This is a genomic window from Streptomyces roseolus (genome assembly GCF_014649855.1).
Taxonomy (GTDB): domain Bacteria; phylum Actinomycetota; class Actinomycetes; order Streptomycetales; family Streptomycetaceae; genus Streptomyces; species Streptomyces roseolus.
On sequence record NZ_BMTV01000001.1, the window covers coordinates 112907 to 169259 of the forward strand.

The following is a 56353-nucleotide window of genomic DNA, read 5'->3' on the forward strand; positions in this document are numbered from 1 at the left end:
GGCGCGGCGGAAGGCGGCGCGGCGGAAGGCGGCGCGGCGGAAGGCGGCGCGACAAGTGGCAGGCCCGCAGGGGCCGGTTGCGGGGCGGGGCGCGGCGGGGCGGCCCGTCGGCGACGGCCCGACGGCCGGCACCGGGATGCCCGATGCCGGCCGTCGCGAACACCTGTACGGAGGTGCGGAGGTCAGGACTCCGCGGACGCCGAGGCCGTCGCCTTCGGCGTGGCCGAGGTCGTGGCCGAGGCGGTGGGCGTGGCCGCGGGCGTGGCCGTGCCGCCCGCCTTCGGGGAGGCGGAGCCGGACGGCGTCTTCGGGACCGACGGGGTCGGCTTCTGGCAGCCGGGCTGCTGGGCCATGGCCTTGCCGAGCTCGCCGCTCTCCAGGTTGGACAGCGCGTTCTGGTCCATCTTCTCGATCTTGGTGAGGCCGTCGGCGACGTCCTTCAGGCCCTCGGCGAACTTCTGCTGGTTCGTCGGGTCCAGCGCGTCGACCTGCTTCTTCAGCCCGTCGTAGGCGACGGCGGTCGAGTTGAGCTCCGCGATGACGTCCTTCTGGACCTTCTCGCCGTTCTCGACCGGCGGGACGCCGGCGCTCTCCACGGCCTTGGCCAGCGCCCGGTCGGCGTCCGCGATGTCCTTGAACGCCTGGGAGTCGGCGGCCTGGATCTCCGCCGGACGGCTGTCGGCCGCGGTCGAGATGATGATCTGGTGGGCGTCGGCCCGCTTCTGGATCTGCGGCTTGGCCTGGTCGCAGAACGACTTGGCCCAGTCGGTCACCTTGTCGCCCTCGTCCTCGCTGCAACCGGACAGCACGAGCATCAGTACCGCACCGCCGGACAGCGCTGCCGCAAGCTTCTTGTTCACCGGATCGGTCCCTTCCAAGACTCTCGGCCCCGGAACATACACGCCACGCGGACGACTTCCACCTTTCGTACGAGGGATTCCTCCCGTGTTGAATCCGTTTGACCCAAGGGACGCCCGGCCTCCGGGCGGTCCGAGCGTCCGGGAAATGAGACGGACGCCACGTCAGGCGACGGCCACCGGACGGCGCTTGGTGGCACGGACCGCGAGGGCCACCACGAGCAGCGCGAGGACGGCGATCCCGGCCCGCGCCCAGGCGTTCGCGTCCTCGCCGTGGCCGAAGCGCACCACGGCCGGGGCGATCAGCAGCGCCACCAGGTTCATCACCTTCAGGAGCGGGTTGATCGCCGGCCCCGCGGTGTCCTTGAACGGGTCGCCGACGGTGTCGCCGATCACCGTCGCCTCGTGCGCCGGGCTGCCCTTGCCGCCGTGGTTGCCGTCCTCGACCAGCTTCTTGGCGTTGTCCCAGGCGCCGCCGGAGTTGGCGAGGAAGACGGCCATCAGCGCGCCGGTGCCGATCGCCCCGGCGAGGTACGCGCCGAGCGGGCCGACGCCGAGCGCGAATCCGACCGCGACGGGGGCGGTGACGGCGAGCAGCCCGGGCGTGGCGAGCTCGCGCAGCGCGTCCTTGGTGCAGATGTCGACGACCCGCCCGTACTCGGGGAGCTCGGTACCGTCCATGATCCCGGGGTGCTCGCGGAACTGCCGCCGCACCTCGTACACCACCGAACCGGCCGACCGGGAGACCGCGTTGATCGCCAGTCCGGAGAAGAGGAAGACGACGGACGCGCCGAGGATCAGGCCGACGAGGTTGTTGGGCTGCGAGATGTCCATGGAGAGCGTCAACTCCCCGGCCCTGGCGCCGACCTCGGCGACGGAGGTGGCGATGGCGTCGCGGTACGAGCCGAAGAGCGCGGCGGCGGCGAGCACGGCGGTCGCGATCGCGATGCCCTTCGTGATCGCCTTGGTGGTGTTGCCGACGGCGTCCAGCTCGGCGAGGACCTGCGCCCCGGCACCGCTGACCTCCCCGGACATCTCGGCGATGCCCTGCGCGTTGTCGGCGACCGGACCGAAGGTGTCCATGGCGACGATCACGCCGACCGTGGTGAGCAGCCCGGTTCCGGCGAGTGCGACCGCGAACAGCGCCAGCATCACGGAGGTGCCGCCGAGCAGGAAGGCCCCGTAGACGGAGAGGGCGATGAGCAGTGCCGCGTACACCGCGGACTCCAGGCCGATGGCGACGCCGGCGAGGACGACGGTGGCGGGGCCGGTGAGCGCGGAGCGGCCGATGTCCTGGACGGGGCGGCGGCCGGTCTCGGTGAAGTAGCCGGTGAGCCGCTGGATGAGCGCGGCGAGGAGGATCCCGATGGCGACGGCGATCAGGGCGAGGACCCGGGGGTCGCCGTCGTGCTCGTTCAGGCCGGGCTCGGTGACGCCGGCGAGGTCGGCGTAGGAGGACGGCAGGTAGACGAAGGCGGCGACGGCGACGAGGGCGAGGGAGACGACCGCGGAGACGAAGAAGCCCCGGTCGACGGCGCGCATCCCGCCGCGGTCGGAGCGCCGGGGCGCGACGGCGAGGACGCCGATGACGGCGGTGAGGACGCCGATCGCGGGCACGACCAGCGGGAAGACCAGACCGTGGTCGCCGAAGGCGGCCTTGCCGAGGATGAGGGCGGCGACCAGGGTGACGGCGTACGACTCGAAGAGGTCGGCGGCCATGCCCGCGCAGTCGCCGACGTTGTCGCCCACGTTGTCGGCGATGGTGGCGGCGTTGCGCGGGTCGTCCTCGGGGATGCCCTGCTCGACCTTGCCGACGAGGTCGGCGCCGACGTCGGCGGCCTTGGTGAAGATGCCGCCGCCGACCCTCATGAACATGGCGATGAGGGCGGCGCCGAGGCCGAAGCCCTCCAGGACCTTGGGGGCGTCGGCGGCGTAGACGAGGACGACGCAGGCGGCGCCGAGCAACCCGAGCCCGACCGTGCACATGCCGACGACGCCGCCGGTGCGGAAGGCGATCCGCAGGGCGCGGTGGGCCGCCTCCACGGGGTCCCGGCCGGGTTCGCCGGGGGCCGGGGCGGCTTCCCGCGCGGCGGCGGCGACCCGGACGTTGGCCCGGACCGCGAGCCGCATCCCGACATAGCCGGTGACCGCCGAGAACAACGCTCCGACCAGGAAGAACAGCGAACGCCCGGCCCGCTGCGACCAGGAGTCGGCGGGCAGCGCGAGGAGCAGCAGGAAGACGACGACGGCGAAGAGCGCGATGGTGCGCAGCTGGCGGGCGAGGTAGGCGTTGGCGCCCTCCTGCACGGCGGCGGCGATCTTCCGCATGGCCGGGGTGCCCTCGTCGGCCTTGAGCACCTGCCGGCCGAAGAGCCGAGCGGTGACCAGTGCGGCGAGGGCGACCCCGGCGATGACGGCGACGATCGTCCGGTTCCCGCTGGTGAGCACCGCCGCGGCGAGGACGGCGGGTGCCTGGGCCAATTCCGGTTCCGGGTGCATGGGCACGGATCATAGGCAGCCGAAGCGGGACGAAACGGGTACGGGGGAGGGGCACTCCGCCGGAATCCATCGATTGCCCCTGAGAACGTCCCCGCGCGCGCCTCCCGGGCGGACCGGTACGCGCCCCGGGGGCCCGGCACGCCCCGGGAAGGGCCCTGCGCGCGCCGGGAGAGGACCGGCGCGCCTCCGCGAAGGTCCCTGCACGCGCCGGGAGAGGACCGGAACCCACTCGGGAAAAAACCCGGAACGCCCTCCGGAAAGGACCGGCAGGCGCTTGAAGAACCGGAACGCCGCCCGGAAAGGGCCCGGAGAAGCCGCCCGGAGAGGGCCCGGAGAACGTGTGAAGAGGGCCCGGAGAACGTGTGAAGAGGCCCTGCCGTGTGGGACAGGGCCTCTTCACACACGTCTGTGTACGCCGCCGGGGCACGGGGTCAGGACAGGATGTCCGCCTCCGCGTCCGCCGGGGTGATGGGCCAGCTCATCCGGATGGTGCCACCGTCCTTGCCGGCGGTCACCTCGACGTCGTCGACGAGCCCGCGGATCACGGCGAGACCCATCTCGTCCTCGCCGTCGCCCTCGTCGGACTCCTCCGCCGGGGCCTCGGCGCGCGCGCCGGGGACACCGGCGGCGCCCGGACCGGGCACCTCGTCACCGACCTCGATGGAGAACGTCTTCTCCTCCTCCGTCAGCACGACCCGGATGGGCGTGGTGACGCCGCCGAGGCGATGCAGCCCGACCGCGCGGGAACACGCCTCGCCGACGGCGAGGCGCACCTCGTCGAGGACCGCCTCGTCCACCCCGGCCCGGCGGGCGACCGCGGCCGCTACCAGGCGGGCCGTGCGCACGTGCTCGGGCTGGGCGCTGAAGCGGAGTTCAACGGTGGCCATGGGATCCCCCCGGTCAGTCGACCGCGTTGACGGCCTCGTCGACCGACGTGTGGATCGGGAAGACCTTGGTGAGGCCCGTGATCCGGAAGATCTTGAGGATGCGCTCCTGGTTGCAGACCAGACGCAGCGAACCCTCGTGCGCACGCACGCGCTTCAGGCCACCCACGAGCACGCCGAGGCCGGTGGAGTCGAGGAAGTCCACCCCCTCCATGTCGACGACCAGGTGGTAACTGCCGTCGTTCACCAACTCGACCAACTGCTCGCGCAGCTTGGGCGCGGTATAAACATCAATCTCGCCACCGACCTCGACGACCGTACGGTCGCCGCCAGCTCCGGGCACAGTGCGAGTCGACAGGGACAGGTCCACGGATCCTCCAGCACCTTGCTATCGGGCGTTCGCCCCCTCGGATCTCCCGGGCGGAGTCGGAGAACGAATCGCCAGCCGCGATGGCATTCAATCACTTACCAGCAGCCATGCACGACGCCTTGGAAGCATTGTCCGTCACGCCGGTGACACACTCGGTGCCGATGGCCAAGAATCAGCGCACCGCTCGACCCGCCGGGGACACGGGCAGCCGCCCCTCCCCGCACCGGGTCCTCGAACGGCTCGCCTCGGGCGAGAGCCGTGCTGCGCGCATCACTCATATGGAGCACATGCCCGCTCGGGCGGGTCGCCATGCCGTCTGGCCGGACCGCATCCGCCCCGAGGTGATCGCCGCGATCCGGGACGCCGGCATCGAGCACCCATGGGCCCACCAGGCCGAGGCCGCCGAGCACGCCCTCGACGGCGAGTCCGTGGTGATCGCCACGGGCACCGCCTCCGGCAAGTCGCTCGCTTACCTCGCCCCCGTCCTCTCCACCCTCCTCGACGGCGCCGAGGCCGCGAACGGCCGCGGGACGACCGCCCTCTACCTCTCCCCCACCAAGGCCCTCGCCGCGGACCAGCGCCGCGCCGTCCGCGCGCTGGCCGCCCCGCTCGGCAACCGGATCCGGCCCGCCGTCTACGACGGCGACACGCCCGTCGAGGAACGCGAGTGGGTCCGCCAGTACGCGAACTACGTGCTCACCAACCCCGACATGCTGCACCGGGGCATCCTGCCCTCCCACCCCAGGTGGTCCTCCTTCCTGCGCTCCCTGCGCTACGTCGTCATCGACGAGTGCCACACCTACCGGGGCGTCTTCGGCTCCCACGTCGCCCAGGTCCTGCGCCGGCTGCGCCGGGTCTGCGCCCGGTACGGCTCCGATCCGGTCTTCCTCCTCGCCTCCGCCACCTCCGCCGAGCCGGCCCGCGCCGCCGGCCGGCTCACCGGCCTGCCCGTCACCGAGGTCTCCGACGACGCCTCCCCGCGCGGCGAACTGGTCTTCGCCCTGTGGGAACCGCCCCTCACCGAACTCCAGGGCGAACGGGGCGCCCCGGTCCGCCGCACCGCCACCGCCGAGACCGCCGACCTGCTCACCGACCTCACCCGGCAGGGCGTCCGCTCGGTCGCCTTCGTCCGCTCCCGGCGCGGCGCCGAACTGATCTCGGTGATCGCCCAGGAACGGCTCGCCGAGACCGACCGGGCCCTCGCCCGCCGGGTCGCCGCCTACCGGGGCGGCTACCTCCCCGAGGAGCGCCGCGCCCTGGAACGGGCCCTGCACTCCGGAGAACTCCTCGGCCTCGCCGCGACCACCGCCCTGGAACTGGGCGTGGACGTCTCCGGCCTCGACGCCGTCCTCATCGCCGGCTATCCCGGCACCCGGGCCTCGCTGTGGCAGCAGGCCGGCCGGGCGGGCCGCTCCGGCGAAGGCGCCCTCGCCGTCATGATCGCCCGCGACGACCCGCTGGACACCTTCCTCGTCCACCACCCCGAGGCGATCTTCGACCAGCCGGTCGAGTCGACCGTCCTGGACCCCGACAACCCCTACGTCCTCGCCCCCCATCTCTGCGCCGCCGCCTCCGAACTCCCCCTCACCGAGGCCGACCTCGCCCTCTTCGGCCCCGCCGCGCCCGGCCTCATGCCGCAGCTGGAGGGCGCCGGACTGCTGCGCCGCCGGGCCGGCGGCTGGTACTGGACCCGCCGCGAGCGGGCCGCCGACCTCGCCGACATCCGGGGCGGCGGCGGCAGCCCGGTCCGGATCGTCGAGGAGGGCACCGGCCGGCTCCTCGGCACGGTGGACGAGGCCGCCTCCCACGCCTCCGTCCACGAGGGCGCCGTCCACCTCCACCAGGGCCGCACCTACCTGGTCCGCACGCTGGACCTGGAGGACTCCGTCGCCCTCGTCGAGGAGGCCGTCCCGCCGTACTCGACCGTCGCCCGCGACACCACCTCCGTCCGCGTCCTGGAGACCGACACCGAGGTCCCCTGGGGCGAGGGCCGTCTCTGCTACGGCTCCGTCGAGGTCACCCACCAGGTCATCTCCTTCCTGCGCCGCCGGCTGATCACGGGCGAGGTGCTGGGCGAGACCAAGCTCGACCTGCCGCCCCGCACCCTGCGCACCCGGGCCGTGTGGTGGACGGTCACCGAGGACCAGCTCGACGCCGCCCGCATCACCCCGGAGATCCTCGGCGGCGCCCTGCACGCCGCCGAGCACGCCTCCATCGGCATGCTGCCGCTCTTCGCCACCTGCGACCGCTGGGACATCGGCGGCGTCTCCGTCCCGCTCCACCCGGACACGCTGCTGCCGACCGTCTTCGTGTACGACGGCCACCCCGGCGGCGCCGGGTTCGCCGAACGCGCCTTCCACACCGCCCGGGCCTGGCTCTCCGCCACCCGCGAGGCGATCGCCTCCTGCGAGTGCGAGGCCGGCTGCCCCTCCTGCATCCAGTCCCCCAAGTGCGGCAACGGCAACGACCCCCTCCACAAACGAGGCGCCATCCGCCTCCTCACCGAACTCCTCCGCGCCTCCCCCACGGCCCCCGAAACCGCGGCCACCCCGGGAAGCGAGACCTCCCCGGAGGCCCCGACCGGCCCTGCTGCCACGGCCGGCCCCGGGGACGAGGCCCCTTAGGCCGGACCGAGCGGCGCCGGAGGGCCGGGCGCCGAAGGACCGGGGGTCGGAAGGCCGGGGGACGACGGGCCGGGTTCGGCCGGTCCCGCGCGGGCTCTGGCCGTCGGGGACCAGGAGCCGGCGGACGTCCGGGCCGTCACCTCCGCCTCGGCGCCGGTCAGCCGGCAGTGGAGCAGTTCGGCGCCCTGCGCGGTGGCGACCCGGCGGGCCGCCGCACACGCCTCCGTTTCGCCCCGGAGCGCCCGGTCGGCGGCGGCGAGGGCCGCCAGGTCCGCGGCGCCACCGGCCCGGTGCCGGGCGGCCACCGCCTGCCCCAGCGCCAGCACCGCCCCGAAGACCACGCACAGGGCGCAGGCCGCGAAGGCCGTCCACACGCTCGCGACGCCCCGGTCACCATGTCCGCGTCTCATACCGGCCCACCTCCCCCCACCGTGTCCTCGGCGAGGGCCGCCGCCCCGGCCCGCAGCGTCACGCCCAGGCCGCCCGGCCCCGGCGCCGAGGACTCCACGGTCACCCGCCACAGCTCGCCCTCCCTCGCCACCGCCACCCGGGCCCCCTCGGGCGCGGCGGCCCGGGCGGCGGCCACCACGGCCTCCGCGGGCTCCGAGCGGGCCGCCGCCCGCGCCCCGGCCCTGGCCGCGTCCACGCACCGGATCTGCGCGGCGGACGCCGCCAGGGCCCACAGCAGGGCCATCGCGAAGAGCGCGAGCACCGGCAGCACCACCGCCGCCTCCACGGTCACCGACCCCCGGTCCCGGTCAGAACGGCGCATCGAGCGCCTTCGTGACCAGGGATTCCAGGGCTCCCGAGACGGAGCCGCCGGTCACCACCTTGTAGAACACGGCGGCCAGGCCGGCCGCCGTGAGCGTGCCCAGCGCGTACTCGACCGTGCTCATGCCGCTGTCGGTCCGCAGAGCCGCCCGCCGGGTCGTCCAGAACCCCCGCAGCGCCGTCCGCGCCCACGTGTATGCCGTACGCATCTCTTTTCCCTCTGTCGTTCCGTCGATTCACGTCGTCGTGTCGTGTCGTCAATGTCGTGTCGTCGTGCCGCGTTCAGGGGCCGAGCAGGCCCTTGGCCAGGCCGATCACCACCGGGGCCACCCCGACCGCGAGGAACGCGGGCAGGAAGCACAGCCCCACGGGGGCGCTGATCAGCACCTCGGCCCGGCGGGCCCGGGCGGCGGCCGCGCGGCCGGCCGCCGCCCGCAGGGCGGCCGCGTGCCGGGCCGACGCCTCCGCGGCGGGCGCCCCGGAGGCGTCGGCCCGTTCCAGGCATCGGGCGAGCCCCTCGGCGCCCGGTATCGCCCCGAACCTCCCCCACACCTCCGCCGGGTCCCCGCCGAGCCGCAGCTCGGCGGCGGTCCGCAGCAGCCGCTCCCCGAGCGGACCGCCCAAGGACCGCCCCACGGCCTCCGCCGCCTCTCCCGGACCGGCTCCGGCCGAGGCACAGGCCGCCAGCAGATCGGCCGCCAGCGGGAGCCGCGCCGCCGCCTCCCGGTCCGTCGCCCGCACCCTGGAGGCACCGGTCCTCCGCAGCCACCACCGGGCACCGAGCACTCCGCCCGCGCCCACGAGCAGCGCCGCCGGCGCCCCGAGGAACACTCCCGCGCAGAGCGGCCCGCCCACGACCGCCGCGCGTACCGGCACCGGCACTTCCCGCAGTCCGGCCGTCATCCGCTCCCACCGCCACGTCCGCGCCACGGCCGGCGTCCCGGCGGGTCCGCCGCCGTCGTCCGCCAGCAGACCGCCGAGCCGTCGCCGGGCGCCCCGCCCGCCGCGCACCCGCGCCAGCCGCGGCCAGGCCCGGCCGAGCAGCCAGCAGCCCAGGAGCAACAGCGGGACCGACCTGGCCAGCGGTTCACTCCACATCGCCGCCGCCTCCCCGTACGATCCGCGCGGCCCACCACAGCCCGGCCGCCTCCAGCGCGCCGCCGAGCACCAGGCAGGCCCCTCCGGCGGGGGTGTGCAGCAGGATCCGCAGCGGCTCCGCGCCCATGACCGCGCCGAGGCCGATCCCGGCCACCGGGAGGGCCGCGAGCACGGCCACCGTGGCCCACGCCCCCGACAGTTCGGCCCGCAGCGCCTCGCGCCGCTCGTCCTGCTCGCGGAGTGCGGCCTCCAGCCGGTCGAGGCCGGCGGAAAGTCCCGCGCCGCTGTCGACGGCCACCTGCCAGCAGGCCGCGAGGCCGGCGAGACCTTCGGCGCCCTCCCGTCGGGCCGCTCTGCGCAGCGCCTCCGGCACGTCGCCGCCGAAGCCGACCGCGGCGAGCACCCGCGCCTCCTCCGCGCCGAGGGCCCCGGTGCGGCGGGCCGCGTAGGCGAGGGCGTGGCCGGGCTGGCGGCCGGCCCGCAGCTCACCGCCGGCGGCCTCGCAGAGCGCCACCACCCGCCCGGCCAGCGCCTCGCGTTCCTTGCGCGCCCCGGCCGCCCGCAACCGCCGCCGCACGAGCGGGACGGCCAGGGCGCCCGCGGCCAGCGGCAGCGGCGACCCGCCCAGCAGCGCGAGCAGCCCCGCGGCGGGCAGACACAGCCACTCCGGTCGTCCGCGGGCGGCCGTCCACCAGCGGCCGAGGGCCGCCCGGCCGACGCCCCCGCTCCCGTACCCGGCTCCCTCCCCGGGGAGCAGGGTCCGCGCCCGCAGGACCGCGCGGCGGCGTCCGGCAGCCTGCCGGAGGGCGGGCACGGAGCCGGCGGCCAGGAGACAGAACCCGGCGTACAGGCCGACGGTCACGGGGCACCTCCGACGAGCTCGCGCAGTCGGGGCCAGCCCCGCTCCCGCTCGAAGCCGGACGGGGCCCAGCGGAGTGCGGGCACCGTGCGCACGAGGCCGTCCCGGTCCCGCTCCAGGACGTGGACCTCGGCGATCCGGCGCCGCCCGTCGGGGTCGCGGACCAGGTGCAGCACGGCGGACAGTCCGGCGCCCAGCTGGCTGTGGAGGGCGGCCCGGTCGAGTCCGGCGGCCGTGCCGAGCGCTTCGAGCCGGGCGGGCACGTCGGAGGCCGTGTTGGCGTGGAGCGTGCCCGAGCCGCCCTCGTGCCCGGTGTTGAGCGCCGCGAGGAGGTCGACGGCCTCGCCGCCGCGGACCTCCCCGACGACCAGCCGGTCGGGCCGCATCCGCAGGGCCTGGCGGACCAGGTCCCGGAGGGTGACGAGCCCGGCTCCCTCCTGGTTCGGCGGCCGGGCCTCCAGCCGCACCACGTGGGGGTGGTCCGGGCGCAGCTCGGCCGAGTCCTCGGCGAGGACGATCCGCTCGCGCTCCCCGACCAGGCCGAGGAGGGCGGCGAGGAGCGTCGTCTTGCCCGTGCCGGTGCCTCCGCTGACCAGGTACGACACCCGGGCCTCGATCAGCGCGCGCAGGACCCGGTCGCCGCCGGGCGGCACCGTCCCCGCTGCCGTGAGCTCCTCCAGGGTGAAGGCCCGGGGGCGCATCACCCGCAGCGAGAGGCAGGTGGAGCCGACGGCGACGGGCGGGAGGACCGCGTGCATGCGGGTGCCGTCGGGCAGCCGGGCGTCCACCCAGGGCCGGGCGTCGTCGAGGCGGCGCCCGCCCACGGCCGCGAGCCGCTGCGCGAGCCTCCGGACGGCGGCGGCGTCCGCGAAGACGACGGGCGCCCGCTCCAGGCCCGCTCCCCGGTCGACCCACACCCGGTCGGGTGCCGAGACGAGGACGTCGGTGACGTCGGGGTCGGCGAGGAGGGCCTCCAGCGGCCCCGCACCGGTCAGCTCGCACCGCAGCTCCTCGGCGGCCCCCAGCACCTCGGCGTCCCCCAGCAGGCGCCCCTGGGCCCGCAGGGCGGCCGCCACGCGGGCCGGGGTCGGCTCGGCGCCGCTCGCCGCGAGCCGCTGCCGCACGGCGTCGAGGAGCCCGGCCCCGCCCGTCCGCGCGCCCGGAAGCGCGCCGGACGCAGCGACCTCCGCCGCGCCGGTGCCGGTCATGCCGCACCGCCGGAGGGCAGCGCCTGCTCCCAGAAGGCCGCGCAGAAGCGGCCGAGCGGGCCCCGGGGGTCGGCGCCCGGCGGGGAGCCCGCGTCCTGGTCCGTCACGACGGCGGGGTCGTAGGGGAGTTCGCCGGCGAGCGGCAGCCGCAGCGCGTCGGCGACCCAGCGCTCGTCGAGCCCGGCCGCGTACGGCCCGCGGACCACGGCCCGCAGGTCGCGGACGCCGAAGGAGAGGGTGCCGGCGATCCGGTGGGCGGCGGCGACCGCCCGCAGTTCGCCGGGGACGACGAGGAGTCCGAGGTCGAGCTGGGCCAGGGCCTCGGCCCCGGCCTCGTCGACGGCGCGCGGCAGGTCGACCACGACGACCCCGCCGCCGCGGCGGGCCGCGGCGAGCACGGCCCGGACGGCGTCGGGCGGCACGGCGCCGGTGGGTTCCCGGCCCCAGCTCAGCACCCGCACGCCCCTGGCCGCGGGCAGTGACTCCGCGAGGGCGCCGCCGGCCAGCCGTCCCTTCGAGGCGGTGAAGTCGCTCCAGCGCCTGCCCGGCTCCCGCTCGGCGCCGAGGAGCACGTCGAGTCCGCCGCCGAGCGGGTCGCCGTCGACGAGCAGGGTCCGCCGGCCCGAGCGGGCGGCGGCGAGCGCGAGCCCGCAGGCGAGGGTGGAGGCGCCGGCGCCGCCGCGTCCGCCGACGACGCCGACGGTCAGCGCCGTCCGGCCACCCCCTTCGGCGGCGTCGGCGATCCGCTCGACGAGCCGGGACTCGGCGCCCGGCAGCCTGAGCACGCTGTCCGCGCCGAGCTCGACGGCGAGCCGCCACACGTCCGGGTCGTCCGGGGCCCGTCCGACGAGGACGACCCCGGGCCGGCGCACGGAGCCGCGGCAGCGGGCCGCCGCGTCCTCCCCGACCAGGACGAGCGGGGGGTCGGTCCAGCTCGCCCGCCGCTCGGGCACCCGGTGGTGCACCTCGGGCTCGACGCCGGCCGCGGCGCACAGCCGCAGCAGGTCGTCGAGGAGGACCACGTCCTCGGTGACGATCAGCGGACCGGGCCCGCGCACCCCTTCCCCGTCCCGTGCCCCGGACGCGTCCCGCGCCGTGGACCCGTGCTCCGCTCCCGTGCGGGAGGCCGTCGGCTTGTGCATCGCGCACACCCCTCTCGTGATTCCTGCGGGCCGCGAACTTCGCGACGGGAATCACGGTGAGGCCGAGCGGGAAATCGTGCGGAGTCCACCGAAAAACTGTGGACAATCCACTCCCTGTGAATATCTCGACCACCCGTCCGAGGGCTGTCCGGAACGCAGTGCGCCGGTTACTGTGGGTGACGGATCGAGAGATCGCCGCGCTTCGGGCAGCCGGACGGGCGGCGGCGGGAGAGAGGGGAGGGAGCCATGGCCCAGCGGGCGAAAACGGCTCCGGACATGCGACGACCCCCGCCGGGGGGGAGAGCGGGGGTCGTCTTTCCGGCCGACTCGGGGGGGGGAGGAGCCGGTCCGGGTTAGCACGGTCGCGAACGATCCGTGACTTCCATGGTATACCCGAGAGCCTTCTCAAGCAAACCCACGCGCCCCAGCGTACGCCGAATGGCGGGCACCTATGCTCAGCGTTGTGGAAAACCACTCCTTGCCGCGCACAGCCGCCTTCTTCGACCTGGACAAGACGGTCATTGCGAAGTCCTCGACGCTGACCTTCAGCAAGTCCTTCTACCGTGGCGGACTGATCAGCCGCCGGGCCGCGCTGCGGACGGCCTACATCCAGTTCGTGTTCCTGATCGGCGGGGCCGATCACGACCAGATGGAGCGGATGCGCGAATATCTTTCCGCGCTCTGCAAAGGCTGGAACGTGGCCCAGGTCAAGGAACTCGTCGCCGAGACCCTGCACGACCTGATCGACCCGATCATCTACGACGAGGCGGCCTCCCTCATCGAGGAGCACCACGCCGCCGGCCGCGACGTCGTGATCGTCTCCACCTCCGGCGCCGAGGTGGTCGAGCCGATCGGGGAGATGCTCGGGGCGGACCGGGTCGTCGCCACCCGGATGGTGGTCGGCGAGGACGGCTGCTTCACCGGGGAGGTGGAGTACTACGCCTACGGCCCGACGAAGGCCGAGGCGGTCCGCGAGCTGGCGAAGTCGGAGGGGTACGACCTCTCCCGCTGCTACGCCTACAGCGACTCAGCGACCGACCTGCCCATGCTGGAGGCGGTCGGGCACCCGTATGCCGTCAACCCCGACCGGACGCTGCGCCGCGAGGCGGTGGCCCGGGAGTGGCCGGTGCTGGTGTTCAACCGGCCGGTTCGGCTCAAGCAGCGGCTGCCGGACTTCCGGATGCCGCCGCGTCCGGCGCTGATGGCCGCGGCGGCCGTGGGCGCGGCGGCGGCGACGGCGGGGCTGGTCTGGTACGCCGCCCGGCGGCGTCACCGGGGCGCGGCGGCGGCCCTCGCCGGGAGCTGACCGCTTGTCCCGTTTTCGGGCGATCCGGTTCCGGGATCCGGAAAGAGCGGAAAGAAGCGGATCCACCACTTTCGTTTACCGGCGGACAGGAGTAGAAAGGAATCAGGCCCGCGAGACCTGGGACATCCGAGAGGATCACCTGTTGAGCATGAAGGCCCCACGGACCTGACGCACAAAAACCTGGCACCCACGCGACGTCGACCCGTCGATTACGGGCCAGCCGCACCAGGCGAAGGGCAAAGTACCCCGCCTGATGGGCACATATCGAGGACGCTTGGTAACTGGGTGGACGTGCCAGCGGCGGTACTGAAGGTTGGTACCGCCGCAACCCATGTCCGGGGGTTTTTCAGGCCGCGCCGCGCTGGAGCGCCTCGCAGACCGCCGTCGACTCCCGCACGCCGAGCTCCACCGCGCGCCCGCAGTGCGCGATCCAGCCGCCGACGCCCTCCGGGGTGCCGGTGAGGTACCCCTCGAAGGCGGCCGCGTAGGCGGCCCGGCCCTGCTCCGCGTGTCCGACCTCGGCCGGGCAGATGCCCTTCGGGTCGAGACCGCTGCCCTCCAGCACGATCCGCTCGGCGGTCCGGGCGACCAGGCCGTTGTGCGAGGTGAAGGGACGCAGGGCGAGCAGTTCGCCGTGGACCACGGCGGAGACGACCAGCGCCGGGGCCTCGCTGCCGGCCACGACGAGCTCCGCGAGGCCGTCGAGGCGGGCGGCCACCTCGTCCGGCGCGGGCAGCGGGGCCTCGATCAGCGGCTCGGACACGGCTTCGCCGGCCTGCCGGGGGCGGCCGGTCGACTCCTCGTGCTCGCCCGCGGCGACCAGGTGCAGCCGGGCCAGGACGCGGAGCGGCGACTGGCGCCAGATGGAGAGGAGTTCACCCGCCTCGGCGCTCAGGCGCAGGGCGGCGCCGACGGTGCGGGCCTCGGGGTCGGCGCTGAAGTCGGTGCGGCGGCGGACCTCTTCCAGGGCCCAGTCGGCACCGGCCAGCGCGGCCGAGCCGCGGGCGCCGCGGAGCGCAGCCTCGTGGGCGATCTCGTTGCTGCGGCGGCGCATCACACGGTGGCCGTAGACCCGGTCGACGGCCTTGCGTACGGAGTCCACCGCGTCGGCGACGCCCGGCAGGGTACCGAGGGCGGCCAAGGGGTCAGAGGCGTGCGTACTCATAGGCAAGGAGGCTACGCGCCTCGGGGGCCCGCCCCACGATGGAGTGGTCTTCCTCATAAACCTTGACCACTCGGTGCGTTCATGCCACTACTCTAGGTGAACATGAAGATCGCTTTCGTCGGGAAGGGTGGCAGCGGCAAGACGACGCTGTCCTCGCTCTTCGTCCGCCACCTCGCCGCCACCGAGTCGCCGGTCGTCGCCGTCGACGCGGACATCAACCAGCACTTGGGGGTCGCGCTCGGCCTCACCGAGGCGGAGGCGGCCGCGCTGCCCGCGATGGGGGCGCATCTGCCGCTCATCAAGGAGTACCTGCGCGGCAGCAACCCCCGGATCGCCTCGGCCGAGACGATGATCAAGACCACGCCGCCCGGGGCGGGTTCGCGGCTGCTGCGGGTCCGCGAGGACAACCCGGTGTACGAGGCGTGCGCCCGGCAGGTGCGGCTCGACCCGGGCGAGGTGCGGCTGATGGCGACCGGCCCGTTCACCGAGGCGGACCTCGGCGTCGCCTGCTACCACTCGAAGGTCGGCGCGGTGGAGCTGTGCCTGAACCATCTGGTGGACGGGGCCGGCGAGTACGTGGTGGTCGACATGACGGCCGGCTCGGACTCCTTCGCGTCCGGCATGTTCACCCGCTTCGACATGACCTTCCTGGTCGCCGAGCCGACCCGCAAGGGGGTGTCGGTGTACCGCCAGTACAAGGAGTACGCGCGGGACTTCGGCGTCGCCCTGAAGGTCGTCGGCAACAAGGTGCAGGGCCCGGACGACCTGGACTTCCTGCGCCAGGAGGTCGGCGACGACCTGCTGGTCACCGTCGGCCACTCGGACTGGGTCCGGGCCATGGAGAAGGGCCGCCCGCCGCGCTTCGAGCGGCTGGAGCCCGAGAACCACCGCGCGCTGCGGACCCTGCGGGAGGCGGCGGACGCCTCGTACGCCCGCCGCGACCGGCACCGTTACACGAGCCAGATGGTCCACTTCCACCTCCGCAACGCGGAGAGCTGGGGCAACGCCAAGACCGGGGCCGACCTGGCGGCGCAGGTCGACCCCGACTTCGTCCTCGGCGAACCGGTCGCCGAACCCGTCGCCGCCTCGCGCTGACGGACCGGACCACCACCGCCGGACGGCGTCCGGCACAGCCCCCCCCCGAAGCCCGGGAGGCGCCCCGGCGCCGAACGGCGCGAGCGGGGGCCGGAAAGAGAACGGCCCGGGGCCGACCCGGCGGCGCAGGTCGACCCCGGCTCCGTCCTCGGCGAACCGGTCGCCGAACCCGTTGGCCGAACCGATGGCCGAGACCTCGGCGCGGCCCGCTACATGCGGGAGCCGGGCCGGCGGGCGGGGGCGGGGGCCGGGGGTTGCTCCGCCAGGAAGGCGGACCAGCCTCCGGCGGGGGCCTCGCCGACCTTCAGGGTGCGCATCTTGGCGATGACGGCGGGGTCCTGGGCGTCCAGCCAGTCGGCGAGCTGACGGAAGGAGACGCACTCGACGTCCTTCTGGACGCAGACCGTGGCGATGGTCTCCTCGATGGCGCGCATGTAGGTGCCGCCGTTCCAGGACTCGAAGTGGTTGCCGATGATGACCGGCGCCCGGTTGCCGCGGTAGGAGCGCTCGAAGGCCTGGACGAGGCCGTCGCGCATCTGGTCGCCCCAGTAGCGGTGCATGTTCGGGTCGCCCTGGGTGGTGCCCGGCGACTGGTTGACCAGGAAGTTGTAGTCCATGGCCAGGGTCTGGAAGGCCCGGCCGGGGACCGGGACGAGGTGCATGGACAGGTCCCAGAGGCCGTGGTCCTTCTCCGGCCAGACCTGGTCGTTGACGCCGCTGGTGTCGTAGCGGAAGCCGAGCTCGGAGGCGGCCTTCACGAAGTTCTCGCGACCCTCCAGGCACGGGGTGCGGGCGCCGACGAGCTCCTTGTCGTAGTCGAAGGGGAGCGGCTGCTCGGCGCGCAGGCCCGCGTTGGTCTTCCAGTTCTTGACGAAGGACTTGGCCTGCCGGATCTCGCTCTTCCACTCCTCCACGGACCAGGTGCCGACGCCGCCGTCGGCGCCGCAGAAGTGGCCGTTGAAGTGGGTGCCGATCTCGTTGCCCTCCAGCCACGCGCCGCGCAGTTCGCGGACGGTGTCGCGGATGCCCTCGGCGTCGTTGAAGCCGATGTCGGAGCGGCCGGCAGAGTGCTTGGGCGGGTCGTACATCGCCCGCTTCTCCTCCGGCAGGAGGTACACGCCGCTGAGGAAGTACGTCATGGTCGCGTCGTACTTCTTGCCGACGTTCCGGAAGTGGGAGAAGAGCTTCTGGCTGTCCTCGCCGGCACCGTCCCAGGAGAAGACGACGAACTGCGGCGGGGCCTCGCCGGGCTTCAGCTTCTTCCAGGTGGGCTGGTGCGGCTGGGCGCCGGTGTAGGCGGTGGAGCCGTCGCCGATCAGCCGGACCGGGTTCTCCGGCGCGGCGGCGGGCTTCTTCTCCGCGGCGCCGGTGCCCGAGCCCGGGGAGCCCTTGGTGCCGGGGCCGGAGGAGGACGGCTCCGAGCAGCCCGCCAGGCCGCCGACGAGAGCGACGGTGAGGGCGCCGGCGGCCAGCGCCTTCCTCCGGAACGTACTTCCTCGCACTGCGGCTGACATCCGCCCACCTCTCTCATCCGACGGCTCCGCCCCGACCGGCGGCCGAGCGGCGTCAACGTCGCACCCGAGGGCGCGGGGTGATGAAACGACAAGCGGACAGGCGTCCACCATTCACCGGAACCGGTGAACCATTGCCCCGTTTGCCCCGAAAATAATGCCGGAGACTTTACTCTCCATTACGATTCGTTTACTCAGAGTTGAGGTACCCGTTCGGCCCCGAGGAGACCGGATGACCCTCTGCACCCCCGCCCGCACGCCCAACCGACCACGTGTCCAGCGGCCCCACAGCCCGCCCGGAGGCGCCCGCCGCCTCCTCCCCGCCGGCGCGGACGTCTCCGCGTCGATCGCCGTCTTCCTGATCGCACTGCCGCTCTCGCTCGGCATCGCACTCGCCACCGGAGCCCCGCTCCAGGCCGGACTGGTCGCCGCCGCCGTCGGCGGTCTGGTCGCCGGCCGGCTCGGCGGCTCGCCGCTCCAGGTGAGCGGACCCGCCGCCGGCCTCACCGTCGTCACCGCCGAACTGATCCAGCGGTACGGCTGGCGCACCACCTGCGCCATCACGGTCCTCGCCGGACTCTCCCAACTCGCGCTGGCCTCCCTCAGAGTGGCCCGGTCGGCACTCGCCGTCTCGCCCGCGATCGTGCACGGCATGGTGGCCGGCATCGGCGTCACCATCGCCATGGCCCAGCTCCACATCGTCCTCGGCGGGACCCCGCAGAGCTCCGTGGTGGCCAACGCCCTGGGCCTTCCAGCGCAGTTGGCGGACGTCCGACCCTCCGCGCTCGCCATCAGCGGGCTGACCATCGCCGTCCTGCTCGGCTGGCCGCGGCTGCCGGGCCGGGCGGGCCGCCTCGCGCGCAAGGCACCGGCCGCGCTGGTCGCCGTCGGCGGCGCGACCGTGCTCGCCGCGACCGCCGGGCTGACCGTGCCCCGCGTCGACCTGCCGTCCTGGAGCAGCCACGCGCTCCCGGGGCTGCCCGACGGGCCGGTCCTCGGCATCGCCGCCGGCGTGCTGACCATCACCCTGGTCACCAGCGTGCAGTCGCTGCTCTCCGCGGTCGCCGTCGACAAGCTGGTCGCCGCCCGCCCCGACCGCGGTCGCGGCATCCCGCGCTCCCGCCTCGACCGCGAGCTGGCCGGCCAGGGCGCCGCCAACATGGTCTCCGGCGCGCTCGGCGGCCTCCCGGTCGCCGGGGTCGCGGTCCGCAGCGTCGCCAACGTGTCGGCGGGCGCGGTCAGCCGCGCCTCCACGATGCTGCACGGCCTGTGGATCGTGCTGGCCTCGCTGTTCCTCGTGCCGGCGATCGACCTGATCCCACTCGCCGCGCTCGCCGCGCTCGTCATGATCGTCGGCATCCAGATGGTGAGCATCACCCACATCCGCACGGTCACCCGGCACCGCGAGGTCGTGGTCTACGCGGTGACGCTGACCGGGGTCGTCCTGATCGGCCTCCTGGAGGGCGTCGCCCTCGGGATCGCCGTCGCGGTCGCGGTCGCGATGCAGCGGCTGGCCCGCACCCGGATCACCCGGGAGGAGCACGACGGCCGCCAGCTGCTGCGCGTGCGGGGGCAGTTGACCTTCCTCGCCGTGCCGCGACTGAGCCGGGCGCTGCACCAGATCCCCGCCGGTGCCGAGGTGACGGTGGAGCTCGACGGCTCGTTCATGGACCATGCGGCGTACGAGACGCTGAACGACTGGACGGCCGCCCACCGGGCCCACGGCGGCTCGGTCGAACTGACCGGCCCCACCGGGAGCCGTATCGCCGACTCCCCCGGCGGCCGCGCCCCGGGCCCCGCGTCCGGCCCCGGCCCCGGCCCCGAGCCCGATACGGGCTCCGCCCCGGCGGCCGGCACGCAGCCCTCCCCGCACCCCTGCTGCCGCCCCTGGACCCCCTGGCACAACCACCAGTGCGCCGTGCTGCCCGCGCCGCCCCTCACCCCGGCGCAGGAGCCTCCGGCGCGGACGGGGCATCAGCTCGCCCACGGCATCGGCAAGTTCCAGCGGAACACCGCGCCGCTGGTCCGCGACGAGCTGGCCCGGCTCGCCCGGGAGGGCCAGACGCCCTCCCAGCTCTTCCTCACCTGCGCCGACTCCCGCCTGGTCACCAGCATGATCACGTCCAGCGGACCCGGCGACCTCTTCACCGTGCGCAACGTCGGCAATCTGGTGCCGCTGCCCGGCGAGGAGAGCGGCGACGACTCGGTGGCCGCGGCGATCGAGTACGCGGTGGACGTCCTGCGGGTGCAGTCGATCACCGTGTGCGGCCACTCCGGCTGCGGCGCCATGCAGGCCCTGCTCGGCGCCGGGCCGGACGAACCGGCGACGCCGCTGCACCGCTGGCTGCGGCACGGCCGGCCGAGCCTGGAGCGGATGGCGAGCCGCCGCCACGCCTGGGCGCGGATCTCCGGACGGCTGCCGGCGGACGCGGTCGAGCAGCTGTGCCTGACCAACGTGGTGCAGCAGCTGGAGCACCTGCGGGCGTACGACTCGGTGGCGAGACGGCTCGCCGACGGCAGTCTCACCCTGCACGGGATGTACTTCCACGTGGGCGAGGCGCAGGCGTACCTGCTCTCCGGGGACGAGGTGCGCGGCTACGACGACGTCTTCGACAGCGTCCCGCCGGCCACCCTGGCGGCCAAGGCCTCCTGACGGCGGCCGCGCCACCCACCGGGGCCCGTACGCGCCGGGCCCCCACCCGGGCCCGCGTCTCAGCCCCGGCCCGGACGCCCCGACCCCGCATCGGGGCCCGGCGCCCGGTCCCGGACGCCGGGGTCCCCACGCGCGGGCCCCCCACGACCCGGCCCCGCCCCGGGACCCGGTACGCGGGGCCCGCGCGTCCTGAACCTTTCCCGTTCCCCCTCCGTGAGACTGTGTGGCCCCTCCTTCCCTCCGCTCGGGAAGGAGGGGCGCCCATCCGTCAAGTCACTCACAGGTCTAAACCAATTCCCCGGAGACTCTTGTCACCCGGGGCATCGGGCTGATGAGGTATGACGCGGGACACATACGCACAGAGGACGCCCTGGGAAAGGGAGATGTCGTGAGCAACGAGAGCCTGGCCAATCTGCTCCGGGAAGAGCGCCGCTTCGCGCCGCCCGCCGAGCTGGCCGCGCACGCCAACGTGACGGCGGAGGCGTACGAGCAGGCCGAGGCGGACAGGCTGGGTTTCTGGGCCGAGCAGGCCAGGCGCCTGACCTGGGCCACCGAGCCGACCGAGACCCTCGACTGGTCGAACCCGCCGTTCGCCAAGTGGTTCGCCGACGGCGAGCTCAACGTGGCGTACAACTGCGTCGACCGGCACGTCGAGGCCGGCCACGGCGACCGGGTCGCCATCCACTTCGAGGGCGAGCCGGGCGACAGCCGCGCGATCACCTACGCCGAACTCAAGGACGAGGTCTCCAAGGCCGCCAACGCCCTGACCGAGCTGGGCGTCCGCAAGGGCGACCGGGTCGCCGTCTACCTGCCGATGATCCCCGAGGCCGCGATCACGATGCTGGCCTGCGCCCGCGTCGGCGCCGCCCACTCGGTCGTCTTCGGCGGCTTCTCCGCCGACGCCGTCGCCTCCCGCATCCAGGACGCCGACGCCAAGGTCGTCGTGACCGCCGACGGCGGCTACCGCCGTGGCAAGCCGTCCGCCCTCAAGCCGGCCATCGACGAGGCCGTCGCCAAGTGCCCGACGGTCGAGCACGTGCTGGTCGTCCGCCGCACCGGCGAGGACACCGCCTTCACCGAGGGCCGTGACGTCTGGTGGCACGACGTCGTCGACCGCCAGTCCGCCGAGCACACCCCCGAGGCGTTCCCGGCCGAGCACCCGCTCTTCATCCTGTACACCTCCGGCACCACGGGTAAGCCGAAGGGCATCCTGCACACCTCCGGCGGCTACCTCACCCAGGCCGCCTACACCCACCACGCCGTCTTCGACCTCAAGCCGGAGACCGACGTCTACTGGTGCACGGCCGACATCGGCTGGGTCACCGGCCACTCGTACATCGTCTACGGCCCGCTGGCCAACGGCGCCACGCAGGTCATGTACGAGGGCACCCCGGACACCCCGCACCAGGGCCGGGTCTTCGAGATCGTGCAGAAGTACGGCGTCACCATCCTCTACACGGCTCCGACGCTGATCCGCACCTTCATGAAGTGGGGCGACGACATCCCCGCGAAGTTCGACCTGAGCAGCCTGCGGGTCCTCGGCTCGGTCGGCGAGCCGATCAACCCCGAGGCCTGGGTCTGGTACCGCAAGCACATCGGCGCCGACCGCTGCCCCATCGTGGACACCTGGTGGCAGACCGAGACCGGCGCGATGATGATCTCGCCGCTCCCCGGCGTCACCGAGACCAAGCCGGGCTCCGCCCAGCGCCCGCTGCCGGGCATCTCCGCCACCGTCGTCGACGACGAGGCGAACGAGGTGCCGGACGGCGGCGGCGGCTACCTGGTCCTGACCGAGCCGTGGCCGTCGATGCTCCGCACCATCTGGGGCGACGACCAGCGCTTCATCGACACCTACTGGTCCCGCTTCGAGGGCAGGTACTTCGCCGGCGACGGCGCCAAGAAGGACGACGACGGCGACATCTGGCTGCTCGGCCGGGTCGACGACGTCATGCTGGTCTCCGGCCACAACATCTCCACCACCGAGGTCGAGTCCGCGCTCGTCTCGCACCCCTCGGTGGCCGAGGCGGCCGTCGTCGGTGCCGCCGACGAGACCACCGGCCAGGCGATCGTCGCCTTCGTGATCCTGCGCGGCACCGCCAGCCAGGACGAGAGCCTCGTCGCCGAGCTGCGCAACCACGTGGGCGCCACGCTCGGCCCGATCGCCAAGCCCAAGCGGATCCTGCCGGTGGCCGAGCTGCCGAAGACCCGCTCCGGCAAGATCATGCGCCGGCTGCTGCGCGACGTGGCGGAGAACCGCCAGGTCGGCGACGTCACCACGCTGGCCGACTCCTCGGTCATGTCGCTCATCCAGACGCAGCTGCCCGCCGCGTCCAGCGAGGACTGAGCACCCCCGGCAGCACACCGCGAAGGCCCGCCCCGGCACCCGGGGGCGGGCCTTCCCCCGTCTCCGGCCGCCGCGCCGAAACCCCCGTACCTCCCTAAAGTGATCCACGACGGGCAAAAGATCCCATCGGACGAGAAGATCCCCGCCGGACGCGCCCCGGGCTCGTTAGGTAAGGTAAGGAACGCGTCAGGAACGCGACAGAAAGACCTAGGTGAGCCGGGAAGTCTGGTCGGCATGTGCTGTGTGCTGCCCACCCGACCGGAGGCTCCCCGTGTCCACCGACCGCACGTTCCTCGGACGGCTCTCGCTCCCCGAGCGCCGCCACCTCACCGACGCCCTGCGCACCGAGACCGTCGGCGGCGTCCTCCTGCTCGCGGCCGCGGTCACCGCGCTCGTCTGGGCCAACGTCCTCCCCGGCAGCTACGAGTCGGTCTCCCACTTCCACATGGGCCCCGCCTCCCTCGGCCTCGACCTCTCCATAGCCCACTGGGCCGCCGACGGCCTCCTCGCGGTGTTCTTCTTCGTCGCCGGCATCGAGCTCAAGCGCGAACTGGTCGCCGGCGAGCTGCGCGACCCCAGGGCCGCCGCCCTCCCCGTCGTCGCGGCGCTCTGCGGCATGGCCACCCCGGCCCTCGTCTACGTCCTGGTCAACGCCGTCGGCGGCGGCTCCATGGACGGCTGGGCCGTGCCCACCGCCACCGACATCGCCTTCGCGCTCGCCGTCCTCGCCGTCATCGGCACCTCGCTCCCCTCCGCCCTGCGCGCCTTCCTCCTCACCCTCGCCGTCGTCGACGACCTCTTCGCGATCCTGATCATCGCGGTCTTCTTCACCGGCGACCTGGACTTCGCCGCCCTCGGTGGCGCCGTCGCCGGCCTCGTCCTCTTCTGGTTCCTGCTCCGCAAGGAGGTCCGCGGCTGGTACGTGTACGTCCCGCTGGCCCTGGTGATCTGGGGCCTGATGTACAACAGCGGCGTCCACGCCACCATCGCCGGCGTCGCCATGGGCCTGATGCTCCGCTGCACCACCCGCGAGGGCGAGGAGCACTCCCCCGGGGAGCACATCGAGCACCTGGTCCGGCCGCTCTCCGCCGGTCTCGCCGTCCCCCTCTTCGCGCTCTTCTCCGCCGGGGTGGCCCTCTCCAGCGAGGCGCTGCGCGACGTCTTCACCCAGCCCGTCACCCTGGGCATCGTCCTCGGCCTGGTCGTCGGCAAGGCCGTCGGCATCTTCGGCGGCACCTGGCTGACCGCCCGCTTCACCCGGGCGGAGCTCAACCCGCAGCTGGCCTGGCCGGACGTCTTCGCGGTCGCCACCCTCGCCGGCATCGGCTTCACGGTCTCGCTGCTCATCGGCGAGCTCGCCTTCGAGGGGGACGCGGCGCTCACCTCCGAGGTGAAGGCCGCCGTCCTCATGGGCTCGCTGATCGCCGCGGCCTGCGCCTCGCTGCTGCTCAAGCTGCGGGTGCGGAAGTACCAGCTCCTCGTCGCCGAGGAGGAGCGGGACGACGACGAGGACGGCATCCCGGACGTGTACGAGGAGGGCACCGAGGCGTACCACCTCCGGATGGCCGAGATCCTGGAGCGGAAGGCCGCGGAACACCGCGAGCGCGCCCGACTGGCGGGGGCACCGCGCGACGGGGCCGACCGTCCGGCATGATCTGAGGCGGACCGTACACAGAGACTCGGACCCGTACCCGGAGACTCGGACCGTACAAGAGGAGAGGGAGAGCGATGAGCCACCCGTTCGACGGAACCGAGCGCAGCCTCGGCCAGCTGGTCGCCTCGGCGACCGCCGAGATGTCCGCACTGGTGCACGACGAGATCGCCCTGGCCAAGGCCGAGCTCCGGCAGGACGTGAAGCGCGGCGCGATCGGCAGCGGCGCGGCCATCGCCGCCGCCGTGGTGCTGCTGTTCTCGCTGCCGATGCTGAGCTTCGCACTCGCGTACGCCATCAACACCTGGACCGGCGGGCACAACGGCAACGGCGGCTGGAACCTCGTCTGGTGCTTCCTGCTGTCCTTCGCCTTCAACGTGATCGTCGCGGGCCTCCTCGGCGCGATCGCCGTCTCGAAGTTCAAGAAGGTCAAGCCGCCGGAGAAGTCCATCGCCTCCGCCAAGCAGACCGCCGCGATCATGCAGAACGTGAAGCCGCACCCCCGTCCGGAGGGCCTCCCGGCCGCCGAGGTGACGCTGGCCAAGGCCCAGTCTGTGGCACGCTCGTCCGTATGACCCTCCCCGAGAGCAGCACCCCCGGCGGCGGGCCCGTACGCCTCGACGGTCCGTGGACCCACCGTGACGTCGCGGCCAACGGCGCCCGTTTCCACATCGCCGAGATGGGCGACGGCCCCCTGGTGCTGCTGCTGCACGGCTTCCCGCAGTTCTGGTGGACCTGGCGCCACCAGCTGCCGGCGCTCGCCGAGGCCGGCTTCCGGGCGGTCGCGATGGACCTGCGCGGGGTCGGCGGCAGCGACCGCACCCCCCGCGGTTACGACCCCGCCAACCTCGCCCTCGACATCACCGGCGTGGTCCGCTCGCTCGGCGAGCCGGACGCCGCGCTCGTCGGCCACGACCTGGGCGGCTACCTCGCCTGGACGGCCGCCGTCATGCGGCCGAAGCTGGTCCGCCGACTCGCGGTCTCCTCGATGCCGCACCCGCGCCGCTGGCGCTCGGCGATGCTCTCCGACTTCGCCCAGTCCCGGGCCGGTTCGCACGTCTGGGGCTTCCAGCGGCCGTGGCTGCCGGAGCGTCAGCTGGTCGCCGACGACGCCGAGCTGGTGGGGCGTCTGATCCGGGAGTGGTCGGGACCGCGCCCGGTGGAGGACGAGGCGGTCGAGGCATACCGGCGGGCGATGCTCGTGCCGTCCACGGCGCACTGCTCGATCGAGCCGTACCGCTGGCTGGTCCGCTCGCTGGCCCGGCCGGACGGCATCCAGTTCAACCGGCGCATGAAGCGGCCGGTGCGGGTGCCGACGCTGCACCTGCACGGCTCGATGGACCCGGTGATGCGGACCCGCAGCGCCGCCGGTTCGGGCGAGTACGTGGAAGCGCCGTACCGCTGGCGGCTCTTCGACGGCCTGGGGCACTTCCCGCACGAGGAGGACCCGGCCGCCTTCACGACGGAGCTCGTCAACTGGCTGAAGGACCCCGAGCCCGACCGCTGACGCCCGACCGTCGCCGTCGCCGTACGGGTCCGCGCCCGCACGGGTTTGCGTCGAACGGCCATGTGCCGGGCGCATACTCCGATTGGCGGGCCCCGGAACGGTTACCGGGCCCGGACCCCGGGCAGACGTCGGGGTATGGGCTGGACGCACGACTACGGTGACACGGCACGCGACCGCCGCTCGGCCTCCGGGCCGGGCTCCCGCGAGCGGGGAGGCCCGCCGGAGCAGGGCCGCGCTCCCGGCGGGCAGGTCGGGATCTCACGCATCCTCAGGCGGCGGGCCCGCTGGGTCTCGGCCCGCCTCCGCCATCCGCGCGACACCGCGTAGCCCCGGGGGGGATCAGAGGGCGCAGCTGTCGGTGTCGACCTGCTGGTTCGCGGTACGGCCGAGCTCGATGTCCTCGCGGATCTCCTGGACCGTCAGCGCGTACCCGGTGTCGGCGTCGTCGCGGGAGCGGGCGAAGATCACGCCCGAGACCGTGCCGTCCTCGGTGAGCAGCGGGCCGCCGGAATTGCCCTGGCGGACCGTCGTGTACAGCGAGTAGACGTCCCTGCGCACCTCGCCCCGGTGGTAGATGTCGGGGCCGTCGGCGCTGATCCGGCCGCGGACGCGGGCGGAGCGGACGTCGTACGAGCCGTTCTCCGGGAAGCCGGCGACGATGGCGTCGTCCCCGCTCCGCGCCTCGCGCTCGGTGAAGCGGAGCGGGGTGGCCTTCAGGTCCGGCACGTCGAGGACGGCGATGTCGCGGCGCCAGTCGTAGAGCACGACCTTGGCGTCGTACAGCCGGCCCTCGCCGCCGATCTGCACGGTGGGCTCGTCGACGCCGCCGACCACGTGCGCGTTGGTCATCACCCGGCGCTCGGAGAAGACGAAGCCGGTGCCCTCCAGGACCTTGCCGCAGCTGGGCGCGGTGCCGACGACCTTGACGATGGAGCGCTGGGCGCGGGTGGCGACGGGGCTGCCGGCGAGCGCCGGGTCCGGCGGGACGACCTCGGTGATGGGCTCGTCGGCGAAGGGGCTGAAGACCTGCGGGAAGCCGCTGCGGGCGAGCGTGGAGCTGAAGTCGGCGAACCAGACGTCCACCTGATCGGGCATCACCCGGGAGACGCCCTGGAGCACCTTGGAGCCGCGCACCTCCTTGCCCAGGGTGGGCAGCGAGGTGCCGGCGAGCGCCGAGCCGATCAGCCAGGCGACGAGCAGCATGGCGACCACGTTGACCAGCGCGCCGCCGGTGGCGTCGAGGGCGCGGGCCGGGGACCAGGTGATGTGGCGGCGGAGTTTGTTGCCGAGGTGGGTGGTGAGCGCCTGGCCGACGGAGGCGGAGACGATGACCGCCATCACGAAGATCACGGTGACCGTGGTGGTGACCTCGCTCTTGTCGGTGAGCTGGTCCCACAGGATCGGCAGCAGCCACATGGCGAGGAGGCCGCCGCCGAGGAAGCCGACCACGGAGAGGATGCCGACCACGAAGCCCTGGCGGTAGCCGATGATCGCGAACCACACGGCCGCGAGCAGCAGCAGGATGTCCAGCACGTTCACGGTCGTCAGCCTCGCAGTTCCGTTCTTCCGGACGCCGTTCCGTCTCCGGCCTCCAAAGGGTCAGCCTGTCATGACCGCCAGTCGAGCGGGACCTTCCGCGAGGTGTCCCAGGGACGCTCCCAGCCCGCGAAATGGAGCAGCCGGTCGATCACTCCGGCGGTGAAACCCCAGACCAGGGCGGATGCGACGAGGAAGGCGGGGCCCGCGTGTCCGGCCGGGTGGACGGCCGTCGCGCGGTTCGCCGGATCCGTGAGATCCGCCACGGGGACCGTGAAGACCCGGGCGGTCTCGGCGGGGTCGACGGCCCCGACCGGGCTAGGCTCGCGCCACCAGCCGAGGACCGGGGTGACGACGAAGCCGCTGACCGGGATGTAGAGCCGGGGAAGCACGCCGAAGAGCTGGACGCCGGCCGGGTCGAGGCCGGTCTCCTCCTCGGCCTCGCGCAGGGCGGCGCGCAGCAGCCCGCCGTCGGCCGGGTCGCCGTCCTCGGGGTCGAGGGCGCCGCCGGGGAAGGACGGCTGCCCGGCGTGCGAGCGGAGGCTGCCGGCCCGCTCCATGAGGAGCAGTTCGGGGCCGCGCTCGCCCTCGCCGAAGAGGACCAGGACGGCGGACTGGCGGCCGGCGCCGCTCTTGGGCGGCAGGAAGCGGCTCAGCTGCTCGGGCGCGACGGTGCGCGCGGCGCGGTCGACCGGCGCGAGCCAGTCGGGCAGGCCGGCCCGGTCCAGCAGGCCGCCGGTGCCGGGGCCGTAGATCTCTTCGTCCGTGCGCGTCATGAGCACCCCCGAGTCGTCCAACGCCGTCGCCCCGCCTGTTCGTTCCCGGGGGCCCTGGAGGCCCTGGAGTCCCCGGAGGCCCCGGAGAGCCTGCCGGCCTTGGAGGCCCCGCCGGTCCCGGGGGCCGTGCGGGCCCCGGTGGCCTTCGCGGTGCTCACCGGTCGCCGGAGGGCCGCTGTACGGCCCCGGGGGCCACGCCGGGCGCGGGCGGGGCCGGGCGGCCGGGGTAGTCGGCGGGCGGGTTGAGCCGCTGGCCGGGGTAGCCGCCCTTCTCGTACTTGAGCAGCTTCCGGGCCTTCTCCGGGTCCGTCTCGCCCTCGCCGTAGGCGGGGCAGAGGTGGGTGATCGGGCAGGCCCCGCAGGCGGGCTTGCGGGCGTGGCAGATGCGGCGGCCGTGGAAGATCACCCGGTGCGACAGCATCGTCCAGTCGCTCTTCGGGAAGATCTCGGCGACCTCGGCCTCGATCTTCACCGGGTCGTCGGACCCGGTCCATCCGAAGCGCCGGGCGAGCCGCATGAAGTGGGTGTCGACGGTGATCCCGGGGACGCCGTAGGCGTTGCCGAGGACGACGAAGGCGGTCTTGCGGCCGACGCCGGGGAGCTTGACCAGGTCCTCCAGGCGGCCGGGGACCTCGCCGCCGAAGTCGTCCCTGAGGGCGGCGGCCAAACCCATGATCGACTTGGTCTTGGCGCGGAAGAAGCCGGTCGGGCGGATCAGCTCCTCGATCTCCTCGGGGACGGCGGCGGCCAGGTCCTCGGGGGTCGGGTACCGGGCGAAGAGCGCGGGCGTCGTCTGGTTCACCCGCAGGTCGGTGGTCTGTGCGGAGAGGACCGTGGCGACGAGGAGCTCGAAGGGGTTGCGGAAGTCGAGCTCGGGATGGGCGTACGGGTACACCTCCGCGAGCTCCCGGTTGATCCGCCGCGCCCGCCGCACCATGCCGAGCCTCGACTCGGCCTTGCGGGCCCTGGCGGGCGCGACCGTCGTCTTCGCCGCGGGCGCCCTCTTCGCGGCCGTCGCCGTCTTCGCCCCGGGCGCCTTCTCCACAGCCGTCGCCTTCTTCGCCGCGGACTTCTTCACGGCCCGTGCGGGTGAGGGCGAACCATCCCGATTCACGGCTTTCGGGTGCTTCGACACGCCGTGTTCGCCCACAGCGGAATTACCTTCGGCCGACACTCTTCCAGCCCCCTTGGCCTGCGTTCTCACCGGCGAGTTGGACACCCGGCCAGCCTAGGGGCCGGGGGCGACATCCGCCCCGCCCACCGCCGATCGGACCCCGATCGGGCCCCTGACGTTCGGCAATGGCGCCCGGTGCGTCAAACTTGTTGTGATTGATCGCACTGTTTGGCACGTCCGGCATCATGGGAGCCAGGTTCCCGTGAGCAGGTCGACAGTAGGAGTGAACTCGTGGACGACGTTCTGCGGCGCGCCCCGCTCTTCGCGGCGCTCGATGACGAGCAGGCCGCCGAGCTGCGCGCCTCGATGAGTGAGGTGACGCTCGCCCGTGGCGACGCGCTCTTCCACGAGGGCGACCCCGGCGACCGCCTGTACGTGGTCACCGAGGGCAAGGTGAAGCTGCACCGCACCTCCCCCGACGGCCGCGAGAACATGCTGGCGGTCCTCGGCCCCGGCGAGCTCATCGGCGAGCTCTCCCTCTTCGACCCGGGCCCGCGCACCGCGACCGCGACGGCGCTGACCGAGGTCAAGCTGCTCGGTCTCGGCCACGGCGACCTCCAGCCCTGGCTGAACGTCCGTCCCGAGGTGGCCGGCGCCCTGCTGCGCGCCGTCGCCCGCCGGCTGCGCAAGACCAACGACCAGATGTCCGACCTGGTCTTCTCCGACGTGCCGGGCCGTGTCGCCCGCGCGCTCCTCGACCTGTCGCGCCGCTTCGGCGTGCAGTCGGAGGAGGGCATCCACGTCGTCCACGACCTCACCCAGGAGGAGCTGGCCCAGCTCGTCGGCGCCTCCCGCGAGACCGTGAACAAGGCGCTCGCCGACTTCGCCCAGCGCGGCTGGCTGCGCCTGGAGGCCCGCGCGGTGATCCTCCTCGACGTGGAGCGCCTCGCGAAGCGCTCCCGCTAGGGATCCGTACGCACGAGAAGGGGCCGCCCGGTCGAACCGGGCGGCCCCTTCCGCGTCGGTCGGCTTCCGATCGCTCGGCGCGGGTCCGCTAGCGCTTGCCGCCGTCCACGATCACCGGGGCGGAGCCGCCGCTGCCGCAGGGCACCGCGTAGACCGGGTTCTTCGCCGCGGCCTCCTTGAAGGCGTCGATGCACTGGTTGGCGAGGACCTTGTCCGTCAGCGAGTCGTCGAGGATCTTGTTGGCGCGGGCGATGCCCTCCGCCTCGATGCGGCGCCGGTCGGCCTCCGCCTTGGCGGTGCGGGCGGCCTCCAGGGCCCGCTCGGTGTCCTGCTGCTGCTGGATCTTGCGGTCGATCTGGCCCTGGAGGGCGTCCGAGGGCTTCACGTTCCGCAGGTTGACCGTGGTGACGACGATGCCGCGCGGCTCCAGGCGCTCCGTGATGAGCCTGGCGATCTCGGCGTTGACCTTCTCGCGGTCGGAGGCGTATCCCTGCTCGCTGGTGTAGCGGGCGAAGACGTTCCGGACGATCTCGCGGCTGTCCGGGTAGACGAGGCGCTGCTGGATGGCGTCCTCGCTGCCCGCGAGCTTGTAGAGCTCGACGGCCTTGGCCGGGACCACGGCCCACTTCACCGTGACCTCGGCGTACATGACGCCGCCCTGCGAGGAGCGGACCTCGACCACGTCCTTGTCGGAGAGGTTGAGGTCGACGGGGCGGGTGGAGAAGGTGGTGACGTCGGTGAACGGCGACTTCACGTGCATGCCGGACGTCATCGGCGAACCGACCTTGCCGAAGGCGACCGGGACGCCGACCTCGTACGCGCTGATCACGTACGTCATGCTCACGATCACGGAGAAGACTCCGGCGACCAGCGCGCCGGCGGCACCCAGCTTCCAGCCGGTCGAGTCCTGCGACCGGCCGACGAACCAGAGCACCACCGCGGCGATGACCAGCAAAATGGCTATGACGAACACGGGCGTTCCCCCCGAGAGCTACGGCCTGATGTAAGCGGAGCGTAAGACACTCGGGGAGCCCGGAGGGTTCCCGGGGTACGGGGGCGGATCGCCCGGGGCGCGCGGCCGGACCGCCCCGGGGGCCGGAGGGTCAGAGCGCGCCGCGCTCCCGCAGGTACTCCAGCTGGGCTCGTACGGAGAGTTCCGCCGCCGGCCACAGCGAGCGGTCCACGTCCGCGTAGACGTGCGCCACCACCTCCGGGGCCGTCCGGTGCCCGGCCAGGACCGCCGCCTCCACCTGCGCCAGTCGGCTCGTCCGGTGCGCCAGGTAGAAGTCCACGGCCCCCTGGGCGTCCTCCAGGACCGGCCCGTGGCCCGGCAGGACCGTGCGCACGCCGTCGTCGACGGTGAGCGAGCGCAGCCGCCGCAGCGAGTCCAGGTACGCGCCGAGCCGCCCGTCCGGATGGGCCACCATCGTGGTGCCGCGCCCCAGGATCGTGTCGCCGGTCAGCACCGCCCGGTCGGCGGGCAGGTGGAAGGAGAGCGAGTCGGAGGTGTGGCCGGGCGTCGGCACCACCCGCAGCTCCAGGCCGCCGACGGTCACCACGTCGCCCTCCCCCAGGCCCTCGTCGCCGAGGCGGAGCGCCGGGTCGAGCGCGCGGACGGCCGTGCCGGTCAGCTCGGCGAAGCGGCCCGCGCCCTCGGCGTGGTCCGGGTGACCGTGGGTCAACAGGGTCAGCGCGACCCGCTTGCCCAGCTTCTCCGCCGTGTCGACCACGTGCCGGAGGTGACCCTCGTCGAGCGGGCCCGGGTCGACGACGACGGCCAGGTCCGCGTCCGGCTCGGAGAGCAGCCAGGTGTTGGTGCCGTCCAGGGTCATCGCGGACGGGTTGGGCGCCAGCACGTTCACGGCCCGCGCGGTCGCGGCCCCCGAGGTGACGAGCCCGCGCGGCCGGCCCGGCAGGGACGCGGCGTCGGTCACGGGGTGCCTCCCTCGACCCGCTTGGTGAACTCGTCGTGCCCCGGCCAGGTGAGCACCACCTGGTCGCCCTCCACGCGCGCCTGCGCGAGCACCGGGGCCATGGACTGCTTCGCGGCCGCGGCGAGGGCCTCGGCGGCCGTGGCGCAGGGCTGGACGGAGCGCAGGGTCGCGATGGTCGGCGGCATCATCGTCAGCTCGCCCCGGTCGTAGCCGTCGGCCGCGTCGGCCGGGCGTGTCCACACGGTGCGGTCGGCCTCTCCGGAGACGTCCCGGGTCCGCTGTCCGGCCGGCAGGACGGCCACGAAGAACCAGGTGTCGTACCGGCGCTGCTCGAACTCGGGGGTGATCCAGCGGGCCCAGGCGCCCAGCAGGTCGGAGCGGAGCGCGAGGCCGCGGCGGTCGAGGAAGTCCGCGAAGGACAGCTCGCGGGCGACCAGCGCCGCCCGGTCGCGCTCCCAGTCCTCGCCGGTGGTGTCGCCGACGACGGTGTCCTCGGTCTCCCCGGCGAGCAGCACGCCCGCCTCCTCGAAGGTCTCGCGGACGGCGGCGCAGACCACCGCCTGCGCCTGGGCGGGATCGTCGAGCCCGAGCCGCTCCGCCCACTCCTCCAGCGGGGGTCCGGCCCAGCGCACCGGCTGCTCGTCGCGCGGGTCGACCCCGCCGCCCGGGTAGGCGTACGCGCCGCCGGCGAAGGCCATGGAGGCGCGGCGGCGCAGCATGTGGACCTCGGGCCCGCCCTCCGCGTCGCGCAGCAGGAGCACGGTGGCGGCGCGCCGGGGCGTCACCGGCACCAGCTCGCCGGCGGCGAGGGCGCGGATGCGGTCGGGCCATTCCGGCGGGTACCACTGACCATTCGACATGGGCGGATGCTATGCGCAACGAACGGAATGCACGAGGGTCCGCCGGAACGCGCGGAGCCGGCCGCCCCCGGGGAGGGTCGGCCGGCTCCGTGCCGTACGGCGGCTCCACGCGCGCGTGGGCCGGGATCAGACCTCGGTCAGCTCGACCTGGACCTCGACCTCGACGGGGGCGTCGAGGGGGAGGACGGTGACGCCGACGGCGCTGCGGGCGTGCACGCCCTTGTCGCCGAGGATCTCGCCGAGCAGCTCGCTGGCGCCGTTGAGGACGCCGGGCTGGCCGGTGAAGTCGGGGGCGGAGGCGACGAAGCCGACCACCTTCACGACGCGCTTGATCCGGTCGAGGTCGCCGGCGACCGACTTCACGGCCGCGAGCGCGTTCAACGCGCAGGTGGCGGCGAGCGCCTTGGCCTCCTCGGGGGTCACCTCGGCGCCGACCTTGCCGGTCACCGGAAGCTTGCCCTCCACCATCGGGAGCTGGCCCGCGGTGTAGACGTACACGCCCGACTGCACGGCCGGCTGGTAGGCGGCGATCGGCGGGACGACCTCGGGCAGCTTCAGGCCCAGCTCGGCGATCCGCGCCTCGACGGCCCCGCTCACGACAGCGGCCGCTTCATGTAGGCCACCAGCTGCTCCGGGTTGTTGGGCCCGGGCACGACCTGGACGAGCTCCCAGCCGTCCTGGCCCCAGTTGTCGAGAATCTGCTTGGTCGCGTGCACCAGAAGCGGCACCGTGACGTACTCCCACTTGGTCATGGGCCCGACTGTAGCCGCTGCGCCGGGGTGCTCCGCCGAGGCTCCCCCCAGGGTCCGGCTCGGGGGCTTCTCCGGGGCGGTCCGCTGATTGCGCGGGCCCGCCAGTGGTTAGGCTCGACAGCGTGAGCAGGCTCCAGGTCGTCAGCGGCAAGGGCGGTACCGGTAAGACGACGGTCGCCGCCGCCCTCGCCCTCGCCCTCGCGACGGAGGGGAAGCGGACGCTCCTCGTCGAGGTCGAAGGCAGACAGGGCATCGCACAGCTCTTCGAGACGGAGGCGCTTCCCTACGAGGAGCGCAAGATCGCCGTGGCTCCGGGCGGCGGCGAGGTGTTCGCGCTGGCCATCGACGCCGAGCGCGCCCTCCTCGACTACCTCCAGATGTTCTACAAACTGGGCGGCGCGGGCCGCGCCCTGAGGAAGCTCGGGGCGATCGACTTCGCGACGACGATAGCGCCGGGGGTGCGGGACGTCCTGCTCACCGGGAAGGCGTGCGAGGCGGTCCGGCGGCGGGAGCGCGACGGCCGGCCGGTGTACGACCACGTGGTGATGGACGCGCCGCCGACCGGCCGCATCACCCGCTTCCTCAACGTGAACGACGAGGTGGCGGGGCTGGCCCGGATCGGCCCGATACACAACCAGGCGCAGGCGGTGATGAAGGTCCTCAAGTCCCCCGAGACGGCGGTGCACTTGGTGACCCTCCTGGAGGAGATGCCGGTCCAGGAGACGGCCGACGGCGTCGCCGAGCTGCGTGCGGCGGGGCTGCCGGTGGGGCGGGTGGTGGTGAACATGGTCCGCCCGCACGTCCTGGACGCGGCGGCGGTGCGGGCCGCCTCCGGCGGTCACCGCGAGGCGATCGCGCGGGCGCTGGCCTCGGCCGGGGTCCCGGGCGGCGCCGCGCTGGTGGAGCCGCTGCTCGACGAGGCCGCCGAGCACGCGCGCCGGGTGGAGCTGGAGCGGGACCAGCGGGCGGTCCTGGACGGCCTCGGTCTGCCCGCGTACGAGCTGCCGTATCTGGGCGACGGGGCGGACATCGCGGGCCTCTACCGCCTTGCGAAGGAACTGCGGAGGCAAGGGGTGGGTGCGGCGTGACGGAGAAGACCCCCGGCCCGGCGAAGGCCGGCGGCCTGGACGCGGCGCCCTTCCTGGACGTCGATCCGCTCCTCGACGACCGGGGCACCCGGATCATCGTCTGCTGCGGTTCGGGCGGCGTCGGCAAGACGACGACGGCGGCGGCGCTCGGCGTGCGGGCGGCGGAGCGGGGCCGGCGGGTGGTGGTCCTCACCATCGATCCGGCGCGCCGGCTGGCGCAGTCGATGGGCATCGACGCGCTGGACAACACGCCCCGCAAGGTGGACGGCATCAAGGGCTCGGACGGCGGCGAGCTGCACGCGATGATGCTGGACATGAAGCGGACCTTCGACGAGATCGTCGAGGCGCACGCGGAGCCCGCGCGGGCGCGGGCGATCCTGGAGAACCCCTTCTACCAGTCCCTGTCGGCCGGTTTCGCCGGTACGCAGGAGTACATGGCGATGGAGAAGCTGGGCCAGCTGCGGGCGCGGGACGAGTGGGACCTGATCGTCGTCGACACCCCGCCGTCGCGTTCCGCCCTGGACTTCCTGGACGCGCCGAAGCGTCTCGGGTCCTTCCTGGACGGGAAGTTCATCAAGCTGCTGATGGCGCCGGCGAAGGTGGGCGGCCGGGCGGGGATGAAGTTCCTCAACGTCGGCATGTCGATGATGTCGGGGACGCTGGGGAAGCTGCTCGGCGGTCAGTTCCTGGGGGATGTGCAGACCTTCGTCGCCGCGATGGACACGATGTTCGGCGGCTTCCGGACGCGGGCGGACGCCACGTACCGGCTGCTGCAGGCGCCGGGGACGGCCTTCCTGGTCGTCGCGGCGCCCGAGCGGGACGCGCTGCGGGAGGCGGCGTACTTCGTGGAGCGGCTGGCCACGGAGGGCATGCCGCTGGCGGGGCTCGTCCTCAACCGGGTCCACGGCAGCGGGGCCGGGCGCCTGTCGGCCGAGCGGGCGCGGGCGGCCGCGGAAAATCTTGACGAGGGCCGCATGGTGGATCACGGGCCCGGGAAGACTGGAGGGCGTGGCGTCCCGGCCACGTCGTCCGAGCCGTCGCACTCCGCCACCGCCGCCGCATCACCCGCACGTCCGCCCGCCGCACCCGAGGCTGCCCCCACAGCCGACGCGACCGAAGAGCACAGCGGCACGGCCGGCCCGGAGACCGGTCCTGAGGCCGGCACCGCTTCCGAGAACGATCCCGACATCGCGCGGCTCACCGCGGGTCTGCTGCGGCTGCACGCCGAGCGGATGCGGGTGCTCGCGCGCGAGCAGCACACGCGTGACCGCTTCACGGCCCTCCATCCGGAGGTGCCGGTGACCGAGGTGGCCGCCCTGCCCGGCGATGTGCACGACCTCGCCGGGCTGCGGGCCATCGGTGAGCGCCTTTCGTCCCCGCGCGGCCGGTCCTGACGGAACCTCGCGCGAGCGGAACGGGGCGCGGCTATCCGACCGCGGCGTACTCCTCGTACGTCGCGTCGTCCTGCATGGCCACGGGCAGCAGGCCCGCGCCGCGCTCGTACTCGGTGCGGGCGGTCTCCAGGAGCCGCCGCCACGAGGTGACCGTGGGGCGCCGGCGCAGCAGGGCGCGGCGCTCGCGCTCCGTCATGCCGCCCCACACGCCGAACTCCACGCGGTTGTCCAGGGCGTCGGCGAGGCACTCGGTGCGCACCGGGCAGCCGGTGCACACCGCCTTCGCCCTGTTCTGTGCCGCTCCCTGCACGAAAAGTTCATCCGGATCGGTAGTGCGGCAGGCCGCCTGCGCACTCCAGTCAGCTACCCAGCCCATACCGGCGCCGTCCTCTCCCGAATCGAGGCTCCCCCACGGCGGCAGCGGCATATTCACCGCTGCCAGTTGGGACGTTACGGAAGGCGGGGACAGCGCAACACCCCCGTCGGGCCCAATCTTGAATGGCCCGAACGGACTATGCGTGCGCGTCAGATCACCCAGGGGAGTGATCGAAGGACATGCGTGTGCTAAGGGGCATCACGTGATACACACACCCGAATCGGACAGGCTGTTCCCGCGCATTCGGGACGCGGGAACTCATGCCGGGATCAGGCGGACGTCACGCACGGGGGTTGATGCCGGGCCGCACTCCTGTGACAGTCGGGAGCAGCTTAGGCCAAGGCCTGTCCGCGTGTCCGGCGATTGAGAACCTGGGCGCCCGACGTCGCCGTGCCGTGAACTCCAGGGGGCGGGCCCCCCGCTCGCGGCACGTCCGTGGAGGCGCCGGTGCCACGCGTCGGCGCCGGGTCCCGGGGTCGGCGGTCAGGGCGGGGTGCGGGCCGTCGGCGACGCACGTCCGGACTCCGGGTCCCACGGTGAGGACGTCCGGCCGCCCTCGCCCCCAGGGACGAGGCGGGCCGGTGCCGCCACGGCCCGGACGCGCCCGGATGTCACGGTCCGGTACCCGAACGCTCCGAGAGGCACCCGGTCCTGCGGAACGCCCGGCAACACGGATTAGGCTGCCCCCCATGGCAAAGAAGCGCTCGGGCGGTGGTCTGACCGGGACCCAGCAGGCCGCCAAGTTCCTCGGTGTCAGTGTGCTCTCCGGAGCGGTGCTGGCGGGCATCGCCCTGCCCGCGGCCGGGGCACTGGGTCTGGCGGCGAAGGGCACGGTCGAGGGGTTCGACGAGATCCCCTCGAACCTGAAGACCCCACCGCTGAGTCAGCGCACCACCATCCTGGACTCCGAGGGCGGGCTGATCGCGACCGTCTACTCCCGGGACCGCAAGGTGGTGCCGCTGGAGAAGATCTCCCCGTACATGCAGAAGGCGATCGTCGCGATCGAGGACGCGCGCTTCTACGAGCACGGGGCCATCGACCTCAAGGGCGTGCTGCGCGCGATCAACAAGAACGCGCAGTCGGGCGGGGTCTCCGAGGGAGCCTCCACGCTGACCCAGCAGTACGTGAAGAACGTCTTCGTCGAGGAGGCCGGCGACGACCCGGAGAAGGTCGCGCAGGCCACCCAGCAGACGATCGGCCGCAAGGTCCGCGAGCTGAAGTACGCGATCCAGGTCGAGGAGGAACTGGGCAAGAAGAAGATCCTGGAGAACTACCTCAACATCACGTTCTTCGGGCAGCAGGCGTACGGCATCGAGGCCGCCTCGCAGCGCTACTTCTCCAAGCCCGCCGCCAAGCTGGACCTGGGCGAGGCCGCGATGATGGCCGGCCTGGTGCAGTCGCCGAGCCGCTTCGACCCGATCAACGACCTCCAGGAAGCCACCAAGCGGCGCAACATCGTCCTCCAGCGGATGACGGACGTCGGCGACATCACCCAGGCCGAGTTCGAGAAGGCCAAGGCCACGCCGATCAAGCTGAAGGTGAAGACGCCGAGGAACGGCTGCATCACCGCCGTCGACGGCGCCGGCTTCTTCTGCGACTACGTCCGCAAGACGATCCTGACCGACCCGGTCTTCGGCAAGACCGTCGAAGAGCGCCAGAAGCTGTGGAACCTCGGCGGCCTGACCATCCGGACCACGCTGGACCCGAAGGCGCAGGCGGCGGCGAACGAGGCCGCCGTGGCCAAGGTCAACAAGGACGACCCGGTCGCGACCGCCGTCGTCCAGGTCAAGCCCGGCACCGGCCGCATCGTGTCGATGAGCCAGTCCCGCCCCTACGGCCTGGACCAGAAGCAGCACCAGACCACGCTCAACCTCGCCGTCGGCAGCAAGATGGGCGGCACCACGTACGGCTTCCCGGTCGGCTCGACCTTCAAGCCGATCACGGCCGCCGCCGCGCTGGAGAAGGGCCTGAGCCCGGCGCAGAGCTTCGACACGCCGTGGAAGATCTCCATGAAGGAGAGCGACTACACGCGCTGCGACGGCAAGCCCGCGGGATACGCGGACTGGTCGGTCCAGAACGAGCTCAAGTCGGAGAAGGGGGCGTACGACATGACGAGCGCCCTCGGCAAGTCCATCAACACGTACTTCGCCAAGCTGGAGCAGATGGCCGGCCTCTGCGAGACGCTGACGATGGCGAAGAAGGTCGGCTACGAGCGCGAGCTGGGCAAGCCGATCAGGCAGAGCCCGTCCGCCACCCTCGGCTCGCTGGAGAGCACCCCGCTCGACATGGCGAACGTCTACGCGACCTTCGCCAACCGCGGCATCTACTGCGTCCCGGTCGTCATCGACTCCATCAGGACCGCCACCGGCGAGAAGCTCAACGTGCCGCAGACCAAGTGCACGCGCGCGATGTCCGACCGCACCGCCGACATGATCAACCAGATGCTCAAGGGCGTCGTCGAGGACGGCACGGGTACGAAGGCCGGCCTGAGCGACCGGGACAACGCGGGCAAGACCGGTACCACCGAGGGCCGCAAGGACGCCTGGTTCGTCGGCTACACCCCGGACCTCTCCACCGCCGTCTGGGTCGGCGACGACGTCGGCAAGCGCGAGGAGATGTTCGACCTCACCATCGGCGGCGTCTACTACGACAAGGTCTGCGGCGGCTGCCTCCCCGGCCCGATCTGGCGGATCGCCATGACCGGCGCGCTCGGCTCCGACACCCCCTCCTTCGTCGGCATCAAGGTCCCCCGGGCCGAGAAGCCGAAGGACCCGAAGGAGGAGGACAAGCGGGACGACAAGCCGCGCCGGGACGACGACAAGCCGGCCGACCGGCCGACCAGCCCCTTCCCGGGCATCACCCTCCCCGACCTGCCCGGCGGGGACACCGGCCGGCCGGGCAACGGCCGCGGCGGAAACCGCTGACGCCACGCACAGGAGAAGGGCCCCACCGGCGAGACCGGTGGGGCCCTTCCCGTACGTCGGGGGCGGGACTCAGCCCGCGAGCAGCTTCTTCACCGCGGCGGCGACACGCCCGCCGTCGGCCTGCCCGGCCACCTTCGGGTTCACGATCTTCATGACGGCGCCCATGGCGCGCGGGCCCTCGGCGCCGGCGGCCCTCGCCTCCTCGACGGCCTCGGCCACGATGCCGTCCAGCTCCTCGTCGGAGAGCTGCTTCGGCAGGTACGCGTCGAGGATCACGCCCTCCGCCCGCTCGCGCTCGGCCGACTCGTGACGACCGCCCTGCTCGAAGGCGTCCGCGGCCTCGCGCCGCTTCTTCGCCTCCTTGGCGATCACCTTCTGCACCTCGTCCTCGGAGAGCTCGCGCTTGGTCTTGCCCGCGACCTCCTCCTTGGTGATCGCGGCGATGGTGAGCCGCAGGGTCGAGGAGCGCAGTTCGTCGCGGTCCTTGATCGCGGCGTTGAGGTCGTCCTTCAGTCGTGCCTTGAGCGTGGTCATGGCCACAAGTGTGGCAGGTGCTCCCGGCGTACCGCCCGTGCATTTACGCCCCACGGGTCTGGAACGATGGGGGGATGCGCGCACGGTACGGGATCCCCCTGAAGATCACGGCAGGCGTCGCGGCCACGGCCGCGGCCGGACTCGTCTACGCGGCGGGCTTCGAGGCCCGCTCGTTCCGGCTCCGGCGGGTGACCGTCCCCGTCCTGCCGCCGGGCATGGACGACCTGCGGGTCCTCCAGGTCTCCGACGTGCACATGGTGTGCGGACAGGACAAGAAGCGCGGCTGGCTGCAGAAGCTCGCCGGACTCCGCCCCGACTTCGTGGTGAACACCGGCGACAACCTCTCCGACACCGAAGCCGTGCCCGAGCTGCTCGACGCGCTCGGCCCGCTCATGGAGTTCCCCGGCGTCTACGTCTTCGGCTCCAACGACTACTACGGCCCCCGCTTCCGCAACCCCGCCCGCTACCTCCTGGAGAAGGTCCAGGGCCGGCACGGGCTCAACGGCAACAAGCCGGTCGTCGGCGCCGTCCACAACCCGTGGGAGGGCATGAAGGACGCCTTCGACGCGGCCGGCTGGGTGGACCTCACCAACACCCGCGGCCGGCTCAAGCTCCCCCAGGCCGACCTCGCCTTCACCGGCCTCGACGACCCGCACATCAAGCGGGACCGGTACGAGAAGGTGGCCGGCGGCCCCGAGAAGTCCGCGGACTTCTCCCTCGGCATCGTCCACGCCCCCTACCTGCGCGCCCTCGACGCCTTCACCGCCGACGGCTACGAGCTGGTCCTCGCCGGGCACACCCACGGCGGGCAGCTGTGCGTCCCCTTCCACGGGGCGCTCGTCACCAACTGCGACCTCGACACCGACCGGGTGAAGGGCCTCTCCACCCACACCGCCGGCGGCCACACCTCCTACCTGCACGTCTCGGCGGGATGCGGCACCAACCGCTTCACCCCGGTCCGCTTCGCCTGCCCGCCCGAGGCGACGCTGCTCACCCTGACGGCACGCGCCTGAGCCACGGTAAGGCGGCGGCCGGCCCCCGTACCGTGGCGGCCATGACGCATCGACCCGCCGCCGCCTTCCGCGCCCTGATCGCCCTCGCCGCGGTGACCGGCGTCACGATCGACTGCGTCCAGGGCGACCCGCTCGTCGCCTTCGGCTTCTTCACGATCTGGACCAACACCGCCGTCGCCGTCACCCTCGGACTCGGCGCCGCCCGTGCCCGGACCGGCCGTCCCCCGCTGCCCGCCGTGTGGAGCGGCGGGGTGCTCCTCTGCGTCTCCGTCGTCGGGCTCGTCTTCCACCTGGTCCTCGACAACCCGGCGAGCCCCTTCAACCAGGCCGCCGCCGTCGACGCGCTCACCGGCGCCCGGGCCGTCTCCAACCAGCTCCTGCACACCGTCACCCCGATCGGCGTCGCCCTGGACTGGCTGCTGCTCACCCGCCCCGCCGCCTTCCGCCCCCGCCACGCGGCCCTCTGGCTCGCCGCCCCCGGCGCCTACCTGGCCTTCTCCCTGGTCCGCGGCGCCCTGCTCCCCGCCGGCCACCCGATCCGTTACACGTACCCGTTCCTCGACGTCACCGCCCACGGCTACGCCGGCGTGCTGCTCAACGCCCTCGTCCTCGGCCTCGCCTTCTACGCCCTCGGCCTCCTCCTCGTCACGGCGGACCGCTTCCGACCTGCGGTCGCGGGGCGCCGTAACCGGATTTCGTCTCTGGGCGCGGGTGGGCTAAAGTAATCGATGTCGCCGCGACGAGAAGATCAGAGCAGCGACATCGGGGTGTAGCGCAGCTTGGCAGCGCGCTTCGTTCGGGACGAAGAGGTCGTGGGTTCAAATCCCGCCACCCCGACAGTCAAAGGTTCAGGGCCTGATCCGCGGAAGCGGGTCGGGCCCTGAGTCGTTTTTGCGGGATCGGATCAGGGGGCGGGGCGACCATGACGGGGGCGTACGAGGAGTACCTCGACGGGTACTCCGGGATCCTGGCCGGCGTCTGCGCCACCGGGCGGCGGCTGAGCCGGGAGGAGCTGGAGGGGCTGCGGACCCGGGGGGAGCGGGCCGCCGAGGCGGGGATCGGACTGCGGGAGCTCGTACGGGCCCATCTCGCCGCCGCGCGGGCCGCGCGGCGCGGACTGCCGCACGGCACCGACCCCGACCTGCTGCTCGCCGCCGTCGAACAGGCCGTCGACGCCTTCGCCGAGGGCCACGAGCGGGCGCAGAAGCTGGCGGTGCGACAGGAGGAGGCCGCGCGGCGGGAGTTCGTCGACGACCTGCTGTACGGGCGCAGCGACCTGGGGCGGCTCGCCGAGCGGGCCGAGCGGTTCGGGCTGTTGCTCTCCCACGCGCACGCGGTCGCCGTCGCGCGGGCACCCGAGCCGTTCGAGGACGGGGCGCCGGTCTCGCGGGGCGTCGAGGCCTCGCTGCTCGCCCGCTTCGGCACCCGGCGGATCCTGCTCACCACCAAGGACGGGCGGCTGATCTGCGTCGCCCCGGCCGACGAGCCCGAGGTCCTCGCCCACTTCGCCAAGCAGACGTACGCGACCGCCGACGACAGCCTCGTCGCGATCGGGCGCGCGCACCCCGGCGCCGGCGGCGTCGTCCACTCGTACGAGGAGGCGCTCGGCGCCCTCGACCTCGCCGACCGCATCGGGCTGGACGGACCCGTGCTGTACGCCGCCGACCTGCTCGTCTACCCGGTCCTCGGCCGGGACCGGCAGGCCATGGCCGACCTCGTGAGGACCGTGCTCGGGCCGCTCGCCGACGCCCGGGGCGGGGCGCGGCCGCTGCTCGACACCCTGCACGCCTACTTCGACGCGGGCTGCGTCACCACCGAGGCCGCCCGCCGGCTCGCGCTGAGCGTGCGGGCCGTCTCGTACCGGCTCGACCGGATCCACCGGCTCACCGGATCCGACCCCGGCGACCCCACCCAGCGGTACACGCTCCAGACCGCCGCGATCGGGGCACGGCTGCTCGGCTGGCCGGACGAGGAGCTGTGAGCCGGGCGGCCGGTTCCGGGTGGTCGGTTTCGGCTGTCGGTTTCGGGCGGCCGGTTCCGGTGGTCGGTTTCGGGCGGCCGGTTCCGGTGGTCGGTTTCGGACGGCATTAAGGGCGCGTAAAGATTGCCGGTCACCGGCAATGCGGGTTCCGGCCTCGCGGTGAAACGATCCTTCGGACGGCGGACAGGGCACGGCGGCCGGAGGAGCGCGGGACATGGTCTGGTTTCTTGGTCTCGGCATCGGCGGCCTGCTGCTGCTCGTCCTGAGCCTGGTCTTCGACGGGGTCCTGGAGGGGCTCTTCGACGGGCTCGGGGGCCTGGACGGGCTGCTGTCGTTGCCGGTGGTCGCCGGGTTCGTCTCGGCGCTCGGCTTCACGGGGGCGCTCGTGCTCGGCACGAGCGGCGCGGGGGCGGGGGTCGCGAGCGGCGCGGGCGTGCTGGCGGGGGTCGGCGTGGGGTGGGTGACCTGGCGGTTCTGCCGGGTCCTGCTGCACGACACGAACGCGCCCGCGCCGCGCGGCGCGGACCTCGCCGGCAGTTCCGGCTCGGTCGTCACCGCCGTCCCGGCGGACGGTTACGGCGAGGTGCTGCTGTACCTGGGCGGCCAGCCCGTGAAGTACGCGGCGCGGGCGGACCGGCCCGTCCCGCGCGGCACCGAGGTGTGGGTCGAGTCGGTCCTCTCGGCGACCTCGGTCCTCGTACGGCCCGTCGACCGCTGAGCGCCGACCGCCGGATCCATCCTTCCCGTACCGAACGAAGGGGGGTTCTCCATGAGCCCTGTCCTGATCGCCGTGGTGGGCGTCGTCGCCCTCCTCGTCCTGCTCGGCCTCGCCGTCGTCACCCGCTACAAGGTGGCGGGGCCGAGCGAGGCGTTCATCATCACCGGCCGCCGCGGCCAGAAGGCCACCGATCCGGCGACCGGCCGCGTCTACACCGACAACAGCGGCCAGAAGGTCGTCGTCGGCGGCGGCGTCTTCGTCGTGCCCTTCGTGCAGCAGAAGTTCACCCTCGACCTCTCCAGCCGGCACATCCCCGTCGCCGTCCGCGGCGCCGTCACCCTGCGCGGCGTCAAGGCCAACCTGGAGGGCGTCGCCATCGTCAAGGTCGGCGGCACCGAGGACTCCATCCGCGCCGCCGCCCAGCGCTTCCTGATGCAGCAGGACGGCATCGTCGGCTTCACCCAGGAGGTGCTGTCCGGCGCGCTGCGGTCCATCGTGGGCCGGATGTCCGTCGAGGACATCATCCGCGACCGGGCCGCCTTCGCCGGACAGGTCGCCGAGGAGGCCGAGGCCAGCCTCTCCGGACAGGGCCTCGTCCTCGACGCCTTCCAGATCCAGGACATCACCACCGAGGGCTCCTACCTGGAGGACCTCGGCCGGCCCGAGGCCGCCCGCGCCAAGCAGGAGGCCGACATCGCCGAGGCCGAGGCCCGACGGGCCGCCGAGCAGGCCCGTCTGAAGGCCGAGGAGGAGATCGCGGTCGCGCAGCGGACCCTGTACCTGAAGCAGGCCGAGATCAAGGCGCAGACCGACGAGGCCGCCGCCCAGGCCAACGCCGCCGGGCCGCTCGCCGAGGCCGCCCGCCAGCAGGACATCCTCGCCGAGCAGGAGAAGGTCGCCGCCCGGCAGGCCGCCCTCACCGACCGCCAGCTCGACACCCAGGTCCGCAAGCCCGCCGACGCCAAGCGGTACGAGGCCGAGCAGCAGGCCGAGGCGCAGCGCACCGCCCGGGTGAAGCAGGCCGAGGCCGAGCGGATGGCGGCCATCGCGGCGGCCGAGGCCGAGGCCGAGCGGTCCCGGCTCACCGGTGAGGGCGAGAAGCAGCGCCGCCAGGCCCTCGCCGAGGCCGAGGCCATCGAGGGCGCCAAGCGCGGTGAGGCCGAGCGCGCCCGGCGCGCCGCCATCGCGGAGGCCGTGCGGCTGGAGGGCGACGCGGAGGCGGCCGCCATCGCGGCGAAGGGCGCCGCCGAGGCCGAGGCCATGCACAAGCGGGCCGACGCGTTCGAGCGGTACGGCGACGCGGCCGTGCTCCAGATGCTGGTGGAGGTCCTGCCGCAGGTCGTCGCCAAGGCGGCGGAGCCGCTGGCCGCCGTGGACAAGATGACCGTCATCTCCACGGACGGGGCGAGCAGGCTGCCGCGCGCGGTCGCGGACAACGTCGCCCAGGGGATGGAACTGCTCTCCTCCACCACGGGCGTCGACCTCGCCTCGCTCCTCCAGGGGCTCACGTCCAAGGCGGACGCCGCCCCGGCGCCCGCGCCGCGGGCGAACGGGACGCACGGGGTCGACGGGAAGGTCGAGATCACCGACTGAGCGCGGCCGGCGCCCCGGCCCTCACGGGCCGGGGCGCCGGGTGATCGGGGGACGGACGCCGGGGGCGGGTGTCCGGTGTCGGGGGGCTGGTGTCGGGGGGCTGGTGTCGGGCTTCCGGTGTTGGGAGGCGGGCGCCGAGAGTCGGGGGTCCGGTGCCGGGGGTCCGGTACCGGGGGCGGGCTTCCGGTGCCGGGCGTAGGACGCCGGGGGTCGGGCGCCCGGGGCGGGCTTCCGGTGCCGGGCGCCGGTGTCGGGCGCCGGTGTCGGGCGTAGGACGCCGGGGGGCGAGCGCCGGACGTCGGGGGGCCGGGCCTGGGCGTGGGCCGGGCCCGGGGCCTCAGATGATCGGGGGGCGGCCCAGCTTCGTCATGCGCAGCACCGTCGACCAGCGCATCGGGCGGCGCGGCCCGGCGGGGGCCTTCAGGCCCTCCGCGAAGCCGGCGAACCAGGAGCGCAGGCCGCGCGCCGAGCGGGTGCGGGCGACCGTCAGGAGGACCCAGACCGCCAGGTAGAGCGGGACCAGCGGGGCCGGGAGGTTCCGCTTCGCCAGCCACACGCGGTTGCGGGCGGTCATGCGGTAGTAGACGTCGTGCCGGGCCGGGCTGGTCTTCGGGTGCTGGAGCAGCAGCTCGGGCTCGTACCGGATCCGCCAGCCCGCGTCGAGGGCCCGCCAGGCCAGGTCGGTCTCCTCGTGCGCGAAGAAGAAGTCCTCCGGCCAGCCGCCGATCCGGTCCAGCATCGGCATCGACAGGCCGTGGCCACCGCCGAGGAAGGTGGTGACCTCGCCGCCGCGCATCGGGTCCTTGGCGCCGAGCCGGGGGATGTGCCGACGCTGCGTCTCGCCCGTCTCGTCGGCGATCCGGAAGGAGACCACGCCGAGCTTCGGCTCGGTCTCGTACAGGTCGGCCAGACGGCGGAAGACGTCCGTGTCGACGAGCAGGCCGTCGTCGTCGAGGTCGACGAGGACGTCCACGTCGCCGAAGGAGCGGAGGGTGTCGATGGCCACGTTCCGGCCGCCGGTGACCCCGCGGTTCTCGGGCAGCTCGACGCCGGTGACGCCCTCGGGGAGGGCGGGCAGCGAGCCCGTGCCGTTGCCGACCACGACGACCCGGGCGGGGGGCTCGTCCTGCATCGCCACCGAGTCGAGCAGCGCGCCCAGCTCGGCGGGGCGGGTGCCCATCGTCAGTACCGCCACGCCCACTCTCGGTCGCGCCACGGTCCACTCCGTTCCAGGTTCGGGGTCGGGTCTCGCGTGCGGGCCGGCGCCCGCCGGCCGCACGGCACCCATTGTTCACCCTCCGGGAACCCCCGTGGAACCCGGAAGGCACCCGGAAGGCCCGGGCCGGGGGAAACGCGGGACTTCCGGAACCCCGGGGGCCCTCCCGTACGTCCGTGCGTACGGCGGCGGTTGCGCGGCGGTTCCCCGGTGGGGCGGTCGTGATTCCGCTTCGGGGGGAGCGCGGCGAGCACGCACACGGGGCGGCTCTACCCTGGTCCTCTGCCGTCAAGTGATCGATTGTCGAAAGGGCGTCTCCTGGTGCTGGTCGCGGACCGATATCGGCTTCACGGGTGTATCGGCCGTGGCGGCATGGGCGAGGTGTGGCAGGCCACCGACGAGGTCCTCGGCCGGCCCGTCGCCGTGAAACTGATGCTGGCGCAGTCCACCGACCCCTCCGGCGCCGACCGGTTCCGCCTGGAGGCGCAGACCGCCGCCCGGCTCAGCCACCCGCACGTCGTCGGCGTCTTCGACTTCGGCACCTGGGACGGCAAGCTCTTCCTGGTGATGGAGCTGGTCGAGGGCGACAGCCTGGGCTCCTCCCCGGCGAATCCCCTGGTGCTGCCCGCCGAGCGGGTCGCCGTCGTCGCCGCGCACGCCGCCGCCGGTCTCGCCGCCGCCCACCGGCAGGGCGTGGTCCACCGCGACATCAAGCCCGGCAACCTCCTGATGGACGCCGAGGGCACGGTGAAGCTGGCCGACTTCGGCATCGCCCGCTTCGTCGACGACCCCTCCGCGGGCCTGACGACAACCGGGCAGATCGTCGGCACCGGCCTCTACCTGGCCCCGGAGCGGGCCCTCGGCAAGCCGGCCTCCCCCGCCTCGGACGTCTACTCGCTGGGCTGCGTCCTCTACCAGCTGCTGACCGGTCACCCGCCGTTCCGCGCGGACACCGCGACCGCGCTGCTGTACCAGCACATCGACAGCGCCCCGACCCCGCCGAGCCGGCTCGGCGTCGTGCTCACGCCCGCCTTCGAGGCGTACCTGCTGAGCCTGCTGGCCAAGCAGCCCGAACAGCGCCCGCCGGCGCAGGCCATCGCCGACTGGTTCGGCTCCGGCGCCTGGCGGGAGTACGCGCCCCGGCCCGCGGCCGCCGCCATGCCGGGCGCCGCCCCCACCCCGCCGGCCCGCACCCCGCAAGCCCACGTGCCGCCTGCGCACGTGCCGTCCGCGCACACCGCGCACGCTCCCGCGCCCGTGCCGGCCGCGATGCCCGCGCCGCGGCCCGCCGGCCCGCGCACCCCGCCGCCCGGCCCCGCCGCCGGTGCGACGGCCGTGTCCGCCCCGGTGGCCGGCGGGTCCCGGCGGCGGGCGCCCGAGCGGGCCGGGAACACCGGCTCCACCGGCGGCGCGCTCGCCGAGCTGTCCCGCCGACGGCCCCGCAAGACGGCCGCCGTCGCCGGGATCGTCGCCTTCGTCGTCTTCCTCTTCATCGGCATGGCCTGGCTCTCCTGACCCGACCCCGCCGCCCCGCCCTCAGTACAGTCGCGGCGCCATGACGTGCTGGTCCGGGTCGCCCTCGACGATCAGGAGACAGCGGGGCACCCCCGGACCCGCGGTGGCGCGCACCGTCGCCGGCGTCGGCGGATCCGTCGGCAGCTCGATCGGGACGGCCACCGGCCGGTCGGACCGGGTCGCCGCGTGCCCGGTCTCCTTGCCGTCGACGAGCACCTCGACCACCGGCCGCATGCCGGTCTCCACCGTCGCCGAGACCGAATGGCCCCGGTAGTCGATGTGGAAGTGGTGGCGTCGCCTCATGGGGTCACCTCCGCGGCGGGCTCCCGGACGCCGCCTCCGGCGTCCTCGACACCTCCGTCCCTCCAGCGTAGGGACGCGACGACCGCCTCGCCCCTCCGGCGCCGCCCGGGGGGCCTCCCTCCCCCCTCCCCCCTCCCCCTCCCCCCCGGCGTCACCCCGTGACCGCGAGGCCCAGGGCTCCGATGGCCACCAGGACCGCGCAGACCGTGAGGTTGACCGCGCGGTACTCCAGGAAGACCGCGGCGAACTCGCGGAGCGTGGCGCTGGGCCAGAAGTACGCGGCGGTCGGCGAACCCACCACCTGGGCGTCCACCCCGGCCTTCCGGGCCATCAGCGCGGCCCGGAAGGCGTGGAAGTTGTTGGTGACGACCACGCAGGCGGCACCCGGCCGCTCCGCCTCCATCAGCTCCTTGCTGAACAGCAGGTTCTCCTCGGTGGTGCGGGAGCGGTCCTCGCGGAGGATCCGGTCCTCGGGAAAGCCGCGCTCCAGCAGATAGCCGGCCATGGCGTGGGACTCCGGCAGCTCCTCGTCCGGGCCCCGGCCGCCCGAGGTGATCAGGAACGGCGGCCCGCCGGTGCCGCGCGCGGCCAGCCGCTCGTACACCTCACGGCCCCGGTCGAGCCGGCTCGCGAGCAGCGGCGGCACCCGCCGGCCGCCGATCAGCCCGGAGCCGAGGACCACCACGAAGTCCGCGTCCCGGCGCAGCCGCATCCGGCCGTACAGGAAGGCGTACCCCACGAAGCAGACGAAGAGGAAGGAGACGTAGCCCAGGACGAGGAGCAGGGTGACGGCGACGACACCGAGGACCCGGGAGTGGGTCAGGACGGCGGCGGCCATCAGCCCCAGCACGCCGAGGATGCCGAGGCCGGCGAGGAGCGACAGCAGGTTGGCCGGGCGTGCGCCCTCCTTGCGGACCATCTCGACGCCGTTGGCGCACAGCAGTCCGGCGAGGACCAGCGGCCCCAGGCCGAGCACCAGCAGGAGCAGGACGAGGACCGTCTCGGTCAGGCCGGGCGGCAGGTGGTCGACGGCCGAGAGCAGGCCGAGGCCGAGGAAGGTGACGGCGAGACCGAGGTACACCGCGTTCCCGAAGCGGCGCCGGTCGCGCAGCACACCGACCCCGAAGAGCAGGGCGAACAGGGCGGACACCGCGAAAGCGATCATGCCGCCATCGTAGGCAGCCGGCCCCACGCCCGAGCAGACCCCGGACGAAGCTGTGGACAACAGGACGACAGACCGGCCGTCCCCACCCCGGACGGGTGATTCACCGCTCCCGGGAGAGCGTGAACAGCCCCTTCCGCGCTCCCTCTTCGTACGCCTCCCGCAGCTCGGGGTCGTCGAGGAGGCTCCGCAGCGCCTCGTCGCTGCGGGCCCGGGACACCGCGCAGTACCGCCCCGGCCGATAGGAGGTGTCGAAGGCGGAGGTTCTCAACAGGTCGACGGCGCCGAGGAGATGGGCCGCCCGGTCGGGCCGGCCGTCCAGCAGCCTGACCCGGGCGAGGAGTTCGGCCGCACAGGCCGCGCCGACGGCGGAGCCGAGCCGCAGGTGCTCGCGCAGCGCCCGGCGGGCGTGTTCGGCGGCCCGGGCCGGTTCCCCGTCCCAGGCGAGGAGTTCGGCCCGGGCGTGGTCGGCCCAGGCGTCCGCGAAGAGGTCACGGCCCGCCCAGGTCCGCCGCCCCGCCCCGTCCCGCTCCAGCTGGTCCAGCGCCTCCTGCGCGGCCTCCGGGTCGGTGCGGCTGTAGCAGAGCGCGAGCGCCGCCCAGCAGGCCTCCCGGGTCGGCCCGAAGTCGGGCGCGTCCCCGATCTGGTCCAGCGCCTCCCGGAACTCGACCGCCGCCGCCCGGCTCCGGCCCTGGTAGAGGGCGATCGCGCCGCGCAGATGGGCGAGGAGCCCCAGACAACGCTCGTCCCCGTCCCGTACCGCGCTCGCCCACGCCTGGACGAGGAGCGGGTCGGCGTCCTCGGGGCGCCCCGACTCCAGCTCCAGGAAGGCGGCCAGCCACAGCGCGCGGGCGGGCGGCGGGCCCGGGTGCAGCGACAGGGCGTGCCGCAGCCGGGTCCGTCCCTCCGCGACCCGCCCGCAGGAGACCCACAGGAACCACAGCGAGACCGCGATCTCCAGGGCCGGTCCCGCCTCGTCGCCCGGCGCGAGCGGCGCCGTCGTCGGGTCCATGGCGGCGGCCAGGTCGGGGAGTTCGCGCAGCGCCAGGTCCCGGGCGTCCACCTGCCGGCCCCGCTGCCACCACTCGGCGGCCCGCCGGGCGACCTGGACGCACCACCTCCGGTGGTGCAGGACCACGATCCAGCGGTCGCCCCGGGCGGTCAGCCTCCGGGCGCCGACGGCCCGCATCGCGTGCGGCATCCAGTGGCGCGGCCCGCCGTCCTCCCCGTCGAACAGGTCGTCCACCGGCAGCAGCGCCAGCCGCGCCAGCCGGTCCAGCACGGCGCCCACGTCCACGAGGGACAGCGCCCCGTATCCGCAGACCTCCTCGACGGCCCGCACGTCGAAGGCGCCCTCGAAGACGGAGAGCCGCTCCCAGAGCAGCCGCTCGGCGGGCCCGGCGGCCGCGTACCCCTCCTCGGCCGCCGCCAGCTGGCCGCAGCCCACCGGCTCGCCCCACAGCACCTGGTACTCGGGGGTCTCCCCCGGCACTCGTCCCATGGTCGTCATCCCCCGCGCGTCCCCCTTCTCCGGCTTCTCCGGCTTCTCCGGCTCTCCGGCCGCCCGCCTCCGCAGGGTCTCGTCACCGTCGGATGCCGTCACTGTGACTTTTGGCCGTTTCGTGGCCAAAGAGCGCCGAGGCGGCTTGAATGCATATGCCCTGGTCCACATCCTGGGGTGCTCCCGGACCCGCGACCAAGGTTTTCCGGGGGATCGGCCAAGGAGGGAAATGCGTACGGGGGAATCCGTCCTGGGAGAGGCGGACATGTCACTGATCCACGCGCTCCAGGTCCTCCCCAGGGCGAGCTGGACCCAGCTGTCCACCGTCCTCGGGGCCGGTCCCGACACCCTCGCGCGCCGCTGGGACCACCTCACCGCCGGCGGGTACGCCTGGACCTCGCTCCTCATCGCCCGGCGCGGGGGCGAGGCCGCGCTGTACGCCTGGATCGAGCTGGAGTGCACCGCCGACAGCGCCGAGGCCACGGCGATCGAGCTGTCCGGCGACCCCGGCACCCTCGGGGTGCACGCGGTGACCGGCGGCGCCGACCTGATCGTGCTGCTGATCGCGCCCGACCTGCCGGCCCTCGACGCGTACGTCACCGGCCGGGTGCGCCGGCTGGCCGGTGTGCTGCGGGCCCGCACCCAGGTCGTCACCCGGATGCACAACCGCCCCTACCGCTCCCGGCTCGAACAGCTCAGCCCCGCGCAGGCCCGGCTCCTCGCCGAGCTCGGCGCCCTGGAACGGCAGAACGGGGCACGCGCGCGTGGGCCGGTCCACCCCGGCCAGGTCCCCCAGGTGACGGACCTGGACCGGCGGCTCGTCGCGGAGCTGGCCGGCGACGCCCGCCGGAGCGCCGCCGAGCTGGCCCGGCAGTGCGGCACGAGCGAGTCGACGGTACGGCGCCGTCTGGAGGTCCTGTCGGCGGGCGGCGCCCTCCACCACCACTGCCAGCCGGCTCCCCGCTTCTCCGGGCGCCCGGTGTGGGCCATGGTGACGGCGCAGCTGGCGCCGCAGGACGAGGCGGTGACGGTGGCGGCGCTGAGCCGGCTGCGGCGCACCCAGGTGATCACCTCGGTGACCGGGCCGCACAACCTGGCCCTCGCGATGTGGCTGGCGTCGGTGGAGGAGCTCCACGAGATCACGGCGCGGCTCGTCCGCACCGCGCCGGCGCTGCGGATCACGGGGACGGCGGTCAGCCTGCGCACGTACAAGATCGGGGCGCAGGTGCTCGGCCCCGACGGCCTCCGGACGCACCACGTACGCCCGGAGGTCTGACCCCGCCTCCCCGCGGGCTGCGACCGGGGCCCTCCGGCGGGCCTGGGCGCGCCTCCCCGTGGCCGGACGGGGTCTTCCGGGGCCCGGGATCGCTTCCCCGCCGGCCGTCCCGGGACCTTCCGGGGGCCGGGGCGGCGTGGTCTCCTGGCGGCATGGAGTTCGCCGTGTTCGTGACGCTGCCGGGTTTGGTCATCCTGCTGACCGTGATCGCCTTCGCCGACCAGTTCCTGCGCATGACCGGCCGGGGGAAGCGGCGGGGCACGGTCTCCTCGACCGGTTTCGAGCAGCTGCACGCCACCTTCTCGCCCGGCAAGCAGAGCGAGCTGAAGGAACGGCAGAGCGCCCTGCTGCTGCGCGACGACGAGGAGGACGGCGCGCCGCCGCACCGGACCACGGTGGACCTGGCGGGCGGGCGCGCGGTGATCAGGCTCCGGCCGGACGCCGGGCACTAGGCCGTTTCTTTCGGATCAGGCCGGATCAGGGAGCGGCGTCCGGTGCGTGCGCTCGCAAGGCGGAGGAGGGAGTCCATGCGGTGGGGGCACCTCCCGGGCGAAGCCTGGGGGACATCGGCGACTGACGACAACGCAGCGAGCGTGCGTGCCAGACGCCGCGAGCCCGGCGTGATCCGAAAGAAACGGCCTAGCCACCCTCGGTGCGGCTCCTCCGGCCCCGGGCCGGGCGCCGGAGACCGGCCGCCGCCGGTGCGGGCCCCTTCGGGGCCCGGCCGGGCGCCGGTTCGCCCCGGGGCGGGCCCCGGCTGACGGGGGTCCGGGGCCGTCCCCGTACCGTGGGGGTGTGTACCGGTTCCTGAGGACCCCCCGCTGGTGGGGGATCAATCTCTTCGTCCTGCTGGCCATCCCGTTCTGCGTCTTCATGGGGACCTGGCAGCTGGGCAAGTTCGAGGATCGCGTCGACTCCCACCAGGAGGCCGAGCGGAAGCCGGCCGCGACCGCGCGGCAGGCCGAGCCGCTGGCGTCGCTGCTGCCGGTGGACAAGGAGACCTCCGGTCGCGCCGCCGAGGCACGGGGCCGGTACGGGAAGCAGTTCCTGGTGCCGGACCGCGAGCTGGACGGGCGGTCGGGCTCGTACGTGCTGACGCTGCTGCGGACGGACGCGGGACGGTCGCTGCCGGTCGTCCGGGGCTGGCTGCCCGCGGGCGCGCAGGCCCCGGCGCCGCCGTCCGGCGAGGTGACGGTCGTGGGCGCCCTCCAGGCCTCGGAGAACCAGGGCACGAAGGGCGTGCGGACGGCCGGCGGGCTGCCCGAGGGGCAGCTCGGCATGATCAGCGCGGCCTCGCTGGTGAACGTCGTCCAGGACGAGGTGTACGACGCCTGGGTGACCCTCACCGACTCGCCCGCCGGGCTGACGCCGGTGCCGGCGGCCGCGGCGGCGGGCACCGGGCTGGACGCGAAGTCCTTCCAGAACCTCGGTTACACCGCCGAGTGGTTCGTCTTCGCCGGCTTCGTCGTCTTCATGTGGTTCCGGCTGCTGCGCCGGGAGGCGGAGGCGGCCCGCGACGCGGAGCTGGGCCTGGCGGAGCACTGACGGGCCCGTACGGCGCGGAGACGGATACGGATCCCGCACGACACGGGTACGGATCGGGTACGGCGGAGGGGCCGGGGGAGCACGTTCCCCCGGCCCCTCCGCCGTGCCGGCCTCAGCCCTTGAGCATGCCCGTCCGGTAGAGCGTGCCGGCGCAGGCGCCGTCGAGGACCGTGGTGACGGTCGGGTCGCCGGGCTCCGCGGTGTAGCTGACGGCCACGCTGCCCGCGGCCGGCTCGGCGCGCAGGAGCTGGGTGGTCAGGCCGGAGTCGGTGCCGGCTTCCGTGCCCGTGCCGGTGCCGCCGCCGGTCTCGGCGCCGCCGGAGCCGGCGCCTTCGCCGTCGGGGGTGGGGGTGGGCGTCGGCTCGGTCGGGACCTGGGTGGGCTCGGTCGGGGTGGGCGTCGGCTCGGTGGGGACCTGGGTGGGCTCGGTCGGCGTCGTCGGGGTGGCCCCGCCGCCGTCGGTGGAGCAGCTCGCGGACGGCACCCAGGCGAACTTCAGCTGGTAGGAGCCGCCCGGCTTGAGCAGGAGCGGCTTGACGTCCGCCGAGGTGGGGGGCAGCCCGGTCGCCGGGTCGCCGTCGAAGTGGCGGACGACCGAGATCCGGCCCGGGTCGGCGGCGCCGCTCGCCGAGAGGGAGATCAGGCCGGACCCCTCGACCCGGCAGGCCGATCCGGAGCCGTTGACGATGGTGAAGCCGCCGTAGACGACTCCGGTGGAGTCGGGGCCGCTGTTGTAGCCGCCGCCCGACCGGAGCGTGCCGCGGCCGCAGAGCGGGACGGAGCCCGCCGCCGAGCCGGGCTCCGCGCCCGCCTCGGACCGGCTTCCCGTCGGGTCCGGCTCGGCCTCGCCCTTGTCGGTGGCGCCCTGGGTGGGGCCGGTGGTCGAGGAGACCTTGGTGGACGGCGCCTTGGTGGAGGCCGGGTCGTCACCCTCGGCCTCGGCGCCGGTGCCCCCCTGGGCCTGCTCTCCGTGGCCTGCGAGCGCCGGGTTGGCGGTGGTGAGTCCGGGGGAGCCGGCGACGTGGATGAAGGCGGGGACGGCGGTGCCGATGAGGACGGCCGCCGCGGCGGCGCCGACGAGCGCCTGGCGCTTGCGGGCGCGCCGGGCGGGCACGGCGCGGCGGAGGTGGTCGAGGGTGTCGGCGGACGGTTCGAGCCCGGAGACGGCGCCGTGGAACAGGCGGCGCAGCGCGAGCTCGTCCTCCTCCTCGTCCTCACCGGGGCCGGGCTCGAAGTCCATCATCAGTCGTCCACTCAGCTCGTCACGTCCGACGCGGGCCTGCTCGGCGCCGCGTCCGCTGCGTTCGTCGGGGTCGTGGCGCTCCTCGCCGTCACCGTGTCCGTCCCGCGCCTCGCGGACCGCGTCGTCCTCGTGCTCGCGGCTCATGCCTTGGCCTCCATGACGACGCGGAGGGCGGCGATGCCCCGGGACCCGTACGCCTTGACGGAGCCGAGCGATATCCCGAGGGTCTCGGCGACCTGGGCCTCCGTCATGTCGGCGAAGTAGCGCAGGACGAGGACCTCGCGCTGGCGGCGCTGGAGGCCCTTCATCGCCTTGATGAGGTCGTCGCGCTCCAGCTGGTCGTACGCCCCCTCCTCCGCACTGGCCATGTCCGGCATCGGCTTGGACAGCAGCTTGAGGCCGAGGATGCGGCGGCGCAGCGCGGACCGGGAGAGGTTGACCACGGTCTGGCGCAGGTAGGCGAGGGTCTTCTCGGGGTCGCGGACGCGCCGGCGGGCCGAGTGGACGCGGATGAAGGCCTCCTGGACGACGTCCTCGCAGGAGGCGGTGTCGTCGAGCAGGAGGGCGGCGAGACCGAGCAGCGACCGGTAGTGGGCGCGGTAGGTCTCGGTGAGGTGGTCGACGGTGGTGCCGGCGACGGGGCCGTCGGCGGCCTTGCGCGGCGTCGGGATGCCGCTGACTCGCGCGCGGGATTCGGTGGTCACGGCGGTGGTCACCGCAGGACCGTCGAGCGGGCGCGGGCGGAGCGCGGCGCCGCGTCCGGGTGCGCCGACGACGCCGGGGCCCCGCAGGGGGAGCACGGGCGTGCGGACCCCGCGGAGCGGGGAGACCGCGGGAATGTCGAGTACGTCTGCCACGCCTGTTTGACTCGTGTTCCCCCGGAATGGTTGTACGCCCGCACCGCGTTTCTCTGCGGTGAGCTGTTCGTCCTCATGCGTAACCGTTCTCCCCCAATGCCCCGTCACCTCGCGTGACCGCGCCACGCTCGTGGGTGAACGCGGAGACGCGCCCCGCCCAACTCCTAGTTGCAGCACGGGGGAAGTGCATCGTCCGCCACCACATCACCGCAGTTCAAGGGGGTTATGGCGCCGGATTGCTCACAGGGTGTTCACAGATCCCACGAAGCCACCACAATCGGATGCGCGACTGCGCCCGGCCGCTGGGAGCGGCCGGGCGCGGGGGGGGCCGGGGGGGCGGCGGGTCAGCGCCCGGTGCCGCCGTAGACGACGGCCTCGTCCGAGTCGCTGTCCAGGCCGAAGGCGGTGTGGACGGCGGTCACGGCCTCGTTGACGTCGTCGGCGCGGGTGACGACCGAGATGCGGATCTCGGAGGTCGAGATGAGCTCGATGTTGACGCCCGCGTCGGACAGGGCGCGGAAGAAGTCCGCGGTGACGCCCGGGTTGGTCTTCATGCCGGCGCCGACGAGGGAGATCTTGCCGATCTGGTCGTCGTAGCGCAGCGAGTCGAAGCCGATCGCGCCCTTCGCCTT

General features: G+C 73.8%; 52 protein-coding genes and 1 tRNA gene (1 of these 53 only partly in view). 23 read left to right on the top strand and 30 right to left on the bottom strand.

Annotation, left to right across the window (positions count from 1 at the left end; genetic code table 11):
- Positions 1-182: 182 nt before the first annotated feature.
- From IE245_RS00505 to IE245_RS00520, 4 genes are all read right to left on the bottom strand, one after another.
- Positions 183-860 carry a small secreted protein gene (locus IE245_RS00505; RefSeq protein ID WP_189944550.1) on the bottom strand — a complete coding sequence of 226 codons (678 nt, stop codon included), beginning with the start codon at positions 858-860 and terminating at the stop codon, positions 183-185.
- A 162-nt stretch (positions 861-1022) separates the two neighbouring features.
- Positions 1023-3356, bottom strand: coding sequence for a sodium-translocating pyrophosphatase (locus IE245_RS00510; protein WP_189944551.1), 2334 nt, complete (start codon positions 3354-3356; stop codon positions 1023-1025).
- Positions 3357-3787: 431 nt separating this feature from the next.
- Positions 3788-4243 (bottom strand): ATP-binding protein, encoded by a 456-nt coding sequence (locus IE245_RS00515; RefSeq protein ID WP_189944552.1) that lies wholly within the window; start codon positions 4241-4243, stop codon positions 3788-3790.
- Positions 4244-4256: 13 nt separating this feature from the next.
- Entirely contained in the window at positions 4257-4610 is a 354-nt protein-coding gene (locus tag IE245_RS00520; RefSeq protein WP_030749286.1) for an STAS domain-containing protein, read from the bottom strand.
- An 80-nt stretch (positions 4611-4690) separates the two neighbouring features.
- Here IE245_RS00520 and sftH point away from each other — a divergent pair, with 80 nt between their 5' ends.
- Positions 4691-7234, top strand: coding sequence for a DEAD/DEAH box helicase (gene sftH / locus IE245_RS00525; protein WP_229851005.1), 2544 nt, complete (start codon positions 4691-4693; stop codon positions 7232-7234).
- Here the strand turns inward: sftH and IE245_RS00530 are convergent.
- The 7 genes from IE245_RS00530 to ssd form a co-directional block, all read right to left on the bottom strand.
- Positions 7231-7644, bottom strand: coding sequence for an Rv3654c family TadE-like protein (locus IE245_RS00530; protein WP_189944553.1), 414 nt, complete (start codon positions 7642-7644; stop codon positions 7231-7233). The genes sftH and IE245_RS00530 overlap by 4 nt on opposite strands.
- Entirely contained in the window at positions 7641-8006 is a 366-nt protein-coding gene (locus tag IE245_RS00535; RefSeq protein WP_189944554.1) for a TadE family type IV pilus minor pilin, read from the bottom strand. The genes IE245_RS00530 and IE245_RS00535 overlap by 4 nt, the downstream gene beginning before the upstream one ends.
- Positions 7993-8214 (bottom strand): DUF4244 domain-containing protein, encoded by a 222-nt coding sequence (locus tag IE245_RS00540; protein WP_189944555.1) that lies wholly within the window; start codon positions 8212-8214, stop codon positions 7993-7995. The genes IE245_RS00535 and IE245_RS00540 overlap by 14 nt, the downstream gene beginning before the upstream one ends.
- 73 nt (positions 8215-8287) lie before the next feature.
- Complete coding sequence (locus IE245_RS36630; protein WP_229851006.1) at positions 8288-9103, bottom strand: type II secretion system F family protein; 816 nt, start codon at positions 9101-9103, stop codon at positions 8288-8290.
- Positions 9093-9965: a type II secretion system F family protein gene (locus IE245_RS00550; protein WP_229851007.1), complete on the bottom strand. Its 873-nt coding sequence runs from the start codon at positions 9963-9965 to the stop codon at positions 9093-9095. Before IE245_RS00550 ends, IE245_RS36630 begins: the two co-directional genes overlap by 11 nt.
- Positions 9962-11170: a TadA family conjugal transfer-associated ATPase gene (locus tag IE245_RS00555; RefSeq protein ID WP_229851008.1), complete on the bottom strand. Its 1209-nt coding sequence runs from the start codon at positions 11168-11170 to the stop codon at positions 9962-9964. The genes IE245_RS00550 and IE245_RS00555 overlap by 4 nt, the downstream gene beginning before the upstream one ends.
- Complete coding sequence (gene ssd, locus IE245_RS00560) at positions 11167-12312, bottom strand: septum site-determining protein Ssd (protein ID WP_189944556.1); 1146 nt, start codon at positions 12310-12312, stop codon at positions 11167-11169. The genes IE245_RS00555 and ssd overlap by 4 nt, the downstream gene beginning before the upstream one ends.
- 451 nt (positions 12313-12763) lie before the next feature.
- On the opposite strand from ssd, the gene IE245_RS00565 reads away from it, so the two are divergent.
- Positions 12764-13618, top strand: a complete 855-nt coding sequence (locus tag IE245_RS00565; RefSeq protein ID WP_189944557.1) for an HAD family hydrolase — start codon at positions 12764-12766, stop codon at positions 13616-13618.
- Positions 13619-13964: 346 nt separating this feature from the next.
- Here the strand turns inward: IE245_RS00565 and IE245_RS00570 are convergent, their stop codons facing one another.
- Positions 13965-14783, bottom strand: coding sequence for a Fic family protein (locus IE245_RS00570; protein ID WP_189944558.1), 819 nt, complete (start codon positions 14781-14783; stop codon positions 13965-13967).
- Positions 14784-14885: 102 nt separating this feature from the next.
- On the opposite strand from IE245_RS00570, the gene IE245_RS00575 reads away from it, so the two are divergent.
- Positions 14886-15878, top strand: a complete 993-nt coding sequence (locus IE245_RS00575; protein WP_189944559.1) for an ATP-binding protein — start codon at positions 14886-14888, stop codon at positions 15876-15878.
- 209 nt (positions 15879-16087) lie between these two features.
- On the opposite strand, the gene IE245_RS00580 is transcribed toward IE245_RS00575, so the two are convergent.
- Complete coding sequence (locus IE245_RS00580; protein ID WP_189944560.1) at positions 16088-17392, bottom strand: polysaccharide deacetylase family protein; 1305 nt, start codon at positions 17390-17392, stop codon at positions 16088-16090.
- Between the two features lie 229 nt (positions 17393-17621).
- Between IE245_RS00580 and IE245_RS00585 the strand changes: the two genes are divergently transcribed.
- From IE245_RS00585 to IE245_RS36635, 6 genes are all read left to right on the top strand, one after another.
- Positions 17622-20042: a SulP family inorganic anion transporter gene (locus IE245_RS00585; protein ID WP_189944561.1), complete on the top strand. Its 2421-nt coding sequence runs from the start codon at positions 17622-17624 to the stop codon at positions 20040-20042.
- A gap of 388 nt (positions 20043-20430) precedes the next feature.
- A complete protein-coding gene (acs, locus tag IE245_RS00590) occupies positions 20431-22386 on the top strand; it encodes an acetate--CoA ligase (protein WP_189944562.1) in 1956 nt (651 codons plus the stop codon).
- A 271-nt stretch (positions 22387-22657) separates the two neighbouring features.
- Positions 22658-24040, top strand: coding sequence for a Na+/H+ antiporter NhaA (nhaA, locus tag IE245_RS00595; protein ID WP_229851009.1), 1383 nt, complete (start codon positions 22658-22660; stop codon positions 24038-24040).
- Positions 24041-24114: 74 nt separating this feature from the next.
- Entirely contained in the window at positions 24115-24612 is a 498-nt protein-coding gene (locus IE245_RS00600; RefSeq protein WP_189944564.1) for a phage holin family protein, read from the top strand.
- Entirely contained in the window at positions 24609-25544 is a 936-nt protein-coding gene (locus IE245_RS00605) for an alpha/beta fold hydrolase (protein WP_189944565.1), read from the top strand. Before IE245_RS00600 ends, IE245_RS00605 begins: the two co-directional genes overlap by 4 nt.
- A 135-nt stretch (positions 25545-25679) precedes the next feature.
- Complete coding sequence (locus tag IE245_RS36635) at positions 25680-25871, top strand: hypothetical protein (protein WP_169093085.1); 192 nt, start codon at positions 25680-25682, stop codon at positions 25869-25871.
- A 12-nt stretch (positions 25872-25883) separates the two neighbouring features.
- Here IE245_RS36635 and IE245_RS00610 read toward each other — a convergent pair whose 3' ends face one another.
- From IE245_RS00610 to nth, 3 genes are all read right to left on the bottom strand, one after another.
- Positions 25884-27083 carry a MarP family serine protease gene (locus IE245_RS00610; RefSeq protein WP_189944566.1) on the bottom strand — a complete coding sequence of 400 codons (1200 nt, stop codon included), beginning with the start codon at positions 27081-27083 and terminating at the stop codon, positions 25884-25886.
- A gap of 68 nt (positions 27084-27151) precedes the next feature.
- Positions 27152-27856 (bottom strand): NUDIX hydrolase, encoded by a 705-nt coding sequence (locus tag IE245_RS00615; RefSeq protein ID WP_189944567.1) that lies wholly within the window; start codon positions 27854-27856, stop codon positions 27152-27154.
- Positions 27857-28010: 154 nt separating this feature from the next.
- Positions 28011-29075, bottom strand: a complete 1065-nt coding sequence (gene nth / locus IE245_RS00620; protein ID WP_229851010.1) for an endonuclease III — start codon at positions 29073-29075, stop codon at positions 28011-28013.
- Between the two features lie 186 nt (positions 29076-29261).
- On the opposite strand from nth, the gene IE245_RS00625 reads away from it, so the two are divergent.
- Complete coding sequence (locus IE245_RS00625; protein WP_189944568.1) at positions 29262-29936, top strand: Crp/Fnr family transcriptional regulator; 675 nt, start codon at positions 29262-29264, stop codon at positions 29934-29936.
- An 88-nt stretch (positions 29937-30024) separates the two neighbouring features.
- Here IE245_RS00625 and IE245_RS00630 read toward each other — a convergent pair whose 3' ends face one another.
- The 5 genes from IE245_RS00630 to sp36 all read right to left on the bottom strand — a co-directional run bounded on the left by IE245_RS00630 (position 30025) and on the right by sp36 (position 33482).
- A complete protein-coding gene (locus IE245_RS00630; RefSeq protein WP_189944569.1) occupies positions 30025-30909 on the bottom strand; it encodes a prohibitin family protein in 885 nt (294 codons plus the stop codon).
- A 130-nt stretch (positions 30910-31039) separates the two neighbouring features.
- Positions 31040-31870: an MBL fold metallo-hydrolase gene (locus tag IE245_RS00635; RefSeq protein ID WP_189944570.1), complete on the bottom strand. Its 831-nt coding sequence runs from the start codon at positions 31868-31870 to the stop codon at positions 31040-31042.
- Positions 31867-32730, bottom strand: a complete 864-nt coding sequence (locus IE245_RS00640) for an NUDIX hydrolase (protein WP_189944571.1) — start codon at positions 32728-32730, stop codon at positions 31867-31869. Before IE245_RS00640 ends, IE245_RS00635 begins: the two co-directional genes overlap by 4 nt.
- Positions 32731-32856: 126 nt before the next feature.
- Positions 32857-33327, bottom strand: coding sequence for a RidA family protein (locus IE245_RS00645; protein ID WP_189944572.1), 471 nt, complete (start codon positions 33325-33327; stop codon positions 32857-32859).
- Positions 33324-33482, bottom strand: a complete 159-nt coding sequence (gene sp36 / locus IE245_RS00650) for a Sp36 family protein (RefSeq protein ID WP_169093077.1) — start codon at positions 33480-33482, stop codon at positions 33324-33326. Before sp36 ends, IE245_RS00645 begins: the two co-directional genes overlap by 4 nt.
- A gap of 122 nt (positions 33483-33604) precedes the next feature.
- Here sp36 and bagA point away from each other — a divergent pair, with 122 nt between their 5' ends.
- A complete protein-coding gene (gene bagA, locus IE245_RS00655) occupies positions 33605-34570 on the top strand; it encodes an ATPase BagA (RefSeq protein WP_189944573.1) in 966 nt (321 codons plus the stop codon).
- Positions 34567-35964: an ATPase BagB gene (bagB, locus tag IE245_RS00660; protein ID WP_189944574.1), complete on the top strand. Its 1398-nt coding sequence runs from the start codon at positions 34567-34569 to the stop codon at positions 35962-35964. Before bagA ends, bagB begins: the two co-directional genes overlap by 4 nt.
- A 31-nt stretch (positions 35965-35995) precedes the next feature.
- Here the strand turns inward: bagB and IE245_RS00665 are convergent, their stop codons facing one another.
- Positions 35996-36340 (bottom strand): WhiB family transcriptional regulator, encoded by a 345-nt coding sequence (locus IE245_RS00665; RefSeq protein WP_030749207.1) that lies wholly within the window; start codon positions 36338-36340, stop codon positions 35996-35998.
- A gap of 689 nt (positions 36341-37029) precedes the next feature.
- Here IE245_RS00665 and IE245_RS00670 point away from each other — a divergent pair.
- Positions 37030-39264: a transglycosylase domain-containing protein gene (locus IE245_RS00670; protein ID WP_189944575.1), complete on the top strand. Its 2235-nt coding sequence runs from the start codon at positions 37030-37032 to the stop codon at positions 39262-39264.
- 69 nt (positions 39265-39333) lie between these two features.
- Here IE245_RS00670 and IE245_RS00675 read toward each other — a convergent pair whose 3' ends face one another.
- Complete coding sequence (locus IE245_RS00675; protein WP_189944576.1) at positions 39334-39798, bottom strand: GatB/YqeY domain-containing protein; 465 nt, start codon at positions 39796-39798, stop codon at positions 39334-39336.
- 74 nt (positions 39799-39872) lie between these two features.
- Here IE245_RS00675 and IE245_RS00680 point away from each other — a divergent pair, with 74 nt between their 5' ends.
- The 6 genes from IE245_RS00680 (at position 39873) to IE245_RS00705 (ending at position 45103) form a co-directional block, all read left to right on the top strand.
- A complete protein-coding gene (locus tag IE245_RS00680; RefSeq protein ID WP_189944577.1) occupies positions 39873-40811 on the top strand; it encodes a metallophosphoesterase in 939 nt (312 codons plus the stop codon).
- Positions 40812-40852: 41 nt separating this feature from the next.
- A complete protein-coding gene (locus tag IE245_RS00685; RefSeq protein ID WP_189944578.1) occupies positions 40853-41536 on the top strand; it encodes a Pr6Pr family membrane protein in 684 nt (227 codons plus the stop codon).
- Positions 41537-41574: 38 nt separating this feature from the next.
- Positions 41575-41648: transfer RNA gene (locus IE245_RS00690), tRNA-Pro, on the top strand.
- Between the two features lie 85 nt (positions 41649-41733).
- A complete protein-coding gene (locus IE245_RS00695; protein ID WP_189944579.1) occupies positions 41734-42792 on the top strand; it encodes a PucR family transcriptional regulator in 1059 nt (352 codons plus the stop codon).
- Between the two features lie 214 nt (positions 42793-43006).
- Positions 43007-43510, top strand: coding sequence for an NfeD C-terminal domain-containing protein (locus IE245_RS00700; RefSeq protein ID WP_189944580.1), 504 nt, complete (start codon positions 43007-43009; stop codon positions 43508-43510).
- Positions 43511-43561: 51 nt separating this feature from the next.
- Positions 43562-45103, top strand: coding sequence for an SPFH domain-containing protein (locus IE245_RS00705; RefSeq protein WP_189944581.1), 1542 nt, complete (start codon positions 43562-43564; stop codon positions 45101-45103).
- A gap of 337 nt (positions 45104-45440) precedes the next feature.
- On the opposite strand, the gene IE245_RS00710 is transcribed toward IE245_RS00705, so the two are convergent.
- A complete protein-coding gene (locus IE245_RS00710; protein WP_229851011.1) occupies positions 45441-46319 on the bottom strand; it encodes a glycosyltransferase family 2 protein in 879 nt (292 codons plus the stop codon).
- A gap of 321 nt (positions 46320-46640) precedes the next feature.
- Between IE245_RS00710 and IE245_RS00715 the strand changes: the two genes are divergently transcribed.
- Complete coding sequence (locus IE245_RS00715; protein WP_189944583.1) at positions 46641-47834, top strand: serine/threonine-protein kinase; 1194 nt, start codon at positions 46641-46643, stop codon at positions 47832-47834.
- Between the two features lie 21 nt (positions 47835-47855).
- On the opposite strand, the gene IE245_RS00720 is transcribed toward IE245_RS00715, so the two are convergent.
- From IE245_RS00720 to IE245_RS00730, 3 genes are all read right to left on the bottom strand, one after another.
- Positions 47856-48137, bottom strand: coding sequence for a hypothetical protein (locus tag IE245_RS00720; protein ID WP_189944584.1), 282 nt, complete (start codon positions 48135-48137; stop codon positions 47856-47858).
- A gap of 151 nt (positions 48138-48288) precedes the next feature.
- Complete coding sequence (locus tag IE245_RS00725) at positions 48289-49302, bottom strand: YdcF family protein (protein WP_189944585.1); 1014 nt, start codon at positions 49300-49302, stop codon at positions 48289-48291.
- Positions 49303-49402: 100 nt separating this feature from the next.
- On the bottom strand, positions 49403-50800 hold the full coding sequence (locus IE245_RS00730; protein WP_189944586.1) for a tetratricopeptide repeat protein: 1398 nt from the start codon (positions 50798-50800) through the stop codon (positions 49403-49405).
- 265 nt (positions 50801-51065) lie between these two features.
- Between IE245_RS00730 and IE245_RS00735 the strand changes: the two genes are divergently transcribed.
- From IE245_RS00735 to IE245_RS00745, 3 genes are all read left to right on the top strand, one after another.
- On the top strand, positions 51066-52076 hold the full coding sequence (locus tag IE245_RS00735; RefSeq protein ID WP_229851012.1) for an Lrp/AsnC family transcriptional regulator: 1011 nt from the start codon (positions 51066-51068) through the stop codon (positions 52074-52076).
- Positions 52077-52228: 152 nt separating this feature from the next.
- Complete coding sequence (locus IE245_RS00740) at positions 52229-52528, top strand: DUF6191 domain-containing protein (RefSeq protein WP_189944588.1); 300 nt, start codon at positions 52229-52231, stop codon at positions 52526-52528.
- Between the two features lie 343 nt (positions 52529-52871).
- Complete coding sequence (locus tag IE245_RS00745; RefSeq protein WP_189944589.1) at positions 52872-53621, top strand: SURF1 family protein; 750 nt, start codon at positions 52872-52874, stop codon at positions 53619-53621.
- A 112-nt stretch (positions 53622-53733) separates the two neighbouring features.
- On the opposite strand, the gene IE245_RS00750 is transcribed toward IE245_RS00745, so the two are convergent.
- From IE245_RS00750 to IE245_RS00760, 3 genes are all read right to left on the bottom strand, one after another.
- A complete protein-coding gene (locus tag IE245_RS00750) occupies positions 53734-55008 on the bottom strand; it encodes a hypothetical protein (RefSeq protein WP_229851013.1) in 1275 nt (424 codons plus the stop codon).
- Positions 55005-55568, bottom strand: coding sequence for a SigE family RNA polymerase sigma factor (locus IE245_RS00755; protein ID WP_189944820.1), 564 nt, complete (start codon positions 55566-55568; stop codon positions 55005-55007). The genes IE245_RS00750 and IE245_RS00755 overlap by 4 nt, the downstream gene beginning before the upstream one ends.
- Before the next feature lie 497 nt (positions 55569-56065).
- Positions 56066-56353, bottom strand: partial view of an aspartate kinase gene (locus IE245_RS00760; protein ID WP_189944590.1) — the 3' end only. Its footprint extends 981 nt past the window's final position; 288 of the gene's 1269 nt are visible here — the last part of the coding sequence; the start codon falls outside the window, past its right edge; its stop codon occupies positions 56066-56068.

Excerpts from the sequence above, each read along its gene's own strand:
- IE245_RS00510 (WP_189944551.1), bottom strand. The coding sequence starts at position 3,356 with ATGCACCCGGAACCGGAATTGGCCCAGGCACCCGCCGTCCTCGCCGCG.
- IE245_RS00515 (WP_189944552.1), bottom strand. The coding sequence starts at position 4,243 with ATGGCCACCGTTGAACTCCGCTTCAGCGCCCAGCCCGAGCACGTGCGC.
- sftH (WP_229851005.1), top strand. The coding sequence starts at position 4,691 with ATGGCATTCAATCACTTACCAGCAGCCATGCACGACGCCTTGGAAGCA.
- IE245_RS00530 (WP_189944553.1), bottom strand. The coding sequence starts at position 7,644 with ATGAGACGCGGACATGGTGACCGGGGCGTCGCGAGCGTGTGGACGGCC.
- IE245_RS00535 (WP_189944554.1), bottom strand. The coding sequence starts at position 8,006 with ATGCGCCGTTCTGACCGGGACCGGGGGTCGGTGACCGTGGAGGCGGCG.
- IE245_RS00540 (WP_189944555.1), bottom strand. The coding sequence starts at position 8,214 with ATGCGTACGGCATACACGTGGGCGCGGACGGCGCTGCGGGGGTTCTGG.
- IE245_RS36630 (WP_229851006.1), bottom strand. The coding sequence starts at position 9,103 with ATGTGGAGTGAACCGCTGGCCAGGTCGGTCCCGCTGTTGCTCCTGGGC.
- IE245_RS00555 (WP_229851008.1), bottom strand. The coding sequence starts at position 11,170 with ATGACCGGCACCGGCGCGGCGGAGGTCGCTGCGTCCGGCGCGCTTCCG.
- ssd (WP_189944556.1), bottom strand. The coding sequence starts at position 12,312 with ATGCACAAGCCGACGGCCTCCCGCACGGGAGCGGAGCACGGGTCCACG.
- IE245_RS00565 (WP_189944557.1), top strand. The coding sequence starts at position 12,764 with ATGCTCAGCGTTGTGGAAAACCACTCCTTGCCGCGCACAGCCGCCTTC.
- IE245_RS00570 (WP_189944558.1), bottom strand. The coding sequence starts at position 14,783 with ATGAGTACGCACGCCTCTGACCCCTTGGCCGCCCTCGGTACCCTGCCG.
- IE245_RS00575 (WP_189944559.1), top strand. The coding sequence starts at position 14,886 with ATGAAGATCGCTTTCGTCGGGAAGGGTGGCAGCGGCAAGACGACGCTG.
- IE245_RS00580 (WP_189944560.1), bottom strand. The coding sequence starts at position 17,392 with ATGTCAGCCGCAGTGCGAGGAAGTACGTTCCGGAGGAAGGCGCTGGCC.
- IE245_RS00585 (WP_189944561.1), top strand. The coding sequence starts at position 17,622 with ATGACCCTCTGCACCCCCGCCCGCACGCCCAACCGACCACGTGTCCAG.
- IE245_RS00600 (WP_189944564.1), top strand. The coding sequence starts at position 24,115 with ATGAGCCACCCGTTCGACGGAACCGAGCGCAGCCTCGGCCAGCTGGTC.
- IE245_RS00605 (WP_189944565.1), top strand. The coding sequence starts at position 24,609 with ATGACCCTCCCCGAGAGCAGCACCCCCGGCGGCGGGCCCGTACGCCTC.
- IE245_RS36635 (WP_169093085.1), top strand. The coding sequence starts at position 25,680 with ATGGGCTGGACGCACGACTACGGTGACACGGCACGCGACCGCCGCTCG.
- IE245_RS00615 (WP_189944567.1), bottom strand. The coding sequence starts at position 27,856 with ATGACGCGCACGGACGAAGAGATCTACGGCCCCGGCACCGGCGGCCTG.
- IE245_RS00640 (WP_189944571.1), bottom strand. The coding sequence starts at position 32,730 with ATGTCGAATGGTCAGTGGTACCCGCCGGAATGGCCCGACCGCATCCGC.
- sp36 (WP_169093077.1), bottom strand. The coding sequence starts at position 33,482 with ATGACCAAGTGGGAGTACGTCACGGTGCCGCTTCTGGTGCACGCGACC.
- IE245_RS00665 (WP_030749207.1), bottom strand. The coding sequence starts at position 36,340 with ATGGGCTGGGTAGCTGACTGGAGTGCGCAGGCGGCCTGCCGCACTACC.
- IE245_RS00670 (WP_189944575.1), top strand. The coding sequence starts at position 37,030 with ATGGCAAAGAAGCGCTCGGGCGGTGGTCTGACCGGGACCCAGCAGGCC.
- IE245_RS00675 (WP_189944576.1), bottom strand. The coding sequence starts at position 39,798 with ATGACCACGCTCAAGGCACGACTGAAGGACGACCTCAACGCCGCGATC.
- IE245_RS00680 (WP_189944577.1), top strand. The coding sequence starts at position 39,873 with ATGCGCGCACGGTACGGGATCCCCCTGAAGATCACGGCAGGCGTCGCG.
- IE245_RS00685 (WP_189944578.1), top strand. The coding sequence starts at position 40,853 with ATGACGCATCGACCCGCCGCCGCCTTCCGCGCCCTGATCGCCCTCGCC.
- IE245_RS00695 (WP_189944579.1), top strand. The coding sequence starts at position 41,734 with ATGACGGGGGCGTACGAGGAGTACCTCGACGGGTACTCCGGGATCCTG.
- IE245_RS00700 (WP_189944580.1), top strand. The coding sequence starts at position 43,007 with ATGGTCTGGTTTCTTGGTCTCGGCATCGGCGGCCTGCTGCTGCTCGTC.
- IE245_RS00705 (WP_189944581.1), top strand. The coding sequence starts at position 43,562 with ATGAGCCCTGTCCTGATCGCCGTGGTGGGCGTCGTCGCCCTCCTCGTC.
- IE245_RS00720 (WP_189944584.1), bottom strand. The coding sequence starts at position 48,137 with ATGAGGCGACGCCACCACTTCCACATCGACTACCGGGGCCATTCGGTC.
- IE245_RS00725 (WP_189944585.1), bottom strand. The coding sequence starts at position 49,302 with ATGATCGCTTTCGCGGTGTCCGCCCTGTTCGCCCTGCTCTTCGGGGTC.
- IE245_RS00730 (WP_189944586.1), bottom strand. The coding sequence starts at position 50,800 with ATGGGACGAGTGCCGGGGGAGACCCCCGAGTACCAGGTGCTGTGGGGC.
- IE245_RS00735 (WP_229851012.1), top strand. The coding sequence starts at position 51,066 with ATGTCACTGATCCACGCGCTCCAGGTCCTCCCCAGGGCGAGCTGGACC.
- IE245_RS00740 (WP_189944588.1), top strand. The coding sequence starts at position 52,229 with ATGGAGTTCGCCGTGTTCGTGACGCTGCCGGGTTTGGTCATCCTGCTG.
- IE245_RS00750 (WP_229851013.1), bottom strand. The coding sequence starts at position 55,008 with ATGAGCCGCGAGCACGAGGACGACGCGGTCCGCGAGGCGCGGGACGGA.